This window comes from Acinetobacter sp. LipI_23 (assembly GCF_058243045.1).
The window spans coordinates 749729-807399 of sequence record NZ_JBZAYJ010000001.1 but is presented as its reverse complement, the minus strand read 5'-3'; the positions used below and the strand labels follow the sequence as shown (position 1 = coordinate 807399).

The 57671-nt window shown below is 41.8% G+C and carries 49 protein-coding genes, 7 pseudogenes and 1 other annotated feature (2 of these 57 running past the window's edge); of the genes and pseudogenes, 24 read left to right on the top strand and 32 right to left on the bottom strand.

Annotation, left to right across the window (positions count from 1 at the left end; genetic code table 11):
* The 6 genes from AC4CVD_RS03920 to AC4CVD_RS03895 form a co-directional block, all read right to left on the bottom strand.
* Positions 1-141 carry the 5' portion of a PA1571 family protein gene (locus AC4CVD_RS03920; protein ID WP_162841312.1) on the bottom strand. The gene continues 33 nt to the left of window position 1, outside the view, so 141 of the gene's 174 nt are visible here — the first part of the coding sequence; the start codon lies at positions 139-141; the stop codon falls past the left edge of the window.
* A 131-nt stretch (positions 142-272) separates the two neighbouring features.
* Positions 273-1727: a ribonuclease G gene (gene rng, locus AC4CVD_RS03915; RefSeq protein WP_004981336.1), complete on the bottom strand. Its 1455-nt coding sequence runs from the start codon at positions 1725-1727 to the stop codon at positions 273-275.
* 38 nt (positions 1728-1765) lie between these two features.
* A complete protein-coding gene (locus tag AC4CVD_RS03910; protein ID WP_078426025.1) occupies positions 1766-2332 on the bottom strand; it encodes a Maf family nucleotide pyrophosphatase in 567 nt (188 codons plus the stop codon).
* Positions 2320-2811: a rod shape-determining protein MreD gene (mreD, locus tag AC4CVD_RS03905; RefSeq protein WP_078426026.1), complete on the bottom strand. Its 492-nt coding sequence runs from the start codon at positions 2809-2811 to the stop codon at positions 2320-2322. The genes AC4CVD_RS03910 and mreD overlap by 13 nt, the downstream gene beginning before the upstream one ends.
* Entirely contained in the window at positions 2798-3655 is an 858-nt protein-coding gene (mreC, locus tag AC4CVD_RS03900) for a rod shape-determining protein MreC (RefSeq protein WP_004694667.1), read from the bottom strand. Before mreC ends, mreD begins: the two co-directional genes overlap by 14 nt.
* Positions 3656-3670: 15 nt before the next feature.
* Positions 3671-4717 (bottom strand): rod shape-determining protein, encoded by a 1047-nt coding sequence (locus tag AC4CVD_RS03895; protein ID WP_004694670.1) that lies wholly within the window; start codon positions 4715-4717, stop codon positions 3671-3673.
* A gap of 132 nt (positions 4718-4849) precedes the next feature.
* On the opposite strand from AC4CVD_RS03895, the gene gatC reads away from it, so the two are divergent.
* From gatC to AC4CVD_RS03875, 4 genes are read left to right on the top strand one after another with little or no spacing between them, the layout of a single operon-like run.
* Positions 4850-5164 (top strand): Asp-tRNA(Asn)/Glu-tRNA(Gln) amidotransferase subunit GatC, encoded by a 315-nt coding sequence (gene gatC / locus AC4CVD_RS03890; protein ID WP_086200346.1) that lies wholly within the window; start codon positions 4850-4852, stop codon positions 5162-5164.
* Between the two features lie 52 nt (positions 5165-5216).
* Positions 5217-6695: an Asp-tRNA(Asn)/Glu-tRNA(Gln) amidotransferase subunit GatA gene (gene gatA / locus AC4CVD_RS03885; RefSeq protein ID WP_419381337.1), complete on the top strand. Its 1479-nt coding sequence runs from the start codon at positions 5217-5219 to the stop codon at positions 6693-6695.
* Entirely contained in the window at positions 6695-8170 is a 1476-nt protein-coding gene (gene gatB, locus AC4CVD_RS03880) for an Asp-tRNA(Asn)/Glu-tRNA(Gln) amidotransferase subunit GatB (RefSeq protein WP_058952198.1), read from the top strand. Before gatA ends, gatB begins: the two co-directional genes overlap by 1 nt.
* A gap of 59 nt (positions 8171-8229) precedes the next feature.
* Positions 8230-8481 (top strand): hypothetical protein, encoded by a 252-nt coding sequence (locus tag AC4CVD_RS03875; RefSeq protein WP_419381338.1) that lies wholly within the window; start codon positions 8230-8232, stop codon positions 8479-8481.
* A gap of 7 nt (positions 8482-8488) precedes the next feature.
* On the opposite strand, the gene AC4CVD_RS03870 is transcribed toward AC4CVD_RS03875, so the two are convergent.
* Positions 8489-9421: an IS5 family transposase gene (locus AC4CVD_RS03870; RefSeq protein ID WP_081405714.1), complete on the bottom strand. Its 933-nt coding sequence runs from the start codon at positions 9419-9421 to the stop codon at positions 8489-8491.
* Between the two features lie 54 nt (positions 9422-9475).
* A pseudogene (locus AC4CVD_RS03865) lies at positions 9476-9802 on the bottom strand (transposase); the annotation flags it as partial.
* A gap of 235 nt (positions 9803-10037) precedes the next feature.
* Between AC4CVD_RS03865 and AC4CVD_RS03860 the strand changes: the two are divergent.
* Positions 10038-10643, top strand: coding sequence for a hypothetical protein (locus AC4CVD_RS03860; protein ID WP_419381431.1), 606 nt, complete (start codon positions 10038-10040; stop codon positions 10641-10643).
* A gap of 122 nt (positions 10644-10765) precedes the next feature.
* On the opposite strand, the pseudogene AC4CVD_RS03855 reads toward AC4CVD_RS03860, so the two are convergent.
* Positions 10766-11005, bottom strand: a pseudogene (locus AC4CVD_RS03855) (hypothetical protein); the annotation flags it as partial.
* A gap of 170 nt (positions 11006-11175) precedes the next feature.
* Between AC4CVD_RS03855 and AC4CVD_RS03850 the strand changes: the two are divergent.
* Entirely contained in the window at positions 11176-11754 is a 579-nt protein-coding gene (locus tag AC4CVD_RS03850) for a DJ-1/PfpI family protein (RefSeq protein WP_419381432.1), read from the top strand.
* Positions 11755-11926: 172 nt separating this feature from the next.
* Here the strand turns inward: AC4CVD_RS03850 and AC4CVD_RS03845 are convergent, their stop codons facing one another.
* The 4 genes from AC4CVD_RS03845 to sbmA form a co-directional block, all read right to left on the bottom strand.
* A complete protein-coding gene (locus AC4CVD_RS03845; protein WP_419381433.1) occupies positions 11927-12445 on the bottom strand; it encodes a hypothetical protein in 519 nt (172 codons plus the stop codon).
* Positions 12446-12555: 110 nt separating this feature from the next.
* Positions 12556-13419 (bottom strand): hypothetical protein, encoded by an 864-nt coding sequence (locus AC4CVD_RS03840; RefSeq protein WP_426977327.1) that lies wholly within the window; start codon positions 13417-13419, stop codon positions 12556-12558.
* Positions 13420-13478: 59 nt separating this feature from the next.
* The gene (locus tag AC4CVD_RS03835; RefSeq protein WP_426977329.1) at positions 13479-14531 is read right to left on the bottom strand and encodes a hypothetical protein; all 1053 of its coding nucleotides are present in this window, start codon (positions 14529-14531) and stop codon (positions 13479-13481) included.
* A 143-nt stretch (positions 14532-14674) separates the two neighbouring features.
* Complete coding sequence (sbmA, locus tag AC4CVD_RS03830; RefSeq protein ID WP_490752056.1) at positions 14675-15868, bottom strand: peptide antibiotic transporter SbmA; 1194 nt, start codon at positions 15866-15868, stop codon at positions 14675-14677.
* 346 nt (positions 15869-16214) lie between these two features.
* Here sbmA and AC4CVD_RS03825 point away from each other — a divergent pair, with 346 nt between their 5' ends.
* Together AC4CVD_RS03825 and AC4CVD_RS03820 are read left to right on the top strand one after the other, a co-directional pair.
* On the top strand, positions 16215-17147 hold the full coding sequence (locus AC4CVD_RS03825) for an IS5-like element ISAha1 family transposase (protein WP_426977333.1): 933 nt from the start codon (positions 16215-16217) through the stop codon (positions 17145-17147).
* Positions 17148-17365: 218 nt separating this feature from the next.
* On the top strand, positions 17366-17560 hold the full coding sequence (locus AC4CVD_RS03820; protein WP_004694700.1) for a hypothetical protein: 195 nt from the start codon (positions 17366-17368) through the stop codon (positions 17558-17560).
* A gap of 455 nt (positions 17561-18015) precedes the next feature.
* On the opposite strand, the gene AC4CVD_RS03815 is transcribed toward AC4CVD_RS03820, so the two are convergent.
* On the bottom strand, positions 18016-18801 hold the full coding sequence (locus tag AC4CVD_RS03815) for a 3-hydroxybutyrate dehydrogenase (protein WP_195728734.1): 786 nt from the start codon (positions 18799-18801) through the stop codon (positions 18016-18018).
* Positions 18802-18838: 37 nt separating this feature from the next.
* Positions 18839-20263, bottom strand: a complete 1425-nt coding sequence (locus tag AC4CVD_RS03810) for a GntP family permease (protein ID WP_419381379.1) — start codon at positions 20261-20263, stop codon at positions 18839-18841.
* A 575-nt stretch (positions 20264-20838) separates the two neighbouring features.
* Between AC4CVD_RS03810 and AC4CVD_RS03805 the strand changes: the two genes are divergently transcribed.
* The 4 genes from AC4CVD_RS03805 (at position 20839) to AC4CVD_RS03790 (ending at position 23953) form a co-directional block, all read left to right on the top strand.
* Positions 20839-21720, top strand: coding sequence for a LysR family transcriptional regulator (locus AC4CVD_RS03805; protein ID WP_419381378.1), 882 nt, complete (start codon positions 20839-20841; stop codon positions 21718-21720).
* A 236-nt stretch (positions 21721-21956) separates the two neighbouring features.
* On the top strand, positions 21957-22661 hold the full coding sequence (locus AC4CVD_RS03800) for a CoA transferase subunit A (protein ID WP_419381377.1): 705 nt from the start codon (positions 21957-21959) through the stop codon (positions 22659-22661).
* A 2-nt stretch (positions 22662-22663) separates the two neighbouring features.
* Positions 22664-23311: a CoA transferase subunit B gene (locus AC4CVD_RS03795; RefSeq protein ID WP_419381376.1), complete on the top strand. Its 648-nt coding sequence runs from the start codon at positions 22664-22666 to the stop codon at positions 23309-23311.
* Between the two features lie 255 nt (positions 23312-23566).
* A complete protein-coding gene (locus tag AC4CVD_RS03790; protein WP_333655479.1) occupies positions 23567-23953 on the top strand; it encodes a carboxymuconolactone decarboxylase family protein in 387 nt (128 codons plus the stop codon).
* A gap of 98 nt (positions 23954-24051) precedes the next feature.
* Here the strand turns inward: AC4CVD_RS03790 and AC4CVD_RS03785 are convergent, their stop codons facing one another.
* The 5 genes and pseudogenes from AC4CVD_RS03785 to gabT form a co-directional block, all read right to left on the bottom strand.
* The gene (locus AC4CVD_RS03785; RefSeq protein WP_419381380.1) at positions 24052-26178 is read right to left on the bottom strand and encodes a TonB-dependent receptor domain-containing protein; all 2127 of its coding nucleotides are present in this window, start codon (positions 26176-26178) and stop codon (positions 24052-24054) included.
* 94 nt (positions 26179-26272) lie between these two features.
* Positions 26273-27364, bottom strand: a pseudogene (locus AC4CVD_RS03780) (outer membrane protein assembly factor BamB family protein); the annotation flags it as partial.
* 53 nt (positions 27365-27417) lie between these two features.
* Positions 27418-28350: an IS5-like element ISAha1 family transposase gene (locus AC4CVD_RS03775; protein WP_004637176.1), complete on the bottom strand. Its 933-nt coding sequence runs from the start codon at positions 28348-28350 to the stop codon at positions 27418-27420.
* Positions 28351-28678: 328 nt separating this feature from the next.
* Complete coding sequence (locus AC4CVD_RS03770) at positions 28679-30127, bottom strand: NAD-dependent succinate-semialdehyde dehydrogenase (RefSeq protein WP_078426050.1); 1449 nt, start codon at positions 30125-30127, stop codon at positions 28679-28681.
* A 16-nt stretch (positions 30128-30143) separates the two neighbouring features.
* A complete protein-coding gene (gene gabT, locus AC4CVD_RS03765) occupies positions 30144-31406 on the bottom strand; it encodes a 4-aminobutyrate--2-oxoglutarate transaminase (RefSeq protein WP_278345383.1) in 1263 nt (420 codons plus the stop codon).
* Positions 31407-31983: 577 nt separating this feature from the next.
* On the opposite strand from gabT, the gene pdxR reads away from it, so the two are divergent.
* The 8 genes and pseudogenes from pdxR (at position 31984) to AC4CVD_RS03725 (ending at position 43622) form a co-directional block, all read left to right on the top strand.
* Positions 31984-33486 carry a MocR-like pyridoxine biosynthesis transcription factor PdxR gene (gene pdxR / locus AC4CVD_RS03760; protein WP_278345384.1) on the top strand — a complete coding sequence of 501 codons (1503 nt, stop codon included), beginning with the start codon at positions 31984-31986 and terminating at the stop codon, positions 33484-33486.
* Positions 33487-33899: 413 nt separating this feature from the next.
* A complete protein-coding gene (locus AC4CVD_RS03755; RefSeq protein ID WP_490752052.1) occupies positions 33900-35345 on the top strand; it encodes an amino acid permease in 1446 nt (481 codons plus the stop codon).
* A gap of 400 nt (positions 35346-35745) precedes the next feature.
* Entirely contained in the window at positions 35746-37854 is a 2109-nt protein-coding gene (locus tag AC4CVD_RS03750; RefSeq protein ID WP_078426042.1) for a TonB-dependent receptor family protein, read from the top strand.
* A 444-nt stretch (positions 37855-38298) separates the two neighbouring features.
* A pseudogene (locus tag AC4CVD_RS03745) lies at positions 38299-38993 on the top strand (alpha/beta hydrolase).
* Positions 38994-39542: 549 nt separating this feature from the next.
* A pseudogene (locus AC4CVD_RS03740) lies at positions 39543-41002 on the top strand (cytochrome ubiquinol oxidase subunit I).
* The gene (gene cydB, locus AC4CVD_RS03735; protein WP_004694788.1) at positions 40995-41999 is read left to right on the top strand and encodes a cytochrome d ubiquinol oxidase subunit II; all 1005 of its coding nucleotides are present in this window, start codon (positions 40995-40997) and stop codon (positions 41997-41999) included. Before AC4CVD_RS03740 ends, cydB begins: the two are co-directional and overlap by 8 nt.
* 14 nt (positions 42000-42013) lie before the next feature.
* The gene (locus AC4CVD_RS03730) at positions 42014-42136 is read left to right on the top strand and encodes a hypothetical protein (protein WP_004694789.1); all 123 of its coding nucleotides are present in this window, start codon (positions 42014-42016) and stop codon (positions 42134-42136) included.
* 79 nt (positions 42137-42215) lie between these two features.
* Positions 42216-43622 (top strand): aminotransferase-like domain-containing protein, encoded by a 1407-nt coding sequence (locus AC4CVD_RS03725; RefSeq protein ID WP_159153136.1) that lies wholly within the window; start codon positions 42216-42218, stop codon positions 43620-43622.
* A 128-nt stretch (positions 43623-43750) separates the two neighbouring features.
* Here AC4CVD_RS03725 and AC4CVD_RS03720 read toward each other — a convergent pair whose 3' ends face one another.
* From AC4CVD_RS03720 to AC4CVD_RS03700, 5 genes are all read right to left on the bottom strand, one after another.
* Positions 43751-44677 (bottom strand): HPP family protein, encoded by a 927-nt coding sequence (locus AC4CVD_RS03720; RefSeq protein ID WP_234303959.1) that lies wholly within the window; start codon positions 44675-44677, stop codon positions 43751-43753.
* Positions 44678-44695: 18 nt separating this feature from the next.
* On the bottom strand, positions 44696-45406 hold the full coding sequence (locus AC4CVD_RS03715; protein WP_419381253.1) for an LrgB family protein: 711 nt from the start codon (positions 45404-45406) through the stop codon (positions 44696-44698).
* A complete protein-coding gene (locus AC4CVD_RS03710) occupies positions 45399-45815 on the bottom strand; it encodes a CidA/LrgA family protein (protein WP_278344950.1) in 417 nt (138 codons plus the stop codon). The genes AC4CVD_RS03715 and AC4CVD_RS03710 overlap by 8 nt, the downstream gene beginning before the upstream one ends.
* Before the next feature lies 1 nt (position 45816).
* A complete protein-coding gene (locus tag AC4CVD_RS03705) occupies positions 45817-47469 on the bottom strand; it encodes a nitrite/sulfite reductase (protein WP_278344949.1) in 1653 nt (550 codons plus the stop codon).
* 68 nt (positions 47470-47537) lie between these two features.
* On the bottom strand, positions 47538-48359 hold the full coding sequence (locus AC4CVD_RS03700; protein ID WP_114837651.1) for a hypothetical protein: 822 nt from the start codon (positions 48357-48359) through the stop codon (positions 47538-47540).
* 185 nt (positions 48360-48544) lie between these two features.
* Between AC4CVD_RS03700 and AC4CVD_RS03695 the strand changes: the two genes are divergently transcribed.
* Positions 48545-49477: an IS5-like element ISAha2 family transposase gene (locus tag AC4CVD_RS03695; protein WP_001040037.1), complete on the top strand. Its 933-nt coding sequence runs from the start codon at positions 48545-48547 to the stop codon at positions 49475-49477.
* Positions 49478-49484: 7 nt separating this feature from the next.
* On the opposite strand, the gene AC4CVD_RS03690 is transcribed toward AC4CVD_RS03695, so the two are convergent.
* From AC4CVD_RS03690 to AC4CVD_RS03680, 3 genes and pseudogenes are all read right to left on the bottom strand, one after another.
* On the bottom strand, positions 49485-50159 hold the full coding sequence (locus AC4CVD_RS03690; protein WP_114837649.1) for a glutathione S-transferase family protein: 675 nt from the start codon (positions 50157-50159) through the stop codon (positions 49485-49487).
* 131 nt (positions 50160-50290) lie between these two features.
* Positions 50291-51510, bottom strand: a protein-coding gene (locus tag AC4CVD_RS03685) for an IS3 family transposase (RefSeq protein WP_490752049.1) whose coding sequence is annotated in 2 segments (ribosomal slippage) — positions 50291-51234 and positions 51234-51510 — 1221 coding nt in all. Because the reading frame shifts where the segments join, the coding sequence is not laid out codon by codon here.
* Positions 51119-51235 (bottom strand) — a sequence feature (AL1L pseudoknot). Its footprint overlaps the gene before it by 117 nt.
* A gap of 43 nt (positions 51511-51553) precedes the next feature.
* Positions 51554-52493 (bottom strand): annotated as a pseudogene (locus AC4CVD_RS03680) (NADP-dependent oxidoreductase); the annotation flags it as partial.
* 143 nt (positions 52494-52636) lie between these two features.
* On the opposite strand from AC4CVD_RS03680, the gene AC4CVD_RS03675 reads away from it, so the two are divergent.
* On the top strand, positions 52637-53245 hold the full coding sequence (locus tag AC4CVD_RS03675) for a TetR/AcrR family transcriptional regulator (RefSeq protein ID WP_419381044.1): 609 nt from the start codon (positions 52637-52639) through the stop codon (positions 53243-53245).
* A 104-nt stretch (positions 53246-53349) separates the two neighbouring features.
* Positions 53350-53580 (top strand): hypothetical protein, encoded by a 231-nt coding sequence (locus tag AC4CVD_RS03670; RefSeq protein ID WP_005093650.1) that lies wholly within the window; start codon positions 53350-53352, stop codon positions 53578-53580.
* Positions 53581-53663: 83 nt separating this feature from the next.
* On the opposite strand, the gene AC4CVD_RS03665 is transcribed toward AC4CVD_RS03670, so the two are convergent.
* The 3 genes from AC4CVD_RS03665 to AC4CVD_RS03655 form a co-directional block, all read right to left on the bottom strand.
* Entirely contained in the window at positions 53664-54791 is a 1128-nt protein-coding gene (locus tag AC4CVD_RS03665; RefSeq protein ID WP_419381043.1) for an alkene reductase, read from the bottom strand.
* A gap of 203 nt (positions 54792-54994) precedes the next feature.
* Entirely contained in the window at positions 54995-55672 is a 678-nt protein-coding gene (locus AC4CVD_RS03660) for a type 1 glutamine amidotransferase domain-containing protein (protein WP_419381042.1), read from the bottom strand.
* 85 nt (positions 55673-55757) lie between these two features.
* The gene (locus tag AC4CVD_RS03655) at positions 55758-56915 is read right to left on the bottom strand and encodes an iron-containing alcohol dehydrogenase (RefSeq protein WP_419381041.1); all 1158 of its coding nucleotides are present in this window, start codon (positions 56913-56915) and stop codon (positions 55758-55760) included.
* A gap of 183 nt (positions 56916-57098) precedes the next feature.
* On the opposite strand from AC4CVD_RS03655, the pseudogene AC4CVD_RS03650 reads away from it, so the two are divergent.
* Positions 57099-57427: pseudogene (locus tag AC4CVD_RS03650) on the top strand (IS3 family transposase); the annotation flags it as partial.
* Between the two features lie 85 nt (positions 57428-57512).
* On the opposite strand, the gene AC4CVD_RS03645 reads toward AC4CVD_RS03650, so the two are convergent.
* Positions 57513-57671 carry the 3' portion of a putative quinol monooxygenase gene (locus AC4CVD_RS03645; protein ID WP_000920558.1) on the bottom strand. The gene runs 144 nt beyond the window's last position, so the window shows 159 of its 303 coding nt (coding positions 145-303); the start codon falls outside the window, past its right edge; its stop codon occupies positions 57513-57515.

Sequence of the window (57671 nt, the reverse complement as noted above, 5' to 3'; positions counted from 1 at the left end):
TTGATGACACGCAGTACGAATCATAGCAGTTGTAATTTGTACTTCTTTACCCTGATCATCCACGATATACGCATTATGCGTTACTTTCGCATCTAATAAATGTTTCAAACTAGGTTGAATAATTGCTTCTCTAACACCCATATCACACCTCATTTGCTAAACCTATTTGGGAGAATAAGCTTTGGCTATTTCCGTGTTTCTAGTATTAAAAATCTAAGATCGAAAGTAAAATTTCAGTTGTAACAACTATTTAACTATATATTGTTACAATTTCAGCTCAGAATGATATCGTATTGCTCTTGCGTATATAAATTTTCCACCTGAAATTTAATCACACGACCAATGAAATGCTCTAAATCAGCGACTGCTGGGGCTTCTGCAGTTAACAAGCGGTCAATCACTGATGGATGCGCAACGACAGTAAAGCCAGTCTGAGATTGATACGCACGTGTATATCTCATGATTTCTCGAAAGATTTCGTAACATACAGACTCAGCTGTTTTCACATAACCCCGTCCCTGACAGGTCGGGCAAGATTCACATAATAAGTGCTCTAATGATTCACGCGTACGTTTACGTGTCATTTCGACTAAACCTAACTCAGAAACCTGTGTAATTTTGGTTTTTGCATGGTCCTGCTCAAGCATCCGTTCAAACTGAGTCATGACCTCAGTTCGATGCTCCTGCTCTTGCATGTCAATAAAGTCGATAATAATAATACCGCCTAAATTGCGTAGTCTCAGCTGACGCGCAATGACCTGTGTCGCTTCCATATTGGTTTTAAACACGGTGTCTTCTAAAGAGCGACCACCCACATATGAGCCTGTATTGACATCAATAGTCGTCATAGCTTCAGTCTGGTCAATCATCAAATAACCACCGGACTTCAACGCAACACGCGTCTGCAATGCTCTTTGAATGTCTTCTTCGACATTATACAAATCAAAAATTGGGCGCTCACCCGGATAATGAATGAGGCGTTCTTTAATATTCGGGACAAATTCTTCTACGAACTCTTGGAGCTTGCCATGAATTTCACGTGAGTCGACTGAAATTTTAGCGGTCTTTTCACTCGCAAGATCGCGAATAATACGCTGGGGTAAAGGCAGTTCTTCAAAAATTAATGATGGCACCGCTATACTGATTTGCTTGCGCTGAATAAATTCCCAAAGTTTTGCCAAATAAGCCATATCTTGTGCAATAGCAGCTTCCGCAATCCCATCAGCGGCGGTACGAACAATCACTGAACCCGGAAGTTTATGTTCCGCTTGAATACGCTCAATCATCGAACGTAAACGATCACGCTCAGCTTCAGATTCAATGCGTTGAGAAACACCCGTATGATTGCCATAAGGCATCATCACTAAATAGCGAGAAGGAATGGAAAGATCGGTTGAAAGCCGAGCTCCTTTGGTTCCCAGCATGTCTTTCATGACTTGAACAGTAAGAATTTGTCCCGGCTGTAAGAGCTCAAAAACATTCGGGGTGGGTTGATTGCGTGACCAAACCATATCATTAATATGTAAAAAAGCAGTTCGTGACAGTCCAATATCGACAAAAGCAGCCTGCATTCCTGGAAGAACGCGCACCACTTTACCTTTATAAATATTGCCTACTAAACCACGTTTCACCGTACGCTCAATAAATAATTCATTGACCGTGCCGTTTTCAATTAACGCGACGCGACATTCCATAGGCGTGACGTTAATTAATAACTCGTCAGACATAACAAACTCAAAACATTATAAAAAATCTTTTGAGACAGTTAATTTAGTGCCTTAACTGCCTGTAATAACTGTACCGTTTCATGCAACGGTAGCCCCACGACATTGCTATAGCTTCCCTCTATGCGTGGAATATAACGTGCTGCAATGCCTTGTATGGCGTAGGCTCCCGCCTTGCCAAGAGGTTCGGATGTGGCCCAATATGCTTCCATATCATTCGGGCTCAAATGCTGAAACTCGACTTCAGTACGAACTACTATACTTGAAATTTGCGTATTTGTACGAACACAAACCGCAGTATATACATCATGCTTGCGCCCAGAAATTTTTCCCCACATTTCAAATGCATGCTGCTTAGATTCAGGTTTGCCTAAAATCTCTTGATCGACTCCTAAACTGGTATCGGCAGCAATCACAATTGCATCAGGATATTGAAGCTGTACTGCCTCAGCTTTGGCACATGCCAGTCGTTCCACATAATAAGCTACCGACTCGCCTGCTTGTACAGATTCATCAATATCTGGACTATAGATATCAAATACTAGACCGAGCTGCTCAAGCAGCTCACGGCGACGGGGCGAACTGGACGCTAAAATTAAACGCGCCATTTCTTCAACATGAAATAGACCATCGGGAAAGTCAGCACACTACTCAACAGCGGTTGCCAATGACGTGCAAGGGAAAACTGTGCCCCAATCATAATTTGTGCGATCCACGTAATAAACAAATGCGCGACCACAGCCAAGGTGGCGATGACCCAAATATTGGCAAAGGTCATAATCCGACGTTCACGCGTTAAAAAACGGGACACAAAAGTAATCAGAACAAAACTGAGCGCGTTTAAACCCAAAGGTGCATCAAGCAATAAATCGGTGAAAATCCCGACTGCAAAGGCAAACCAAATCCCGCTCCATGTCGGCTGGCACAGCACCCAAAACAGCATCACCATCATCATAAACAATGGACGCCAGCCAGAGAGCGCATAAGACAAAGGATAAACCATCAACACTGAAGCAATGATCACTGAAAAAATGATCGGAAATAAGGGATCACGCTGTTTGGCAGCACGAAGTTTAGCGATCGGCATGCGGTTGCTCCATCGCTAAAGAATCGGAAAATAACACAACGACATGATGCCCACCCGCTAACTGCGCAGCAGGAACAACATCAATTTGAGCAAACTCGCCTGAATTATGACGACTGATTTTTGAAATGGTGCCCACCAGATAACCTGCTGGAAAATGCTCACCTAAACCAGAGCTATACACTTTTTCACCCACTTTGATTTCGGCACTGGTCGGCACGTATTCCATTTTCAAATGACCCAAATCTCCAGTCCCTGAAACAATGGCACGCATTCCAGATCGCTCTAAGCGAACCGAAAGAGAATGTTCTTTATCTGAAAGCAACATGACGCGACTACTATGCGGATAGACATTGATAATCTGTCCCATAATCCCTTTGTCATCGAGCACGGTTTGCCCGACCTTTAACTGACTGTTGGCACCACGGTTTACCACAATAATATGACGTAGTGGATCGGCATCTGTCCCAATGACTTCTGCAATCTCCATACGACCATCGATGATCAACGGGGTATCTAACAGACCGCGTAAACGTGTATTTTCCGCAGATAATTCAGATAATTTTTGTAAACGCACCTGCGCCTGCAATAACTCGGCTTGCATCGCGGTATTTTCACGGCGCAATTGAGCTTCAGACTTGGTTTGTTGATTCAGCCACTCTCGCGATAACACGGGATAACTTGCTACGGCATAAATTGGATTATAAGCGGCATACAAGACATCTCTTGCAGGTTGAATCACATGTGGCATGCGCCAGTTAAAAAACAGCACGACCAAACATGTGATCACTGCAATGATAAATGAGCGAAAAGATGGCGGTTGTCTGGAAAACAGATTTGTTTGCACCCGCCGATTCCTTTATTAGCCTACAAATAACATGTCGTGATTTGGATTATCGAAGAATTCTAAAACTTTACCACCACCACGAGTGACGCACGTTAGAGGATCTTCTGCAACCACCACAGGTAAGCCTGTTTCTTGTGCAAGAAGTTTATCGAGGTTACGGAGTAATGCACCACCACCTGTCAACACTATACCGCGCTCAGCGATGTCTGAAGACAGCTCAGGAGGCGTTTGCTCAAGTGCAGATTTCACAGCTGAAACAATACTTTGTAATGGATCAGAAATCGCTTGCGTAATTTCGTCCGAAGTCACAGTGATCGCACGTGGCACACCTTCAGCAAGGTTACGGCCGCGAACTTCAATTTCAAGTGCTTTGGCATCAGCTTCTGGTAAAGCCATACCCACTTCTTTCTTGATAATTTCAGCGGTAGTTTCACCAATCACGCAACCATGTGCTTTACGTACATAGTTAATGATTTGTTCATCAAATACATCACCACCAATACGTAGTGAGTCAGCATAGACACAACCTTGAAGCGAAATAATCGCAATTTCAGTTGTACCACCACCAACATCGACCACCATAGAGCCGCATGCTTGTTCAACTGGCATACCCGCACCAATTGCAGCAGCCATTGGCTCTTCAATCAAACGAACATCACGCGCGCCTGCATTAAATACAGCTTCACGAATAGCACGACGTTCAACCAAAGTTGATTTGCAAGGCACACACACCACAACACGAGGTGCTGGTGGGAACAGACGTTTTTCATGTACTTTACCAATAAATTGGTTCAGCATAGTTTCGGTCACTTCAAAATCGGCAATCACACCATCCTTCATTGGACGAATGGCAGAGATATTTGCAGGTGTACGGCCCAGCATTTGCTTTGCATCAAGACCAACAGCGGCAACGATTTTTTGTGAACCACTGTGACGAATTGCCACAACCGTCGGTTCATTTAATATAATGCCTCGTCCTGGTGCATAAATAAGTGTATTTGCTGTACCTAAATCAATGGCTAGATCGGGCGAAAACAAGCCAATTAGTCTTTTTAGAATCACGGAGACGTTCTCGATTAAACTTTATGTGGACGCAAGGTGGCAACTTTAACTAAATGTGATGATTTGAACAAGTCAATCGCTTATTATAACGCACGATATTTTGAATTTTTTTAATACTGATTAGGTAATATTATGTCTACATCGGATGCTCAGCATTCTGCAGATCTAAATGCAAAAACAGTTTCAGCAATCGCACATCTGGCCCGATTGTCGCTAAATGATACGCAATCTGCTGAATATGCTCAAAGTCTAAATAAAATTTTAGGCATGATGGAAACCTTAAAAGGCATTAACACTGAAGGTGTTGAGCCGCTTAAAAGCCCATTTGACAATCCACAGCCCTTACGTGAAGACGTGGTTTCTGAAGAAAATCATCGTGAAGAATATCAAGCTGTTGCACCGGCAACCCAAGATGGCTTGTACCTTGTTCCGCGCGTGATTGAGTAATTTTTATTCAGTTAAATCATTTTATTAAATTAAACGTAAAGAAATATTTCTCATGACAGATTTACATCGCTTATCGATTCGTGAACTTTCCGAGGGTTTGGCTGAGGCTAAATTTTCGTCTCGCGAATTAACAGAACATTATTTAAAACGCATTGAAAAAATCGATGCTCAAGTACAATCTTATGTGACTGTTACGCCTGAACAAGCGCTGGCTCAAGCCGATGCGGCTGATGCAGCCATTAAAGCAGGCAATGCAAGTGCTTTAACCGGTGTTCCAATTGCGCATAAAGATATTTTCTGTACCCAAGGCATTAAAACCACTGCCGGTTCTAAAATGCTGGACAATTTTATCTCTCCTTACGACGCGACCGTTGTAGCGAAAGCTAAAGCTGCGGGCCTGGTGACTCTAGGTAAAGTGAACATGGACGAATTCGCCATGGGTTCAACCTCTGAGAATTCATTCTACGGCGCTACAGCAAACCCTTGGAACTTAGGTCATGTACCAGGTGGTTCTTCAGGTGGTTCTGCGGCAGCGGTTGCAGCGGACCTTGCTCCATTTGCGACCGGTACCGATACCGGTGGTTCAATTCGTCAGCCTGCGTCATTCTGTGGCCTTACCGGCTTAAAACCGACATACGGTCGCGTATCACGTTTCGGTATGATCGCGTACGCATCATCACTGGACCAAGGCGGCCCAATGGCACGTTCTGCTGAAGACTGTGCTTACCTGATGAACGTGATGGCAGGTCATGATGCCAAAGACTCAACATCCGTTGAAAAAGATGTTGATGACTATGTGGCGAACCTAAACGGCACATCTGTTAAAGGTCTACGTATTGGTATTCCAAAGCAATACTTCAATGTCGCTGGTTTAGACGCAGACGTAAAAGCACGCGTTGAAGAATCATTGAAAAAATTGGAAGAGATGGGTGCGACTTTGGTTGAGATTGACCTCAACATGACTGAAGCTTATGTTCCAACCTATTACTTGATTGCGCCTGCTGAAGCGTCATCAAACTTGTCTCGTTACGATGGCGTGCGTTATGGGTACCGTGCAGAGAACCCTGTTGACCTGATGGACTTATACAAACGTTCACGTTCTGAAGGTTTTGGTGCAGAAGTGCAACGTCGTATCTTGATTGGTACATATGCGTTGTCTGCGGGTTACTACGATGCTTACTATGTCAAAGCACAAAAAGTCCGTCGTCTGATTCAACAAGACTTCTTAAAAGCGTTTGAATCGGTTGATGTGATTGCGGCACCTGCTGCACCAACCACGGCTTATAAAATTGGCGCGAACTTGTCCCCAGTTGAAATGTACTTGGGCGACATTTACACCATCGCGGTCAACCTTGCGGGACTTCCTGCGATTAATGCACCTGTTGGTTTTGACAAAGACAACTTACCTGTGGGCTTACAGCTGATTGGTAACTATTGGTCAGAATCTCAACTGTTGTCTGTGGTACATCAGTACCAACAAGCGACGGATTGGCATACGAAACGTGCGGCAATTGCTGAGGAGAATGCATAATGACTAAAAATGCTGCTAAACCAAAATCATTATTGATTGATGGTTGGGAAGTCGTTATTGGGATCGAGATTCACACTCAGCTTGCGACCCAATCTAAAATCTTCTCAGGTTCTTCGACTGAATTTGGTCAAGACCCAAACACCCAAGCCAGCCTCGTTGACTTGGCAATGCCGGGTGTACTACCTGTATTAAACAAAGAAGTGGTCGATTTAGCCATTCGCTTTGGTTTGGGTATTGATGCGTACATTGACCAAGCGTCTGTGTTTGCACGTAAAAACTACTTCTACCCTGACTCTCCAAAAGGCTACCAAATCAGCCAGATGGATAACCCGATTGTGGGCTTGGGTCATATCGACATTCAACTTGAAGATGGTACGGTAAAGCGCATTGGCGTAACGCGTGCCCACCTTGAGGAAGATGCAGGTAAATCGATCCATGACCAGTTTGAAGGGATGTCAGGCATCGACTTAAACCGTGCAGGTACACCTTTGCTTGAAATCGTGTCTGAACCTGATATGCGTTCGGTTGAAGAAGCGGTGGCTTATATCAAATCGATTCACACTTTAGTGCGTTGGTTGGGTATTTCTGACGGTAACATGGCAGAAGGTTCATTCCGTGCAGACTGTAACGTGTCGTTACGTCGTCCGGGTCAACCGTTCGGTACACGTTGCGAGTTGAAAAACCTCAACTCATTCCGTTTCATTGAACAAGCGATCAATGTTGAAATTGAACGCCAAATGGAAATTTTGGAATGGGATGGCACGATTGACCAAGAAACGCGTCTATTCGATCCTGTGAAGATGGAAACACGTTCAATGCGTTCGAAAGAAGAAGCGAACGACTATCGCTACTTCCCAGACCCTGACTTGTTGCCTGTGATTATTTCAGACGCGCAAATTGAAACAGCTCGTGCTGCATTGCCTGAGCTTCCTGCGGCACGTCGTGAGCGTTTCGTAGCGGACTTTGGTGTTACTGAGTACGATGCACATGTGTTGACACTGACCCGTGAAATGTCAGACTTTTATGAAGTGGTTGTGGCTGCTGCTGGTGGCGCGGCTCAAGGTAAAGTGTCTGCAAACTGGGTGATGGGCGAATTCTCTGGTGCTTTAAACAAAGCGGGCTTAGAACTCGCAGACTCCCCTGTTTCGGCTGAAAAACTGGGTGGCATGGTTGCGCGTATTGTAGATAACACCATTAGCGGCAAGATTGCCAAGCAAGTATTCGGCTTTATGTGGGATGAAGGCAAAACTGCGGACGAAATTATTGCGGAAAAAGGCTTGAAGCAGGAAACTGATACAGGTGCGATTGAAGCGATTATTAAAGACGTGCTTGCTGCTAACGAGAAGATGGTTGAAGAGTTTAAATCTGGTAAAGAGAAAGCCTTTAACGGTCTTGTTGGTCAAGTGATGAAAGCGTCTAAGGGTAAAGCTAACCCTGCTCAAGTGAATGAATTGATGAAAAAATTGATTGGTTGATTTATTCGCTAATCAATTGATTTCGTGTTATAAAAACCTCGCTTAATGCGGGGTTTCTTATGAATCAGACTATTGCATATATATCTACAACTTCATCCTATCTAAAAGAAATAATCGATAAAAAGAGCTTAAGGATTTTTGCTGCTGACTTAATACTTTCTAATGCATCAACCGAACTTCAAATTTTTTATAAAATATTAGATAGTGAAAAACTATCTTGGTTAACTCATATCCCCTTTATAATTACAAATGAATTAGGCGACATCGGCTTTGTTGCACAAAGATTTGAAATGCAAAGCGCCCCTAATTGAGCCAAATTTAAGGCGTAACTTGGGTAAGTGGTCGACCTAATTCCGTAAATCTGTTAAGGACTGCTACACGTGCATGGATTTCATTCACTTGGCTATCAAAACTCCTTGCACTGAGTTTATCTCCTAATAATTTGATGCAATGCATCTTAGTTTCAACCAAACTTCGCCGATGATAGCCTGACCATTTTTTCCATAGTGTCCTGCCTAAACGTTTAATTGTTCGAAGTAATTCATTTCGCTCTAGCGAGCTACTCTTTGTATCTTTCCATGGTTTCGCATTTTTTCTAGGTGGAATCACCGCATGCCCTTGCCGATCTGCAATGACCTGACGGCATTGCTTGGTGTCATAAGCTCCATCGGTATAAACAGAGTCAATCCGCTCATCTTGTGGAATCTGATTAAGTAAATCACCAAGCACCTGTGAATCACTGACATTATTGGTTGTAAGCTGAACTGCTCGTATTTGTAGGGTTTTAGCATCTATACCAATATGAAGTTTACGCCATTGGCGACGATATTCAGGTCCATGTTTCTTGCGTTTCCATTCGCCCTCACCTAGAAACTTCATGCCTGTAGAGTCCATGAGTAGATGCAGCCCATCGCTACTTTTTTGGTAGCTGATTACAATATCAATATGCTTTTGTCTTCTACAAAGCGTGGTGTAATCTGGAGCTATCCAATTTAATCCGCAAAGTTTAATCAGACTTTGCACAAAGCCAGTAACCATACGTAAAGACAGACGAAATAAGGATTTAATCATTAAGCAGCATTGGATGGCTGCGTCGGAGTAGGTTTGATTTCGCCCTTGTTTGCCTTTTGATGGCGCATACCATTGCGTAGCAGGATCAAACCAAATGGCAATATTTCCGCGACTCATGAGTGCTCGGTTATATGCGGGCCAATTGGTTGTGCGGTAGATTTTGTGTGTAGGCTTCTTCATTTGAAAATTATATCGCTGAAAAACCCTTTACAGATAGGTTTGTGCAACAAAGCCGTAGCTGATTACAATATCAATATGCTTTTGTCTTCTACAAAGCGTGGTGTAATCTGGAGCTATCCAATTTAATCCGCAAAGTTTAATCAGACTTTGCACAAAGCCAGTGACCATACGTAAAGACAGACGGAATAAGGATTTAATCATTAAGCAGCATTGGATGGCTGCGTCGGAGTAGGTTTGATTTCGCCCTTGTTTGCCTTTTGATGGCGCATACCATTGCGTAGCAGGATCAAACCAAATGGCAATATTTCCGCGACTCATGAGTGCTCGGTTATATGCGGGCCAATTGGTTGTGCGGTAGATTTTGTGTGTAGGCTTCTTCATTTGAAAATTATATCGCTGAAAAACCCTTTACAGATAGGTTTGTGCAACAAAGCCTATTTGGTCTAAAAGCTAAAATGAATGAAAGATCAGATTCAGACTATCAAATTCATAGAATTAGAATCGCTGGTTCTGCTAAATCGAAAATTTTAAAAGACCTAGATCTTATAAATATTAATCTTAGAACAATTTACCCTACTTTAGAAAACACTGCAAAATACTTGCAAGACAAATACAAATGAATATCAAAAAAGTATCCTCTATTACTAAACTTGAAGACTTAGGACGTATCCAACTTTCAAAGTCTTTCTTCATGCGCGACTTCCTCTATAGCGAAATCGCCAATTGGTACGGTGTGCCTAACTTTCCAGACTATCCAGAAATTGCCGTTTGTACAGGCATAAAACTCTGCGAAGAATTGCTTGAACCACTTCAAGAAAAATTTGGTCGTGTCACCATTCGATCTGCATATCGTTCTCCAAAAGTGAATCAACTCGGCAATGAAAAAGGACATAACTGCGCTAGCAACGAGAAAAACTTTGCCAGTCATATTTGGGACTATCCTGACGAAAAAGGCTACGGTGCAACGGCGTGTATTGTCATTCCTGCATTTCTAGAACTATTTGAAAAAGACCAATCCAACTGGCAACAACTCGCCTATTGGATTCATAATAATTTGAATTACAATCACCTACAATTTTTCCCAAAACTTTGTGCATTTAATATTGGCTGGCATGAACAACCTGCTCGAGAAATTTATAGCTATATTCAACCGAAAGGCTACTTACTGCGTGGTGAAGCAGCGCATGAAAAATTTGAAAAGTTTTATCCTAATTTATTGTAATGCCCCCTCATCCCCCCTTGCGCAACAGTGTTGCTCATTCCACAAGGAGAAGGAACTTTCATTACAAATTAAATGTCATAATTAGAGTAATGAAGATTCCCTCTCTGTTAGAAGAGATAAAACTACCTCACCACACCCAACTTATTCCAAATCTCAGGTGTCAAAAACGTCGTCACCATCTTGTTTAAATCCACATAACGCAACAAACCATTCAACTGCTGCTTTACTTCAGTATTCTTTACAATTTCCTCGCCTGTAATGCGCCCCAACTGCTGAAAACTCTCGCCAACCGCTTGAATGCCATCTGCCTGAATCACGGCTTTGGTCTGTGCTGAATATTGCTCAACCAGAATTCGCTGTAACGCCTACACCACGTTTTATCTAGTAGCTACTTGCTTCCTGTATTCCATTTCAAACAAAAAACCTTTACGACTAAAGACAGCAAACCACCACTTAAAGATAACATCTGAACTGTGCTAATTTAGATCAAAAGTGAACACAAATATGCACAAACAATAAAGAGGGTTTAAAGATGTCAAAACAAATTTTAATGCTCGTGGGTGACTATGCCGAAGACTATGAAACGATGGTACCTTTTCAGTTTTTAACAGGTCTCGGTTATACCGTACACGCAGTCTGCCCCGATAAAAATGAGGGCGAAAGCATCGCCACAGCCATTCATGACTTTGAGGGCGAGCAAACCTATAGTGAAAAACGTGGTCATAACTTTGCCATCAACTACAACTTTGAAGCGTTACGCACTGTGGACTATGTCGGTTTAGTTATTCCCGGTGGTCGTGCGCCCGAATATTTACGCATGAATGAACGTATCCTTGAGATCGTACGTGAGTTTGATGCTGCGAAAAAACCTATTGCAGCAGTTTGTCATGGTGCACAAATTCTTGTAGCAGCCGATATACTCAAAGGCCGTACTTGTTCAGCTTACCCTGCGTGCGCAGCCGAGGTGAAACTAGCAGGCGGGACTTATGCGGACATTGAAGTGACAGAAGCTGTAACCGATGGACACTTGATCACAGCGCCGGCTTGGCCTGCACACCCTGCTTGGATGGCGCAGTTTATTCGAGCTTTAGGGGCGACTGTAACGATTTAATTTTGTTGTTCCTCAAATGAATCTTTTATGAGATGGCCTATCAGCCTTTAGATTCAAAAATAAAAAAGCTCCTTCGATTCAAGGAGCTTTTTTAATGGCTTTTTTTATAACATTAATGCTTTCGATTCAGTTTATAAATCGCTCTCACTATTCATAATCTTCAAAGGCCGAACTACCTCGTCACACCCAACTTATTCCAAATCTCTGGGGTTAAAAAAGTCGTGACCAATTTATTCAAATCCACATAGCGCAGCACACCTTGCAACTGGCCCTTCACTTCAGGGTTCTTTAAAATTTCCTCACCCGTAATCTGTCCAAGTTCCTGAAAACTGTCTCCAACCGCTTGTATACCTTCAGCTTGAATCACTGCTTTAGTCTGAGCTGAACATTGCTCTACCAAAATACGTTGTAAAACCTGTGCTAAGTTTTTATCTAGCTGTGTACGCTGTGCATCGGTGACATTGCTATACACCTTCAGATCTGGATGTGCAGCCAATGCCGCAAACGTCCACTGCAACACAGTAGTTTTATCTGTTGCTGTCGTTGACTTCACCAAACAATTACTCAATTGCTCGACTGTAGTACTAGCCGTTGCAACTTGGACTGAACCACACAATGCTGCTACCAAAAAAGCGTGACGAAAAAGAACAGAAGACCGACCACGTAAAACGCTTAAAACAGGCTGTGACATAAACTCAACTCCAATCAACAATTGCATTCTTTGTATCACAAAGCCCGTCAATCAGCCTGTTATGGAACTGTAAAATTACCGTGTAGTTGGAGAAAATTAATTCGCTCAACTCAAGCGATTTCTCTATTCAGCTCAGCAGTTTCAAAGGCAGTGAGCTGTGGGTGTATGGTCGGGCATGCATTCCAAAACCAATAGAAATAACCTTTGGGGTCAAGCAAAGTATGCATCTGAATCGTAGATTGATCACTTTCGCCCTTCCAACACGCTAAAGCAGCATTACGGTTATTATGTAAATCAATAAATTCCGGAGCGACTTGCTTCGGCATTTCAGGAATATAAAGTGCGTCACCATGTTCCACCCACAAGTCAGCCAAGTAAATTTTTCGGTCTTTTGGAAAATATCGTCCTGCTGAGATCACCAACAGCAAATGATTGAGATCGGTTGAAGCAAATACATGCGGAAAGTCATGATGCTCTAGGTCTGTGACGACAAAGGGGTATAAGGTTCTTGCGACTAGATTGATTTGAGTTGGGTCATAAGGAAAAAAATGGCCCGCCAACATGCCATATTGATATTCAATTTGAGACAACTTTTTCTGCGTAGCCTGCACCTCTATCGCCTGTCCAGCTTTCACTAAAGTCATACCAAATGCAGCAGCAGTTTCTGGCGTGGCTTTGAGTGGCATAAACTCAAAAGTGTTTCCCGCGAATGCTAACTGAGTCTGCTCTCCCCAATGGGTTTGGATCGTTGCTATTTCTTTGGGTACATCATAAACATGGCCCATACTCATATGGGCGTTGGTTGAGGATGCTTGGATCAGCTCAATAGCATCTGATACATCGGCTAAATACTTGGGTGTTCCGCCATTGTTGTAAAAATAAGGCTGAGCTGAAATATCAACGTCTATTTCTTGCACGGTCTGATCCAGCAAAGGCGCAGTAAAATAGGTGGCTGGTGTTTGGACATTACTCATGATGTTATTCCTTTGGTTGAGGTGCTCACATGAAGTTGGGTCGCAAACAGCCGAAAATCTTACTTCATTTGCTTGAGCATATTTTTAGCACCTGTGTGGTTATGGTTTTTGGCTAAGTTCTGCAAAACATATTTTGCCTGCCCTTTCGGGTTGGAAAAACGACTGCTATAACTTGGAATACCCGTTAAACAACGTGCAACTAATATGCCCGATTCGGTATAGACATTTGAGGCATCCGACCCCGGCAAACGACCATAGTTATATGCGCGTTGTGCACTGTTACAGGCAGCGACTTGGTTGCGTCCACTGTTAATATCACGGCGTGCAGCCACATACAGTTTGGCCTGTTGCTGCTGTGGTGTTTCTAAAGCTTTGGGAGCTTTAGGTGGTACTTCAACTTTGCTTTCTTTTTTAAGCTCAACTTCTTTTTTGCTTTCTTCCTCTTTCTTCACCTCTACCTTGGTGGCAGGTGCCTTCGTCACCGCTTTTTTGCTTGGTGTAATAGGTGCCATACTCCGTGGTGCTGGCTCAGTCAGTACTTTGCTTTGTAAATTAACCACACGAGTATCATTTGAGTTAGGCAGTTTACGTTCAGACAATGCCTCAATGCTCACCGACCACTGCTCGCCATTATTGAGCTGGCAACGAAAAGCACCCGTACCCTGTTTTAAACTGTTATAGGTGCGAAGTAATTTTTTCGCCCACGGATCTTTCACTAAGCTAAAACTACTTTTTTGTGTCTGAGTAAAACGCCCACCATGTGCTTGGCAATACTGACTAAACATGCTGCGTGGATATAGCACCTCGATATCTTTTTCATTTTTTACGCCTACCGTGTGATAGACGTATTCTTTGCTGTTTTTATCGGTATCATTAATTTTTCGTTCTACGATTAATTCTTGTGGTGATGCAATATTTTTAAAAGGTGCTTGTGCTATATTTCCCAGACTGGTACAGCCCTGCAACACACTCACCAAAACCCCAAATACACATAAAATTTTATAATTCACTACGACTTTACTCTTAAACACCCGCATAAAAACATTAGCGGAAAGCACATAAAATAACAAACTTAAATAACTGTTTTTATTATTTATTTTAGCTTGACACACACATCGTTTTGCTTTGCTTTATGACAACCTCAACAACATTTCATCAATTTAATTTGACCCATATAACAAAAGTTACAGACAAAACGATGTTTGAACACATAAAAAACCTGCCGTGAAAGGCAGGTGAGATACATCAAAAATATTTAGTCATCTAAAGTCGATTCAAAAGCTTTTAGACGCTTATAAATTGAGAGCAGTTCAATAATGGTTTTCCATGACAGAATTAGATATTGAAATGACTCTCGTACTTTATCAAACACATTACCAATTTGGTTGATTAAACCTAGAGTCATTTTCCCTGCTGCAATTGCGGGAAATAACACCACCAAACTGTATAAAATATCCAGTTGTCGATACCATGTCGCGACTAAGTTAAAATAAGCATAGTGAAAATAAAGTCTAAAATAATTCTTTCTTACTCTGCTAAACAGTTCGACCAATGTTGCAGGTTGGGCACGGTCTGTATGGTCTTCCCCATACACCAACTCTTTACGGTAAGCCGCTTCAACCTTCTGATTATTAAACTCTAAACCTGGTAGTTTACTTCCCACTACCATTAACAAGACCGTACCAAAAATAGCCCAAATAATAGAAGCCCAAACTAGGGAATGTTTTACTTCACCCACAATAGGCAATTCAGGAACATGCTTTGAAAGCTCAAATAGAATTGGTAAGAAAGCCACCAACACCATCACAGCCTTGATCAACTCAACGCCCAAATCTTCTAAAATAGTAGCAAAGCGCATAGTGTCTTCTTGCACACGTTGTGATGCCCCTTCTATATGACGTAATTTTTCCCAGTGTTGGGTGTAGTATTCATTCATCGCTGTACGCCACCGAAATACATAGTGGCTGGTGAAAAAGGCATTGATCACTGCGAAAGTGACCGCAACCATCGCAATATACAAGAAGGTTAAAGTACCCATATATAGGTCTTTAATGTTCCCCCCTTTGCCAAGCATGCTTTGAATGAGATCCCAAAATGGTCCATACCATGCGTTGATGGCAACACTGACCTGTACACCAAACCAGATGTTAAACAGAATAAATGCGGACCCCCAAATCGACCAGCGTTGCCATTTATTGTCTGAGACAAAACGCCAAAATAAGGCAAAGAGTGTTGTCGCTATAAAAAACCAGAGATAGAACCACAGAAAAGCTGGAGACCAAAAACGGCTTACCCCAATAGCTAATTCAGCCGTTGCATAACCTTGCGGCCAACCTATGACACTTCCCCATGTATTTCCCCCTGTGTACCACAGTACGACATTAATCACTGACCAAAATAATACCGAAATGAAGAACCATCTAGGGTTTGGGAAAAATGACTTAAACATGAACGATATATATCCCTTTTATGTTTCAGTTATGCAATCCGTGCATACTAATCCTTATTTCTTAATTTAGTACAATCGCATTACAGCAAGTTTGTACACTTTACTTATCCTTATTGGGTTATACGTTATTTGATTTGTATGCCCCTTCACAAGAGCTCAGGACATTATTTTCCGACTTGATCAGTCACATCACTTTAAAAATTAATTATTTCAATAACTTATAAAAATAAGAACGGGCTTTGCCTCAGATTTAAAGTAATTTTTTATTGCTTATAACTTTTGGGTTTCAAACGGCTTTGTTGCACAAACCTATCTCTAAAGGCTTATTCCACAATATAATTCTCAAATGAATAAGCCCACACCTAAAATCTATCGTACAACCAATTGGTCTTCTTATAACAGTGCATTAATAAATCGAGGAAATCTCTCAATTTGGTTTGATCCCAAGACTCAATGGTACGCTCAACCCAAAGGTAAACATGGTCGAAATCAAACTTATTCAGATACAGCCATCCAATGCTGTTTAATGATCAAATCCTTATTTCATCTTTCTTTACGCATGGTCACTGGCTTTGTGCAAAGTCTCATTCATCTTTGTAGATTAGATTGGACAGCACCAGACTATTCCACCATCTGCAGAAGACAAAAGCATATTGATATTGCAATTAACTATCATAAAAGCAGTAATGGCCTCCAGCTACTCGTCGATTCTACTGGCTTAAAGTTTCTAGGCGAAGGTGAATGGAAGCGTAAGAAACACCAACCTGAATATCGTCGCCAATGGCGTAAACTTCATATTGGTATAGATGCTGAAACCCTTCAAATACGCGCTATTCAACTCACTACAAATAATGTGAGTGATTCACAAGTGCTTGGTGATTTACTCGATCAGATTCCACAAGATGAGCAGATGGACTCTGTCTATACTGATGGGGCTTATGACACCAAGCAATGCCGTCAAGTAATTGCAGACCGACAAGCACATGCGGTGATTCCGCCAAGAAAAAATGCGAAACCTTGGAAAGATACAAAGACCAGCTCGCTAGAGCGAAATGAATTACTTCGAACAGTTAAACGTTTAGGAAGAACAATATGGAAAAATTGGTCAGGCTATCATCGCAGAAGTCTGATAGAAACCAAGATGCATTGCATTAAATTATTAGGCGATAAACTCCGTGCGAGAAACTTTCAAAGCCAAGTCAATGAGATTCATGCACGTGTGGCCGTATTAAATAAATTTACAGATTTAGGTCGACCTCACACCCAAGTTGCCACTTAAATTTAGATAACTTGGAAGAAGTTTAGCTTTTGAATGTTTGTGCAACAAAGCCGTTTCAAACTAAAAAATTGCTTAGGATTTAAAGCGAATACACTAATGGTATTTCTATGACAACGATACGATTACTTGTTGATTTTATGTATAAAAGAATGAAGTTTGCACATTTTAAAATGACTTCATGCTACTATCTTTTCATTAAAAACTATTGGATCTATGACATGGAAACCCTAGTACTTGAACTGATCAAACCACTCACACTGACAAAAGAAGACTTTCCACCCATTAACTTTGAAGAAGGCACTGTGCTCAAAGTTCTCATGAAAACACCTACTGGTTACTTGGTAACGGCAGATTCTCGTTTTAATTTTACGGTGTCTTTTGATGATGAAAATCAAGTGTGGCAGAAGCTGTAATTTGCAATGCTCTTTAATAAAAGAATAATCCATTCAATAAGATAAAAATAAAAATCCATCTTTTTATTGATTTAAAACTGGTTATTTTTATTAAAATTTAGTTTTTTATACCCAATCAGCAAATGAAGCCGTGCTGAGAGTTTTCTGTAACTATGGATTTTGTGATTTCTAGGACTCATTTGTAGCATCGTTATGCATTCATTTTCTCTTTAATCTATTGATTTAATTACTCTACATTAAGCCCTTCATCCTTGGTACTTAAAATAATGAACTATAAATCAGAAAAAGAGAAAGGATTTGAAAATCTTCAGTCTATAACTCTCTATTTACCGACTCATTCACCAAGCTCACCACTTATTTAAACCTAGGTCTTTCTGCAAAATCTATCGCTATAAAAAAAGCCCCAGATACGAACATCCGAGGCTTCTCAATTTTTAAACGTGTGCTGAGCTAAGTTATTGCGCGGTATAACCACCATCCATCACCACGGCTTGACCCGTTACACCGCCCGCCTTATCACTGGCAAGAAAGATCGCATAATCCGCAATTTCTTCTACACTCAATAAGCGTTTTTGCGGCACCATCGCCAAAATCACATCTTCTAATGCACTTTGTTCACTGACATTTCGGGTTTTAGCCAAGTCATGAATTTGACCACGTACCAACGGCGTGTCGACATAGCCCGGACACAGAGCATTCACGGTGATGCCATCGCGTGCGCACTCTAAAGCCGCAACTTTGGTCAAACCAATCACGCCATGCTTAGCACTGTTATAGCCGGCCTTGCCAGCAAATCCAATCAGACCGTTAATCGAGGCCATATTAATCACGCGACCAAACTGCTGCGCTTTCATGATTGGAAATGCGTACTTAATGCCAATGAATGCCCCCACCAACATGACATTAATCAGCTTTTGATAGACTGCTGTTGGAAAGTCTTCAATCACTGCAACATGCTGAAAACCCGCATTATTGATGAGGATGTCCAACCGACCATAGGTTTTTTGAGTCAGTTCAATCGCTGTTTTATATGCTTCTTCATCGGTCACATCGCAAGGCGCAGACAATGCTTCAAAGCCTTGCTTTTGAAGTGCCGCCACAGTTTCAGCACACTTATCTGCATTCATATCAGAAATGACAACTTTGGCACCTTCACTGGCAAATTTCTTTGCAATTTCATGTCCAATACCACTGGCTGAACCTGTAATAAATGCAACTTTATCTTTTAACAGTTGACTCATGATGTACTCCGTTGTCTTCTTTTTTCATTCCAAAGTCTTAAACAATACCAAACCAAGTAAAGGCAGCAATGGCAACAAATACCGCGATGGTTTTAATAATCGTGATGGCAAAAATGTCTTTATAAGATTGTTTATGGGTTAAACCTGTGACTGCAAGCAAGGTAATCACGGCACCGTTATGCGGTAAGGTATCCATACCACCAGATGCCATCGCTACAATACGATGCATCACTTCGGGTGGAATCCCCATGGCTAGAATCGCAGCATTGTATTGATCAGCCATCGCACTTAAAGCGATACTCATACCGCCAGAGGCTGAACCTGTCACGCCTGCCAATACTGTCGTGGTGACCGCACCATTGACCAGTGGATTGGTAAAGGTATTGCCCAATGCATGACTAATGATCGCAAAGCCCGGTAAAGCCGCAATGATCGCACCAAAACCATATTCAGATGCGGTATTCATCACTGCAAGTAAAGACCCGCCAATACTGGCATTAACGCCATCTTTGAAGCCTGTATAGACACGACGGAAATCAAATGAAATTGCCGCGATAATACCCACAATTAAGGCTAAACCCACGGCCCAAATGGCAGAAGTTTTGGCAACATTGACAGTGTAAGCTGCAAGTCCAATGGCATTGAAATCAAAACCGTTTGGATACCATTCTTTAATTGCAGTGGATAAATACTTATTGGTCACGGCAACTAAAATAAGAGGTACAAAAGCCAACCATTGACGCGCGGTAGAACCATTCGAGGTTGTATCTAAGTTTTGCTTCAGTTGTTGTTGCTCGGCTTCTGTCAGCTCAATACCTGTGGCATAACCGTCGCCATTTCGAGCAGCTACACGGCGACGCCATTCTAAATAGCTCAAACCTGTAACAAGAACAAATACACCTCCAATCAAACCAAGAAACGGTGCTGCATAAATGTCCGTACCAAAAAAGGTCGTCGGAATAACGTTTTGAATTTGCGGGGTTCCCGGCAAGGCATCCATGGTAAACGTAAATGCACCAAGGGCAATGGTTCCCGGAATCAAACGCTTTGGAATGTTGGCTTGTCTAAAGAGTTGATTTGCAAATGGATAAACGGCAAAGACCACAACAAAGAGACTGACGCCGCTATAAGTTAAAATTGCACCCAACAGCACAACGGTTAACATCGCATTTTTAGAGCCAATCAGGTTCACAATAGTTTTGGCAATGGATTCGGCAATCCCTGACATTTCAACCACTTTACCGAAAATGGCACCGAGTAAAAACACCAAGAAATAATCTTTAATAAACCCAACCATTTTGGGCATAAATACGCCTGAATAAAAAGGCAAAACGTTAGCTGGGTTAATCAGTAAAACCGCTAACAGGGCACAAATTGGTGCCATAAGAATGACAGAAAAACCTCTGTAGGCTGTATACATCAGTAGCCCAAGAGACAATAAAATTACACCCAAATCCCACATATTTTTTACTCCATCCTTAAAGAAAATATGTCTTGATGTGCTGTGATATTAATGGCGAATGATGTCAAATCTAGTTGAGTCACAGTGCAATCAGCCTGTGCGGAAAGACCGAATACGCATTCATAGACCGTCTATTTTCCCTCATGACGAGATGTCTATTTGCACTCTGATCTATGTACTATATTTATCCATCAGAGCATTAATATTTCAGCTTATGAGTCAGACTATAATGCATATAAACCCACGCATTGTTTGAAAATAATCATTGAGTAAGAAGAAAAATTGATTAATATCCAAGCCCTAGCAAGACTGATAAAACTAATTGCATCAAGTTAAAGGTAAAATTTCAAAATCGCACGAAATGACTATTTTTTATATTTTCATTCAGTTAAAACATATTTTTACAGACTATCATGCTGTTCGACTTATACTGCTTTGACGACTTGATAAAAATGACACCCACTTCCATCACTTGATCTGTTTTGACCGTCTGTTGTATTTTTCATGTAAACCATTTGAGAAAAACACGTTCATCTTCATTCAACATCGTGTTGCATCATTGCTCAGGGAAGCTCATGACACTCAAACAATTAAAAGCCTTTTTGGTCCTTGTACGTACGCTTAATTATGCCAATGCAGCCAATGAACTGTGTCTGAGCCAATCCGCTCTCAGCTTAAGCATTAAAACATTAGAAGAAGAACTGGGTGGAAAACTGTTTAAACGCAATACACGTCGGGTAGAAATCACCCTTGAAGGTCAGTCCCTCATTCCCTATGCCAAAAAGCTCTTGGCCAACTGGGAGGATATGGAAAAAGATGTCAAACAGCGCTTTAAACTCAACCGTGGTACTTTAAATATTGCCTCAATGCCCTTTGCCACTCATGCGGTACTCCCCGAAGTGATGCATGATTTTGCACAGCAGCACCCCAACATCAGTTTTTCAATCCATGACATCACCAATGAAAAAATCATTGAAAAAGTTCAAGAAGGCATCTTTGAGATTGGCATTTGTTTTGAGCCCAAGGCCAATGATCAACTGATTTTTCAGCCTATATTCAATGAAGACTTTTTAGCTCTCTTGCCCAAACACCACGTCTTAGCCAAACAAAAAAGCATGACATGGCTTGAACTCTGCTCTTGTCCATTTGTGACCTTACAAAACCCCTCGATTATTCGCCATGTGATTGAGGAACATTGTGCTGCGCTTCAAGTGGTGTTGGACTTGAAAGTCGAATGCCACCAAATCAGTTCGCTTTCACATTTTGTTGCCTACGGTATGGGCGTGAGTGCTATTCCACGACACTTCCAAAAATTCATCGATCTTGAAAAAAATGTGTTGGTTGAAATTGAGGACAACCAAGCGCAACTCGCGGTGGGCATTATTTATAAAAAAGATTATGAACTGTCTAACATGTCGTCTCAATTTATTGAAACCACACTTTGGCATCATTTCTAAGCTAAGCTCTCCCCCCTTCTCTGGGCGAAACTGAAGCTAAACCTTAATAGCTCAGAATAAGCCTATGATTATTTGCATAGCTTTCACACATGCTTTGACTCTTCTTTTATCTATTTTTCTTCGTAAATATTCTGCATTAATGAGTTTTTCTTATTATACATTAGAAAGATTCAATTTCTAAAAAGTGCAGCGCAATGCTAAAAAAATAACAAGCAAGGAAGATAAGGAAATAAAAGATGAATAAAGTCGTCACAAATGCAGCCGAAGCATTGGCTGATGTGGTTGCCAATAATCAAACTGTTGCCGTGGGTGGTTTTGGCCTCTGTGGTATTCCAGAAGCATTAATTGATGCCTTAAAAGATACAGGTGTCACAGGTTTAACCTGTATTTCGAATAATGCGGGTGTGGATGGCTTTGGTTTAGGTAAATTATTAGAAACCAAACAAATTAAAAAAATGATTGCCTCTTATGTCGGTGAAAATAAAGAGTTTGAGCGTCAGTATCTCAATGGTGAACTTGAAGTTGAGCTCACTCCGCAAGGTACGCTCGCAGAAAAACTACGTTCAGGTGGCGCAGGTATTCCTGCATTTTTCACCCAAACAGGTGTAGGCACCCTCATTGCCGAAGGTAAAGAAGTCCGTGACTTTGATGGTCGTCCGCATATTTTAGAAATGTCCCTTACTGCGGACGTTGCTTTAGTGAAAGCCTACAAAGCCGATAAAGCCGGTAACTTGGTATTCCGTAAAACAGCGCGTAACTTTAACCCTGACTGTGCCATGGCAGGCAAATTCACCATTGCCGAAGTTGAACAAGTGGTTGAAATTGGTGAAATCGATCCAGATGACATCCATTTACCGGGGATCTACATCAACCGTGTGGTACTGAACACCACCCCTACAAAGCAGATCGAACAACTGACCATTAAAGCAGAGGAAGCTTAATCATGGCTTGGACACGTAATGAAATGGCGCAGCGTGCTGCCCTTGAACTCGAAGATGGTTTTTATGTCAACTTAGGTATTGGCTTACCGACTTTAGTGGCCAATTATCTGCCAGAAGGGATCAATGTTTGGTTACAGTCAGAAAATGGCTTGCTCGGTATTGATGAGTTTCCAACCCCTGATGCAGTCGATGCAGACTTGATTAATGCAGGAAAACAAACTGTCACCGCACGTAAAGGGGCTGCATTTTTCTCAAGCTCAGAATCTTTTGCCATGATTCGGGGTGGACATGTCAATATTGCTATTTTAGGTGCAATGGAAGTCTCTGAAACAGGCGACTTGGCAAACTGGATGATTCCGGGTAAAAAAGTCAAAGGCATGGGCGGTGCAATGGACTTGGTTTCTGGTGTACAAAAAGTTGTGGTTCTGATGGAGCACTGCGCCAAAGATGGCACGCCTAAAATCGTGCCTCAGTGTACCCTACCGCTCACAGGTAAAGCTGTCGTCAGCCGTATCATTACTGACTTAGGTGTGATGGATATCACTGCTGAAGGTATGAAACTGGTTGAACTGGCAAGCGATGTGAGCCTAGAACAAATCCAGAAAGCGACTGGATTAGAACTTATCATCAATGACTTTAAAGCTGCTTAAGTACAAAACAGCATCATTCAAAGCAGCTTCGGCTGCTTTCTTATTAGGCTCAGTCAAAAATATTTTCAGTTTCCAATAGGTATTTTTATGGCCTTTAAATCAAACATAAAAACCATCATCAGCTTGTTCAAGAGCATCTCTATACTCCCAAATTTAGGGAATGATGACTCCCGCGCACATCTTTTTAACCCAAATATCGGATGAAAAACCACACCGCTCGGCTACTATATTCGCATTCCACATCCAGAGGTTCCCATGTCACAACAAGATTATGAAAATGGTTTAAAAGTTCGCAGAGAAGTCATGGGCGAATCTTTTGTTAAACGTGCTCAAGACAATACTGTACCTTTCACCCAACCTTTGCAGGACTGGATTAATGAACATGCTTGGGGCTCAACATGGCAACGTGAAGGTGTATTACCGCGTAAATATCGCTCGTTAATTACCATTGCATTTTTGACAGCACAAAAAAGTCCAACTGAGCTGAAAGGTCACGTTCGTGGTGCGCTAAATAACGGTGCAACGGTTGAAGAAATTCAAGAAGTTCTTTTACACAGTTTGCCTTATTGCGGCGCACCTGCAACTCAAGAGGCGTTCCGCGCTGCGCTGGAAGTGATTCAGGAATATCAAAGCAATCCATAAATAGATTAAGCGCCCATACAAAAGCGTTTTTTGCAGTCGTATGGCGCAATTCATCTGGTTTGGCTATGCAGCATTTTTGCCTAACCAAACCATTTTTATTAAAAGGCTTTGGTCACACTCATGCCAACGCTAAAGTTTCGACCATCGGCCGGTTCAAAGAAGCGACTATTGCTGTCATTTACAATCACTGAGCCAACATAGTTACGGTCAAACAGGTTATCGACTCGGGCATAGCTGTTTACTTTCCAGTCACGGTTTACCCATAAATAGCCGACATTGGCAGCCAAAACGGTATAACTTGGTGCAGTATCTGAGTTGATATCATCGACATAAATTTTATCCATATAGCGTGCTTCTAAGCCTGCTTGGAAACCCTGTTCAGGTTGCCATGCAATACGAGTAAATGCTTGGTTTTTGGCAACTCCGGGAATCTTATTTCCTTTATTAATGGCTTTCGCATAAGTTTTTTTTGAATCATCTGGATTCGCTATTTCTGCTGTATAACTATCAAATTCAGCATCGATATAACTAAAGCTCGATTGTATGTTGAGCTGTTTCCAGATCGTTTGTTGCCATGAAAGCTCTAACCCTTGTCGCGTGGTTTGATCTGCATTACGAAAAGTCGCACGACCATCACGTGTTCCCGCTGTCACTATATCGTTTTTTGTATCTGTCTGGAAAACAGCTAAAGTGAAGAGCCCGAATGGATTCTGCGACTTTAAACCTAGCTCGTAATTATCACTACTCGCAGGTTTTAAGGCAAAATTCATACCCGATTTCTTAGGATCAGCGTTATAAGCCATTTCGGTAAAGGCAGGGGTTTCAAAGCCTTTGCCATAACTGGCATAGGCATAAAGTTCAGGTGAAATTTCCCAACCTAATGCCACAGATGGCAATAATTTTTGATAATCGGTTGAGCCACTGTCATCACCATTGCCATCTACAATGTAATGATCATCGGACTCATAATGCACATTGCTATAGCGTAAGCCTGTATCAAGATGCCACGTAGGTAAGAACTGCCATGAAGCTTGTACATACGGATCTAAATTCCATAAGGTATTATTTTCATTACGGCGTAATGCACCTTTTACACCAAAGTTACTTTCATTATCATAATTTTTATAGCCTTTCCGGTCTTCAACCATCCGGTCTAAAGCCACACCGGCAACTAAAGTTGTATTCGGTAAAAGCGCTTTACCCGTCCAACGGAAGTCTGCACCATAATAATCCCGATCAAAATCAATCACGCCACCTGCATGGCGATCATTCTCTTGAAACTCTTTTGGAATCGACTGATATTGTACAACTTGTCGGTTGCCCAAATAGAACATGCTATACAACTCTTGCTGGTCATTCAGCGGCTTAGTCCACGTCAGTCCTGTTTGGGTTTGTTCAATTTCTTTACGGACATTATAGGTATTTTTGCTATCATTGACTTGTTTGGGATTGGCTTTCCACTGCTCACGCTTTAGACCTTGTGGGTCGTCAGCATCAATATCGACACGATTCATCACCCAGTTGATTTTACTGCCATCCTCTAAGTTCCACGTCAGTTTGGCATTATTCAGTACTTTTTGTGCTGCACTATGGTCTCGAAAACCATCGGTATCAAAATAAGAGGAACTAATCACATAAGCGGGTTGATTGGCCTGTTCAGAACCCCCTTGTAATTGGATATTGGCTTGTTGCTTATGGTGGCTGCCTGCATTTAGACCCACTTGAATTGAGTCTTTGCCTTGCCCTTCTTTAGTCTCAGTCAAGATGGTTCCACCTGATGAGTTACCATATAAAGATGAAAATGGCCCTGTCACTACTTCGATGTGATCTAAACTATTGAGGTCAATATTGGAACTTTGCCCTTGACCATCAGGCATGGTCGCAGGAATACCATCGACATACATCCGAATGCCACGCACGCCAAAAGTCGAACGAGCGCCAAAGCCACGCATCGAAATCTGTAAGTCTTGCGCATAGTTTTCACGGTTATTAATTTGTAAGCCTGCAACCCCTTGTAAAACTTCGGATAGGTTCACATTGGCATTGTTTTGTACTGTAGCCGCTTGGACTTTTTGAATGGATGCAGAAGTCGATAACAACTCGCTATCGGTATGTACCGCTTGGACGGTGATGACAGGAAGTTGATATTCTGTCGCTTCTGCATAAGCATGCATAGATTGTAAAATAACCGCTGTCAATAAGGCTTGTTTAAAAGGCGCAGGCATCAAATAAGTTAATCGCACAATATTTCCTTGCTTGTTATTACCATAAAAATGGGAAGCCTATCATCTCGGCAGGCTTCCCATACAATAAAACGTTTTAATCGGCTAAGCTATACGCAACCACATAATCACCATGATCAGGCGACTGACGTGCCCCACCTGCGGAAATGACCACATATTGCTTGCCTGTTTTTGGAGAAATATAGCTCATTGGTGTACCTTGGCTACCTACGGGTAAACGCGCTTTCCATAACTCTTCACCATTAGATGAATTGAAGGCGCGCAAGTAGAAGTCTTGTGTTGCAGCAAAGAACACTAAACCACCTTGAGTTGCCATTGGACCACCAATAGTTGGCATACCAATCGGCGCTTTTAAGCCCATTTTGATGCCCATTGGACCCGTATCTTCAACCGTACCTAAAGGCACTTGCCAAGCCACTTGACGGGTTTTCATATCAATCGCCGTCATGGTTCCGAAAGGTGGTTTTTGGCATGGAATGCCCAATACCGACATAAAGCGGTTTTTATTCACTTTATACGGTGTACCCTTCATTGGCACTGCGCCCATACCAGTGTTGACCTTCTCTCCGCCACTGGCTTCAAGTTTTAAGTCTTCAGGCGTTTGTTTAATCAGCTGAATCCACAGACCTAGGCGCATGTCGTTGACAAACATATAACGATGCGTTGGGTCAAATGCGATACTGCCCCAATTCATCCCACCCAACGAACCCGGAAAACTTAAAGATATATCAGAACCCGGTGCAGTAAAGAGACCGTCATAACGCATCGATTTAAAGTTAATACGACACATCAACTGGTCAAATGGCGTTGCGCCCCACATGTCCGATTCAGTCAAAGTTTGATTGCCAATTTGTGGCATTTCAACTGAACGTGGCTGAGTTGCACTGTATTGCTCATCAGGAATATCTGCAGCTTTGACAGGTTGTTCAATGACTTTGGTTAAAGGCTTGCCTGTCACACGATCGAGTACAAAGAACTGACCAGATTTAGTGCCAATGACGACAGCAGGTTTGGTTTGCCCATTTTGCATTGGAAAATCGACCAAGCTTGGCTGTATGGGTAAATCGAAGTCCCAAAGATCATTGTGAACGGTTTGATAAACCCACTTCTCTTTACCTGTGGTTGCATCCAAAGCCAAAACAGAAGAATTGTACTTATGGTCTACAGGTGGCTTTGTTGCACAAACATTCAAAAGCTAAACTTCTTCCAAGTTATCTAAATTTAAGTGGCAACTTGGGTGTGAGGTCGGCCTAAATCTGTAAATTTATTTAATACGGCCACACGTGCATGAATCTCATTGACTTGGCTTTGAAAGTTTCTCGCACGGAGTTTATCGCCTAATAATTTGATGCAATGCATCTTGGTTTCTATCAGACTTCTGCGATGATAGCCTGACCAATTTTTCCATATTGTTCTTCCTAAACGTTTAACTGTTCGAAGTAATTCATTTCGCTCTAGCGAGCTGGTCTTTGTATCTTTCCAAGGTTTCGCATTTTTTCTTGGCGGAATCACCGCATGTGCTTGTCGGTCTGCAATTACTTGACGGCATTGCTTGGTGTCATAAGCCCCATCAGTATAGACAGAGTCAATCTGCTCATCTTGTGGAATCTGATCGAGTAAATCACCAAGCACTTGTGAATCACTCACATTATTTGTAGTGAGTTGAATAGCGCGTATTTGAAGGGTTTCAGCATCTATACCAATATGAAGTTTACGCCATTGGCGACGATATTCAGGTTGGTGTTTCTTACGCTTCCATTCACCTTCGCCTAGAAACTTTAAGCCAGTAGAATCGACGAGTAGCTGGAGACCATTACTGCTTTTTTGATAGTTAATTGCAATATCAATATGCTTTTGTCTTCTACAAATGGTTGAATAATCCGGTGCTGTCCAATCTAATCTACAAAGATGAATGAGACTTTGCACAAAGCCAGTGACCATGCGTAAAGAAAGACGAAATAAGGATTTGATCATTAAACAGCATTGGATGGCTGTATCTGAATAAGTTTGATTTCGACCATGTTTACCTTTGGGTTGAGCGTACCATTGCGTCTTGGGATCAAACCAAATTGAGAGATTTCCTCGATTTATTAATGCACTGTTATAAGAAGACCAATTGGTTGTACGATAGATTTTAGGTGTGGGCTTATTCATTTGAGAATTATATTGTGGAATAAGCCTTTAGAGATAGGTTTGTGCAACAAAGCCTATGAAAGCATATAAATATTTTAAATAGGCAATCAGGTGATTTAATTGATACTTCTTTACAGCGTGCGACACAAGCTATCATGAAAAATAATGACTTTAGTGATCTTATTTGGTTGATCAAACACTACCCCGCAAAACTATAAGTTTCAGGGTCAAACCAATATTAGACCTTGCAATATTTTAAAATAGATCGACTCTTTCCCAATATACACCCATAAAAAATCAGCCTTGAATGGGCAAGGCTGATTCTTTAACTGATGGTTACTGGACTAACTTAAACAGATAAGTCTACGCACAAATATTTCATTTCGAGATATTCGTCGATACCAAATTTAGAACCTTCACGACCTAAGCCAGACTGCTTCACACCTCCAAACGGAGCCACTTCATTTGAAATCGCGCCAGTGTTGATGCCAACCATACCGTACTCAAGCGCTTCACCAACACGCCACTGACGTGCTGTGTTTTGGGTAAACAAGTAAGTTGCTAGACCAAACTCTGTGTCATTGGCCATTTGCACTGCTTCTTCTTCGGTGTTGAAGCGGAACAATGCAGCCAATGGGCCAAATGTTTCTTCTTTCGCGACTTTCATCTCTTGCGTCACTTCGGTTAAAAGTGTCGGTTCAAAGAAAGTACCACCTAAGCTTGAACGTTGACCACCGGTTTTAACCTGTGCACCTTTGCTAATGGCATCGGCAATATGCGACTGTACTTTTGCAATCGCAGCTTCGTCGATCAAAGGCCCTTGGGTTGAAGTCTCAACTCGACCATCACCGACTTTTAAGTTGGTCACAGCAACCGCTAATTTTTCAACCAAAGCATCGTAAATACCGTCTTGTACATAAATACGGTTGGCACATACACAGGTCTGTCCGCTATTGCGGAACTTGCTGGCCATAATACCTTGTACCGCTTGCTCAAGATTGGCATCATCAAAAACCAATACTGGTGCATTACCGCCTAATTCTAAAGACAGTTTTTTGATGGTTGGCGCACATTGTTGCATCAAGATACGACCGACTTGAGTTGAACCGGTGAAGCTCAACTTTTTCACCGTGTCGCTTTCACACAATGTTTTACCCACTTCGCTTGAATCACCACTGATGTGTAATAACACGTCTTGTGGCAAACCAGCACGCAGTGCTAACACTTCTAAAGCATAAGCTGTTAAAGGCGTTTGCTCAGCAGGTTTCACAATCATTGAACACCCTGCTGCAATGGCAGGTGCTGCTTTACGTGTGATCATTGCTGCGGGGAAGTTCCACGGCGTAATTGCTGCCGTAACACCAATCGCCTGTTTGATCACCAACAAACGCTGGTTCGGCAGTGTTGGTGTTAAAACTTCACCATCGATACGGCGTGCTTGTTCAGCAAACCAACGAATAAATGAAGCAGCATAGCCAATTTCACCACGTGCTTCAGCTAAAGGCTTACCTTGTTCAGCAGTCAAAATCTGAGCCAATGACTCTTTATTTTCCTGCATCAAATCAAACCAAGCCCAAAGCACATCAGCGCGTTGTAGAGCTGTTTGTGCTTTCCACGCAGTTTGTGCCTTTTGAGAACGAGCAATCACTTGCTCAACTGACGCGCGGTCATGGGATTTCACCCATGCCAAAGTGTCATGTGTTGCGGCATCTTTGACTTCGATGTAACCGCCATTTTCAGGCATATCAAAACGAATATCTGGATGCTGTAATAAATCTTTATATTGCGCTTGAAGCATCATCATTACTCTTCAATTATGCTGCAGCAGAAAGTGCAAAACCTTGTTTTAAAATGTTTAAGCCAGCACGGAATTGTTCTGCAGGAATCGTTAAAGGATATAAGAAACGGATCACATTACCATAACGACCACAGGTCAAAATAAGCAAGCCATTTTGCATTGCATAGTTTTGAATTGCTTTCGCTTGATCCGCCGTTTCCAACTCAATCGCGACCATTGAACCCAACGCACGAATTTCTTGGACTGTAGACGAAGACTGTTTGAGTTCATTCAGAACTTCAACCAACTCTGCGCCCAATACATTTGCACGTTCGCAAAGACCTTCTTCTTCAATCACGTCCAGTACGGCATGCGCAGAAGCTACAGCCACTGGATTACCTGCATAAGTACCACCTAGACCACCTGGGTTCGGTGCATCCATCACTTCAGCACGGCCAACCACACCAGAGATTGGGAAACCACCACCAAGACTTTTCGCCATAGTGATTAAATCGGCTTTGGTCTCGTAGTGATCCATGGCAAATAACTTACCAGTACGGGCAAAGCCTGTCTGTACTTCATCTGCAATAATCAAAATACCGTGTTGATCACATAGCGCACGTAAACGCTTTAAGAATTCAGCAGGAACAACGTTGAAACCGCCTTCACCTTGAACAGGTTCAAGCACAATAGCAGCGACATCATGCGCCGCAATATCTTCAGCAAAAATATCTTCAATGCTTTCAATCGCAGCATCGACAGTAATGCCTTTTGACTCTACTGGATAGCGCGCATGGAAAACGCCTGCAGGCATCACACCAAAGTCACGTTTGTACGGTGCAGTTTTACCCGTCATTGCCATCGTCATAAATGAACGACCGTGGAAACCGTTACCAAAAGTCACAATACCGTGACGACCTGTGTAAGAACGTGCAATTTTCACTGCATTTTCTACAGCTTCGGCACCAGTAGAGAAGAATGTTGTTTTTGCTTCACCAGCAATTGGCGCACGTGCATTAATACGTTCAGCCAAAGAAACATAGCTTTCATACGGTACAACTTGGTACGCTGTATGGGTGAATTTAGTCAATTGTTCAGTAACAGCAGCAATAATTTTAGGATGACGGTGACCTGTGTTCAGTACCGCAATACCACCCGCGAAGTCAGTATATTGATTCCCTTCAGCATCCCAAATGGTGGAATTTTCTGCTTTCTCCGCATACCATTGACACATGACACCAACGCCACGAGGAGTCGCTTTTAGTTTACGTGCGTTCAGTGCAGAGTGTTTACTGTCCATTTTGTATCCTCATTCTTGATTCATACATTTATAAAATTTCAGCGTCCCGATCATGCTTTTTGCTGATATACAAAGGACGTGGGGTTTATTGCATTTTGCGCTTTTATTGGCACTAGACGAGAGCCACTTTTCATCAGACAGATGGAGCCAATTCACCCTACCCCTTTATAACTATTTTCCAGATAAAATATTTATTTATTAAAAATTAATAGTTTAAAAAATATAAATTTAAAAAAGGCATACTTATACAAGAGGGCCATTACGGTATTCAACCGAATCACCCAAAATGCTAAAGAAGCCCAAAATTCAGCAAATGACTAGGCTAACCTAGAAACCATTTATGTCCTTCTTTAGGCTTTTCTAATTGTATTTTCAAGCCGTTGTATTCGATTATGTAAATCATCTAAAAAAGCTTTTGCTTTGGATGCGACTTGTGTATATTTCCAGCCCCTTAGTCGCGGGCATTTACTCCCAACGTCTACAAGCGAAATGCTTTACAACGGCTGCCTGACGAGATAATTTTGCATTTACGGTGATCGCTCACGAAAGCCATTTTAATATTGTAGGAGAGAGCCAATTGCGTAGCTTGCTTGGAGATTATTTACTGCAACGATTACAGCAAGATATTGACGGAACCCTACAATTGCGGTTGTTTCGCTGCTTACGCAACGCCATTATTGACAGTGTGCTCGCACCCAAAACTCGCCTACCTGCATCGCGTGACTTAGCCAAAGAAATTAAAGTCTCACGCAATACCGTACTTAGTGCGTACGAACAATTACAAGCGCAAGGCTATGTTGAAGCACGTACAGGCCAAGGCACGTGGGTCGCTGAAAAACTCCCTGAATCCTTTTTGGTCAAAGCTGAAAATACCAATAATCAAACCCAAGAAAAAAAGACCCAGCAGAATTACAATTTGTCGCAGCGCGGTTCCTATCTCATCGGCTATTCAGCTGCATCGCCTTACCAATGGGGCGCGTTTGTGCCCGGTGCACCTGATGTCACAGAATTTCCGCACCATATTTTTAGCCGTATTCAGACCCGCCTCAGCCGTGAACCCGAAATTAACAGTCTTATTTATAGCAATGCGGGCGGTTGTTTAGAGCTGCGCCAAGAACTGGCAGAATACCTCAAAATTGCGCGTTCGGTGCAATGCGATGCAGATCAAATCATTATTACTGAAGGGACACACCAGGCGATCGATTTGGTTTCACGGACCTTAAGTGACCCAGGCGATGAAATTTGGATTGAAGATCCTGCTTATTGGGGGGCACGGAATATTTTACGCATTAATGGCGTGAATCTACGCTCCTTACCTGTCGATCAAGAAGGCATTATTCCTGACCTAGACCCAAAAACCCCGCCTAAACTGATTTTTGTAACGCCTTCACATCAGTACCCTTTAGGCTCTCACTTAAGCTTAGAACGTCGTAAACAATTGATTGCCATCGCGCGCCAGCATAAAAGCTGGATTGTGGAAGATGACTATGACAGTGAGTTCCGCTTCTCGGGTCAGCCCTTCCCTTCTTTGCAAGGTTTGGAACCTGATGCACCTGTCATTTATATGGGAACCTTCAGTAAAACCATCTACCCTGCGTTGCGCATTGGCTATTTGGTGGTCCCTAAAAAGTTGTTTTCACCACTGCGTATTGTGGCATCGGAACTATATCGGGGCGGGCATTTACTGGATCAAAAAGTCTTGGCAGAGTTTATCCGTGAGGGCCATTATGAAGCACATATTCGTCGTATGCGTTTACTCTATAGCAAGCGCCACGCCTTTTTAATCGACCTGATTACACGTCATCTTGGGGCAGATTTCCTGCATGAATACAATACCGCTGCTGGTTTACATTTGATTTTAAAGCTGCCGAGCAACATGGATGATGTGTTGATTGCTAGCAATGCACTTGATCAAGGCGTAAAAGTTCGAGCACTGTCACAATACTATACCAAGCATTATTCAACACGGCAGAAAGGACTACTATTGGGCTTTGCCTGTGTCCGTGAACAAGAAATATTGGTGGCTTTTGGTGTGTTACTCAAATGTCTGCGAAATGCAGGAGTTCGTACGCTGAGTTGATTATTTTTATAAATTAGATACTTAAGTTTTTTAAAACCATTCGACTTGCGACTAAAGCAGCAGTTACAAAGCTAAGTTTTGCTGCTTCATTCTATAAATTATTGAGATGAGAGTAAACATTGGCTCCCCAGCTTTTCACATTTTAGCTGCAATTGGCTCCTTCCAAATGCTAAAAAATGGCTCTCGTTTACTGAGAACAAAAAAGAGAGATTAGGTGCATACATAAACAACATGTAACCGTTTTGTAGCCAAAGTGTGATTTTTCACGCTTTGACAGAAATATCAGATTTATTCATTTTTGCCTTAATAATAATAAAGCCTCTGATCATTCGGTTACAGTTTTAAAGGATGAGTAGTCCGAAAAAGGCTTTGCCCCCTTTTGAAACTACCTCCTTAAGATTAAGGAAAATTATATGGAAGCACCTAAACAAAGCGCTGTGCCGGATGCATCTCAGGGCTTAAAAAATGGACTTAAGTCGCGTCATCTCACCATGATCTCGATTGCAGGTGTCATTGGTGGTTCACTGTTCATCGGCTCGGGAAATGTTATCTATTCAGCAGGCCCTGCTGCAGTTTTGGCCTATGCGTTTGGTGGATTACTCATTCTGTTAATCATGCGTATGCTAGGTGAAATGGCCGTTCTCAATCCAGACAGTGGGTCATTTTCAACCTATGCAGATCGTGCCATTGGGCGTTGGGCTGGTTTTACCATTGGCTGGCTGTATTGGTGTTCTTGGGCTTTGCTGATGGGCTGGGAAGCCTATGTCGCAGGTAAAATTCTCAACAGTTGGTTTCCCTTTATCCCAATCTGGGGTTACATGCTGGTCGTAATTGTGTCCTTAGTTTTGGTTAACTTACAAAATGTCAAAAACTATGGTGAATTTGAGTTTTGGTTTGCACTCATCAAAGTAATTGCGATTGTGATTTTCTTAGTGATTGGTAGCTTGGCTATCATGCATTTATGGCCATGGGGTCAAGCAACTGCATCAGGAATCACGCATTTAACTGCGGACGGCTTCATGCCGAATGGTTTCTCGGCAGTCATCACCGCCTTACTCGGGGTTATGTTTGCCTACATCGGTGCTGAAATTGTTACGGTTGCGGCGGCAGAATCAGAAAACCCTGCCCGTGAAATCCGTAAAGCGTCTAACTCGGTGGTTTGGCGAATTATGTTGTTCTATGTCGGTTCAATGTTTATTACCGTATGCCTCATTCCACATAACAATCCACTGTTAAAAGATCCAACTTGGGGAACCTATAGTGTGACTTTGTCAGCACTTGGCATTCCAGAAGCAAAACACATTGTTAACTTTGCAGTCCTGACCTCGGTATGTAGCTGCTTTAACTCGGCACTCTATACCTGCTCACGGATGTTATTTTCACTGTCCAACCGTGGCGACGCACCGAAAAGCTTTGGTTCAATCAACCGTAATGGTAGTCCGTGGATGGGCGTTCTGGTCTCGTCATTATTTGCTCTGGTCGCAACGTACCTTACTGCAACTGAAAGTATGAATGTCTATGACATCTTCATGTTAGCAACAGGTACAGCAGCGTTGTATGTCTACTTGACCATTGCCTTCTCACAATTACGTATGCGTAAAAAATTAGAAGCCGAAGGACAAGTGATTGACTTTAAAATGTGGTTATTCCCTTGGCTCACTTATCTTGCCATCGCATTTATCATTGGCGCACTCATTACCATGCTTGTGGAAGGCACCTACTTCAAAGAAGTGACTTACACTAGTTTACTTGCTCTGTTTATTGTTGGATTGGGCATCTGTGCACAGAAATTTAACTGGGGAAAGCATGCTCAAGATAAGCCTATGAATACTCAGGCGGACTTGACCAACAATCTGTAATGTTAAACTAATGTCAGATTGAGCAAAATTCAACATACACTAAAACCAATGGCCTCCCAGTGAAAGCCATTGGTTTTTTAGGCTAAACTCAGCAATAAGTTCAATTTTTACTCAAATGTTAGCCACCGTTTTTATCTATCTTTCTGTATTCATATTCTAGAAAACTGTCAGCCTGTTTGATATTGCAGAGCCCTTTCAGAAAAAAATTTTGTATAGATTGCCGCCTCACTTTTAAGTGCTTTCACTATTCCCTTTATTCTAATAATTTTTATATAACACTTGAATAAAAAGCAAACGATTATCATTTACAGATCTCGCTAGTCAGCTTATCATTTCACAAACTTACAAATTCTCCGTATTTTCTTCACATTTAACCTATACATCATTTTAAGGATCTCTTGTGTTACTCCCTCATTTCAAAAAATCAGTCCTCACCCTCTGCTTATTTCCCTCCATACTTTATGCAGCCGATACATACCCTACTGTGACGCTTAACCCGATAATTGTGCAAGCCGAAGGCAACTGGTTAGATGAAGCCAATGCACAGAAAGTACTAAATCATGCTGGAGCGCGTACAGTCATTCAGCGTGATGAGTTGATTAACCGAGGCGTAACTTCTGTCAAAGAGGCTTTACGCACTGTGCCTGGTATTCAAGCTCCTGAAAATGCAGGAACAGCAGGGAGTGATGCATCGTTAAGCATCGGTGTCCGTGGTTTAACGTCACGGTTTTCACCACGCTCACAGGTACTCGTGGACGGTGTTCCACTTTCGTTTGCCCCTTATGGTCAATCACAACTCTCCTTAGCACCCACTAGTTTAGGCAATACTGAAAGTATCGACGTGGTGCGTGGCGCGGGCTCTGTTCGCTTTGGGCCACAAAATGTAGGAGGGATTATTAATTTTAACTCGCGTACAATTCCTGAAACCTTTGCTGGAACGGTAGACCTCACTACAGAAATTGCAGAAAACGGTCATGTAAAATTTAACCCCAACTTATTTGTGGGTGGAACCTTAGACAACGGTTTAGGCTTAGCGCTGTTATATTCTGGCGTTAATGGAGAGGGTTTTCGCGATAAAAATGATGACTCTGACATCAACGATATTCGCTTAAAAGCAGCTTATGCAATAGATGAATATGCAAAAATTGAAGCCAATCTACACCGCTACGATGCAGATGTAGATATGCCTGGAGGTTTAACCCCTGCTCAATTTGCTGAAAATCCATATCAGTCCTTGCGCAATCATGATTATATGAAAGGGCATCGTACTGACGGTTCAGTTAAATACAGCTATAAAAAAGATGACAATGCCTTTGAGCTTTTGGCCTATCACACTGACACCTTCCGTGATGCAGGAATGGAACGTAGTGGATCAAAACTGTACCAAACGGCGCCACGTAATTATAAAGTGACGGCAATCGAGCCACGGTATTCGCATGCGTACCAACTTGGGACTACTGAAAATGAAGTTTCTGTGGGCTATCGCTATCTACATGAAACTAGTGAAGAGGCGGTTAATCGTGCAAGCTATAACACGGTCACAGGCCCTACAAATGAATATGCTTGGACCAAAGCAGACGGGAAAACAGATGCACATGCATTGTTCATCGACAACCGCACAGATGTGGGTGCATGGTCTCTGATTCCTGGTGTTCGTTTTGAGAAAATCAAAACCACCGAAAATATGTACAAATTAAATAAAGATGCATCGGTACTCAACGGAGTACATGCTGAAAAATCCTATGATGCAGTATTACCAAGCTTTTCAGTCATGTATAAAGCCAATGATTTGTGGAATATTTTTGCAAACTACGGTAAATCTTTTGCACCACTACAATATAGCCAAATGGCTAATACCAATGCGTCAGGTGCCTATCTGACCATGCAAGGCTTGCAACCTGAAAAAGCCAATAATTATGAAATTGGTACACACTATTTAGACCCATATCTATCCCTAGAATTCACCCTGTTTTATATTGATTTTTCTGATGAATTAAAACGAGATGATGCAACTCAAACTTACTCAAATTTAGGTGCCACTGAACACAAAGGAGCCGAGTTCGGATTTAAATATAATCTCGGTGCAATCAGTGACGAACTCAGCGGTATTTCGCTATATGCCAATACCACTTACACCAAAGCAACCGCATCTGCTGGGGAAAACAAAGGACAAGATCTCGACTTTTATTCACAATTGGTCGGCAATGCTGGAATAGACTATAAAGTTGATCAATGGACACTAAACACTAATTTCTACGGTCAATCTGGTCAAACCGCATCGGGCACCCATGATGCTACTGGACGCTATGGCAACATTCCTGGTTATGGTTTAGTGGGTGTTCGGGCATCCTATGATTTTTCCAACACACAACTCAATGGTCTCAAAGTGGGCTTCGGTGTGAAGAACCTATTTGACCGTGAATACTACACTCGTTCAGCGGATCAAGTCGGTGGAATGTATGTAGGTGCGCCACAAACGTATTATCTACAAACCTCATTTGATTTCTAGACACTCAATTCTAGAAAAGCAAATATTCAGGCAGAGACACCTCTCATTCATCTTTGCAAAAGTGATGTCCTCGCCTGAAACAACTTTCCCTTTATTTCTAGACAGCACCAAAAGCTGAAATGGATACTCTATCTGATAAATGTCAGCCCCTCGGCATAAGCTGCTCAACTCAACCTACAACCTTCAAATCTAATAAAAGATACTAGAATCCCTTAAAATAAACCGATAAAAGGTTATGCCCTATTTTTACTAAATTTTAGATTCAATATAAAAATTAAGTACTTAAATAATAAATATGTTTTCAAAAATGACTGCGAAAATTTAGCCCACTCATCTCTTTAACTTACAATCAGTTGATTGTAACAATACAGAGAAGCATAAAACCAAGCTAGTCTCACTAAATTTTTCACGATAAGATGATATTTTTACTCTAGGGATAAGAAGATAAATAAGAAGCCAACAATTATTTTAGTACATGGATTTTGGGGCGGCGCTGCCCATTGGTCGAAAGTCATTACTGACCTATCTCACCGAGGTTACGAAGCCTTACGTGCCGTTGAACTGCCGCTCACCTCTTTGGCGGATGATGTCGAAAGAACCCGTAAAATGATTGCACAAGTACAAGGAGATGTACTTTTAGTTGGCCACTCCTATGGGGGGCGGTCATTACCGAAGTGGGTAATCAACCCAATGTTGTGGGTCTAGTCTATATTGCAGCTTTTGCACCCGATGCTGGTGAAAGTCCAGGTGGCATTACGCAGCAACATTTACCCGTTGGTGCCCCCAACTTAGAACCCGACAGTGACGGATACCTTTGGGTCAAAGCCGATAAATACCATGAAAGCTTCTGTCAGGACTTAACGAATGATGAAGGACTGGTCATGGGCATCACCCAGAAAGCCCCTGTTGCGAGTACTTTTGGCGATACCATTTCAAACCCAGCATGGAAAAACAAACCATCTTGGTACCAAATTTCAACTGAAGACCGCATGATTCACCCTGAAAACCAAGCCATGATGTCTTCACGCTTAAATGCTCAAAAAGTCATTTCTTTAGATGCCAGTCATGCTTCACTCGCGTCTCAACCCAAAGTCGTTGCTGATTTAATTGATAAAGCCGCAACTTTCCTTGCGCGTTAAACTATCTATATTGAAGGGAGTCTACAAACTCCCTTTTTAGAGCTATTTTAAGTATCAAACGACTTCGAATCACAATAGATAGCGCAATATCATTATCCTGTAGGTGTAAATATTCGCACATACTCGGTTCGATGGCTGTCAGCTAGACTTCAGCTTTTACTACTGAAACTATCCTTTATAATAAAGTTCCCTCGTTAAAAGTTTTATTCAAACTACGCTATTTCAAACAAGGTGTTATGCAAGTTTTGAATAACATTTTTTAACTAATTCAGCATCAAAACTTTCTGTATATTTTAATGAAGTAATAAGAATGAATAGATCATAAAAACAGTTCAAAAAATATAACAGACTAAGTGCAATTTTCTATTTTGTTATATTTTTTCTCTCCAATTCTTGTACCTACATCTTCTAGACATCCTGATGCAAGATCATCATCAGTATTTTAAGTAGGTAGTTTTTAATGAAACGATCTATGCTTTTTTATCATTCCGATTTAGACAGCAACTGGGTATCGAACCGTCGATATTCCTGCCAGCCATGGAGGATGCAATGAGCCTCGGATTAACCGCACTTGAGTTGGCAAGAATTCAATTTGCCTTTACTGTTTCTTTTCATATTATTTTTCCTGCAACCTCTATTAGTTTAGCCTGCTTTCTTGCCATGCTGGAATGGAAGTGGCTGCGCACCCAAAATCCAATTTATAAAGACTTATTCAAGTACTGGATTAAGATTTTTGCCGTGGCATTTGCTATGGGAGTTGTTTCAGGCATTGTCATGGCCTACCAGTTCGGCACCAACTGGAGTGAGTTTTCACGCATCGCAGGCAGCGTCACAGGGCCATTGCTCACGTATGAAGTCATGAGCGCCTTCTTTTTAGAAGCCGGTTTCTTGGGCATTATGCTATTGGTTGGGGACGGGTCAGCCCCAAAGCCCACTTTTTTGCCACGTTAATGGTCGCTATCGGTATTTGTATTTCCATGTTCTGGATTTTATCCTCCAACAGTTGGATGCAGACACCTCAAGGCTTTGCCATTGAAAATGGCATTATTGTCCCCACAGATTGGTGGGCAATTGTGTTTAACCCATTCTTCCCCTACCGATTTGCCCATATGGCAGCAGCGGCCTTCCTAGTCTCATCACTTTTAGTGGTCGGCACCGCAGCATGGCATTTGCTGAAAGGTCGTCGTGATGAGTTAGTGAAAAAATCTTTTTCCATGGGCTTATGGATGGTCCTGGTCACGTCTTGCTTACAAGTTGTGATTGGGGACAACCACGGTTTAAATACCTTAAAACACCAACCTGCAAAATTGGCAGCCATTGAAGGTCATTGGGAAACCAATCGTGATCATGGCATGCCTTTATTACTGTTCGCTTTACCGAATATGGAAACAGAATCGAATGATCTTGAGATTGGTATTCCCAATCTGGGTAGTTTGATTCTGACGCATTCCCTAGAGGGTCAGGTCACTGGTTTAAAAGACTTCGCAGCTGAAGACCGTCCGAATGCACTGATTGTATTCTGGAGTTTCCGTGTCATGGTTGGCTTGGGTATGTTAATGGTTTTACTCTCATTAACAGCGCTGTGGCTGCGTAAAAAAGGCTCTTTATATGAAAGCAGTTGGTTTCATAAATTTGCCATCATCATGGGGCCTACAGGTTATATCGCGCTCCTAGCAGGTTGGGTCACTACAGAAGTTGGTCGCCAGCCTTGGGTGGTGTATGGCGTGATTCGAACTAAAGACGGTTTATCGCATACAGTCACCGCAGATCAAGTCGGCTTGAGCCTGATTATTTTTGTTCTGGTCTATACCGTCGTCTTTGGCGCGGGTATTTACTACATGCTGCGCTTGATCAAACTAGGCCCTGCTTTTTCTACGCCTTTAGATGCCGTACAAGATACTGGCCCGGGGCATTTTAAAACCCCTCTACGTCCACTCAGTGCTGTTGAAGAGTCTATCGATACCACTGATCCCTCTGCTCAAAATAGTAAGGAGAAACCACATGATTGATCTCGCTTTGGTTTGGGTCGGTATCATCGGGCTCGGGGTACTCATCTATGTGGTTATGGATGGTTTCGACTTAGGCATTGGCATTCTGTTTCCCTTTATGAACGGAACGCAAGAACGTGATGTGATGATGAATACCGTCGCGCCCGTTTGGGACGGTAATGAAACATGGATGGTCCTCGGTGGTGCTGGCTTATTCGCTGCATTTCCTTTGGTCTATTCAACTGTTTTATCGGCACTGTATTTACCCATTATTTTTATGGTAGTGGCTTTGATTTTCCGCGGCGTAGCATTCGAGTTCCGCTTCAAAGCCACGCGCACCAAATACCTCTGGGATCTTGCGTTTATCTGGGGCTCTATCTTATCGAGCTTTTTCCAAGGCGTGATTTTAGGGGCTTATATCCAAGGTATTCAGACCACCAATGGTATTTACAGCGGTGGTGGATGGGACTGGTTCACGCCATTTACATGTTTTACCGGTCTAGGGGTCGTGGTCATGTACGCCACTTTAGGCTGTGGCTGGCTCATTTGGAAAACCGAAAAAGAGATACAACAACGGATGTATCATCTGATGCCTAGACTGATTATTGCTTTGCTCATCATCTTCGGTGCAGTGAGTTTATATACGCCACTGACCCATCCTGAAATTGCGCAGCGTTGGTTCTCTCTGCCGAATCTATACTATTTTAGCCCCGTGCCAATTTTAGTTTTACTGTTTGTAGGCTTGATTCTATCGGCATGCAAAAAGCAGCATGAACTAAAACCGTTTATCTATACTTTGGCTTTAGTCTTTTTGGCTTTTACTGGCTTCGTCATCAGCTTATGGCCCAATATTATTCCGCCATCGGTCACTATTTGGCAGGCCGCTGCACCTGAGTCAAGTTTAAAGTTCACCTTGGTGGGAGCTGCAATTTTAATCCCAATCATCATTGCCTATACCTTCTTGTCCTATTGGGTGTTCCGTGACAAAGTACGTATAGGAGATCAGGGTTATCATTAATTGAGGAGATAGACATGAAAAAATTTGTTGATCGACTCAGCCCACGATTATGGTTTATTTTATTGTGGTGCTTTGGCTTTATTTCTCTCGCACTGATTGCGGGTTTCTTTAAGCTGTTGCTGAGTTTTGCTTACTAAAACCAGCCAAGCATTTTTTATGAATTAGGCACGGGACTTTCAATACATGTCCTGTGCCTTTTAATTGCAGCGAACCCATATGTATAAATCAGAAAAACTTGCGCTCAGCCTGAAACATTTGATTGAAAGTGGTTTTTGGAAAGCCAACGATAAACTACCTTCACTACGTCAACAAGCTGAAACATCGGGTTTTAGCCTGATGACGGTGATGAATGCCTATCAGGAACTCGAAGCGCAAGGTCTGATTTATTCACAAGAAAAACTCGGTTACTTTGTGACAGGCGATGCGCGCTCAGAAAGCAACTCCAATAGTGTCATCCTCAACGAAAAAATTGAAATCAACTCTAAAATTTTCAGATATTTAAAATCGATCCAATCTGAACAAATGGTTCCCTTTGGCATTGCCTTTCCCAACAGCCAACTACTCTACTCTGCCAAGCTGATGCAAACGTTGGGACAACGTGCCAAACACCGTCTCAGTTATGAACAGATGCCAAGTTTACCTCCCGGAAACTTTGAGCTGCGGAAACTGATTGCGCAGCGCTACTGTATGCAAGGGATTCCAACAGACCCGTCCGATATCGTAATTACCTCGGGCGGATTAGATGCTTTAAACCTCTCCTTACAAGCTATGACCCAACCGGGTGACTACATTTTACTTCAAAAAACAATATTTTATGGCGCATGGCAAGCGGCTGAACATTTGGGCCTGAAAGTCATTAGTATTCCTGAACATGAAGAACACGGTATTGACCTTGAAGCTTTTAAAGATGCAATTGAACGTTATCCAATTAAAGTCTGTCTGCTGATGCTCAACAGTCACAACCCAATTGGTTTTACGGTCAGTGACGACATCAAATACCAACTGGCAAAGCTACTGCACGAGCGCGATATTTATTTAATTGAAGACGATGTTTATGAAGAACTTTATTTTGATCATAAAAAACCGCTGTCGATGAAATACTTTGATCAGAAAAATTTGGTTTTACACTGCTCTTCTTTTTCAAAAACTTTAGGTGCGGGTTTTCGGATTGGTTGGGTCTATGCGGGTAAATTTTCGGAGCATATTCAGCATCTACAGCTGATGAGCACGCTTTCCGTTAACTCGTTTATTCAAAATGCTTTGGTTGATTATTTATCGCATCGACACTATGAAAAGCACTTAAAAACTTTGCGTAACACCTTAAAACGTCTCAAAAATCAGTATTACACTTATTTATCTGAACATTTGTCTGAAGATTATCAAATTCATTATTATCCATCGGGCTATTTTTTATGGATTACCTTGCCTGAGCAGATCAATGGCAATTTAATTTATGAGCAGCTCTTAGAGAAAAATATCAGCATTGCGCCCGGCTCATTATTTTATCAAACGGATAATATTCCACATCATATTCGGATCAATTGTTCATTTGAAATCAATGAACGTATTCAAAATGCCTTAGATGCCTTGATCCAATGTATTTATCCAGAAGCATTTGAATAAAAGTTGAATGGTTTAAATCCAGACTGATTTAAACCATCTTTTTATTTGAAGAGACTCACTGCCCATACTGCAAATATCACCATCCCAGAGATAAAATGACATGATCAGATCATGTCATTCCTCTCAAGTTAGGTATAGGATTTCTCAGCACTCATATTCTGAAAATAGGTGCGATAGATATAGACACAGCCGAGTGAAAAACCAGCCATCAGACCAGATGCGACAGGTAAATGCATCACACTGTCTTGTGGAAAGACGAAAACCAAAAATGGAAAGGCATATACTGCAGGAATTCGCATATCAAAGAGCTTGAGCAAAAGAAACATCAAGGGCATATATATGAGGGTGAGCAAGATCCAATCTTGAATCCACAACTGCATAAGCACGGCCATTGAAATCGACAGTGTCAACACAGCAACCTGCTTAAGATACATTTTCAACGAATACATCATCATATTTAATGATTCGTACACCACCACTGTAATCGGTGGAATCAGTGCCATCGCTTCAACCTTGAAAATAGCAGCGAGTGCAAAACCGATTAAAGTAATACTGGCATATACACCTATTTTTCGTCGATCAAAATTGCCTTTCCTCTCCACGCCTTGGTTCAGTTTAAAGAGCACAACACCCAACATCAGGATAAAACTGGTGGCAAAAATCGAAATCAAAAACGATATTTCATAGGCTTGGGTCACAATCGGCAAGAAACCCGTGGCCAGTGCGGGCGGTAATATATAGTTAAACATCCGCATCACAAGTAACATGGCACAGAGAACCAAAACCAGTTTGAACAGATATGAAATCGGCATCAAATTAACGCAGAAGCCGATTACAGCCGTCAAACTGGGTAAAATAAAAATTTTATCTGGCTGATTGAGCCACTGTTTATCTCGATAGACCCACAGCCCAACCGCCATCGCCGCCATTTCAGGCAGAATAATTTCACGATCATTCAGTCCATAGGCAGCCGCCACCATGAGTACTATAAAGACAAAGGCCGCAAGATAGCTTTTGGGGCTTAAGATTGTCTTTGCATGTGACATAGGATTCATATTCGATTCCTTATTGATTTAAAAAGATATAAAGCCAAGTAAATCCTTCGTCACTGCAATCAGCGATGGCGCAAATAGCACCATAATGATTCCTGAAATAATCATCGAGAGACTGGCAATGACGCCTTCCAATTCATGCCGCTGTCTTGCCCGAACTATGCCCATAGCATGTGCGGCATTACCCAGTGCTGCGCCAGAAGCAAGGTGATTTTTGTATTTGATCCAAAACAAAAGGAGGTCTCCCAACAACATACCGACCAAACCTGTAATCACGGTAAATAGCGGAATCAGGCTGATAGAGCCCCCCACTTTTTCGGTAAGCACCAAAGCGAAAGGAATCGAAATGGAACGCGCCAACAGGCTATTTTTAACGATGTCATCAAAATCCAATAGGCTCGCCAAAAACCAACTGCTGAAAATACCCACCAACATGGCGAGGCTAGAACTGAAGAGCAACACTTTAAAATGTTGCTGAATCATGCGGCGATAACGAAAAACAGGAATAGCAAAAGCCACTGTGATTGGACCGAGCATGGCCACCAAATATTGGGTATAAAAGTAATAGTCTTGGAACTGATGCTGTAAAAGAAAGATCAGTACGATGCTCAAGCTAGGAACAACAATAATGGGGGATAAATAGATTTTTTGTGTTCGAACAAAAAGTTGCTTTGCCATGAAATAGCACAGCACGGTCCAAACCAAGTAAAAAAGCCCCCAGCATTCAGTCATACTGATCTTCCTGTTTTGGTTCCTGATTTAGCTCTGGCTGCTTTAACAGCAACCGCACGCTATATACAGAAACCATCATCACTAAAGCGGTGCTGATTAAAATCACTAGCAGAATTTTCCAACCACTGGTGATCAATAAATCCTGATATTGAATCACACCGACCACAGGCGGAATGAAAAACAGCAGCAATTCAGCCAGCAACAGATCGGCACCGCGTTCAACGTGGGCTAATTTCAGCCACTTCATTTCAAGCAAGAACAGCAGCAGAAAAAAACCAAGTACTCCAGATGCCACAGGCAAATTCAACAACTTTTGTAAGACATAAGCACAGCTCCAAACGGCCAAAATAATGATGATTTGGTAGCTCGCAGTGTTTAACTTCTTCAGCCGAGTTCGGTCGTCCAACATCTCAATTTATGTCCGCATATGCCCGCGCTTTAAACGGCTGGATCGAAACACGTTTGTAAGTTTCTAAAAAAGATTCATGCTCCAAACGCAAATCCAGATAAGTATTTAGAATTTCTTCGAGCACATCGGGAATATCTTCCACAGGAAATGATGGCCCTAAAATATCACCGATGGATGCATCATGATCTGAGTTACCGCCTAAACTAATTTGGTAATATTCAGCGCCTTTTTTATCGACACCTAGAATGCCAATATTACCGACATGGTGGTGTCCACACGCATTCATACAACCTGAAATGTTCAAATCGACCCTGCCTAAATGATATAAAGCATCCAGATCATCAAAACGGCGAGCAATCGCCTCATACACCGGAATGGATTTGGCATTTGCCAAGGAGCAAAAATCGCCACCTGGACAGCAAATCATGTCAGTCAGAAAGCCAATATGCGCACGAGCCAAATTGCCACGATCTAAGACTTGCCACAGTTCAAACAGATCCTTTTGGCGTACATCGGTTAAGGCAATATTTTGCTCATGCGTGGTTCGCAGCTCACCAAAGGTATATTGGTCAGCCAAATCTGCAATTAAACGCATTTCATCGGAAGTCATATCCCCCGGTGCTACACCCGCCCGTTTTAAGCTGATCGTAACGATGCGGTAGCCCGCGACTTTATGTGCATGGGTATTGATATTGAACCAGTGTTTAAACTTCGGATACTGTTGGAACAACGCCTCAAAATTTTCTGCATCTAAAGGTTCATAGGCAAACGGTCGAAATACGGCATCCATTTGCGCTAAAACACTAGGCTGAACTTTGAGCAGTGTTTGAGTATGTGCAAACTCAGCTTCCACTTTTTCCGCAAAGCCCGCTGGAGTGAGGGCTTTCACTAAAATTTTAATACGCGCTTTGTATTTATTATCACGGCGACCATGCAAGTTATATACACGCATGATGGCATCTAAATAAGCAATTAAATCTTCACGGGCTAAAAATGGCTTAATCACATGTCCCGCTAAAGGGGTGCGTCCAAGCCCACCACCGACTTTAATTTGATAACCTAACTCCCCCGTTCCATTTTCTACCAGATAGACCCCAACATCATGAAAAGTTGTGGCAGCACGGTCTTGTTCAGGGTGTGCACAAACTGCAATTTTGAATTTACGCGGAAGGAATGAAAACTCTGGATGGAAAGTACTCCACTGGCAAATTAGTTCACAGGTGGGGCGCGGGTCTGTGAGCTCGCCCTCAACTACACCTGCATATTGGTCTGTGGTGGTGTTTCGAATACAGTTGCCACTGGTCTGAATAGAATGCATGTGTACTGTAGCGAGTTCCTGCAAAATATCGGGGACATCTGCAAGCTGCGGCCAATTCAGTTGAATATTTTGACGCTTAGAAATATGCGCATAACCACGGTCATACTTCTGTGCAACCTCAGCCACCTTACGCAATTGCTCTGTGTTCATTAAGCCATAAGGCACTGCCAAACGTAGCATGGGTGCATAACGTTGAACATATAAACCATTTTGTAAGCGTAAGGGGCGGTATTCTTCTTCGGTCAGTTTTCCCTCTAAATAACGCTGGGTTTGGTCGCGAAACTGTGCGACACGTTCATTCAATAAATTTTGATCAAAGTCTGTGTATAAAAACATGGGGATGACCTAGGTATATGCATCAATTGAAAGAAAAGCTGTTTTGAATGGGAGATCAAAAATGCAAGTTAGGCGAAAAAAGTCGCCGGCTTTCGGGACACGCCATGTTGTAGACAGGTCTGCATATACTCGGCATAGACCGATAACTTTTCATAAATATGCTCGGCATAGAACATATCTTCAACCAACTGGGTCGCTTGCTGCTGGTTATAACTGCCATAACTCAACAATAACTGCGCATTCAATGTGGCGAATTTTTCACATAAATCGATATATTGCTGATCTTTGTTTTTAAAGAACAATTTCCGCATATTCCATTCACTACTGTCGATGATGACATCTTGTGGATGGGTAGAAATATAGTTGATTTTGACTTTAAAAAACTGTTCCAGCTCTGCGAGTTTTTGTGTATTGAGCACCAATGATGTCACCAAAAAAATCTGCGAGACATCAGTTCGACATAGCGCTTTGATCAATGAAAAATAGAAAAAATCGACATCATTGAATACGCTATCACTCAAATCTAAATAAACATTGAGTGCCTCAAGCACGTCATCTATTTTTAGGTTTTGTTTTTGCTCTGCTTGATAGTAACGATTGAGGATATTGAGTACGGTTGGCGTGGCTGGACTGCTATAAATCACTGGATGGTTTAAATTTGCCAAGATAAAAGGCGCAAATAAAAATGCGACCTCGGCATGTTCTGCTTGAATGGCAGACTGCACGATATACTGAACTTTAGCGCTTGAAAAATCACGTAAGACTTTAGCACGCAGCAAAGTTGCTTCTAAGTTTAAATACTGCTGCGCAAGTAGATGTTGCAGTTGATCTGAAAGACCCTGCCCCTCAACCAATTCAGAAATTGTATTCAGTTGCTGTGTTATAAACATTACGCCACCATCAAGATTGTGATCCCTTCTTGAGTCAAATTTTCAGCTATTTTGGTGTGAATGAGTAGCTACAGTAAGGCTTGAAAAAACTATAACAGCGTGCCTCCTTCTCAAGTTTTATAGGTGCAAAAGGCTTTGTTGCACAAACCTAGCCTATAAGGTTTATTCAGTCCTATAATTTCAAAATGAATAAACCTACTCCTAAAACTTATCGTACAACCAACTGGTCTTCCTATAATCGCGCTCTCATTAATCGGGGCAACATTTCCATTTGGTTTGATCCAAACACTCAGTGGTATGCACAACCACAAAACAAGCAAGGTCGAAATCAAACTTACTCCGATACGGCTATTCAATGCTGTTTAATGATCAAATCTTTATTTAGACTCTCTTTACGCATGGTCACAGGTTTTGTTCAAAGTCTGATTAAACTTTGTGGATTAAATTGGACCGCACCAGATTACAGTACGCTTTGTCGAAGACAAAAACATATTGATATTGCGATTAGCTATCAAAAAAGTAGTGATGGGCTACATCTACTCGTCGACTCAACTGGCTTAAAGTTTCTAGGTGAAGGTGAGTGGAAACGTAAGAAACATGGACCTGAATATCGTCGCCAATGGCGTAAGCTTCATATTGGCATCGATGCTGAAACCTTGCAAATACGTGCAGTACAGCTTACTACAAATAATGTGAGCGATTCGCAAGTACTCGGTGATTTACTTGCTCAAATTCCCTTAGATGAACGAATTGATTCGGTCTATACCGATGGTGCTTATGACACGAAGCACTGCAGACAAGTCATTCTAGATCGAGATGCACATGCGCTCATTCCGCCAAGAAAAAATGCAAAACCATGGAAAGATCAGAAATTGAGATCTTTAGAGCGGAATGAGTTACTGAAAACAGTTAAACGTTTAGGAAGAACGCTTTGGAAAAAATGGTCTGGTTATCATCGTCGAAGTTTAGTTGAAACCAAGATGCATTGCATCAAACTATTAGGTGATAAATTAACAGCAAGGAGTTTTTCTAGTCAGGTGAATGAGATTCATGCACGCATAGCCGTATTGAACAAATTTACAGAATTAGGTCGTCCTCATACCCAAGTTGTCACTTGAATTCTGTTCAAATGAGCAGAGTGTTATCTTTTAAATCTTTGTGCAACAAAGCCCTTTTCACACCATTTTGTTCAATTTGTACTGCGGCTTGCCAGCTAGGTAGTTGGCTTAAACCTGCTACATAACGTTGGATATGGGGATAATTTCCACCTTGTCCCATATGATAAACTAAAGCATGTAGTCCAAAGCCCATCATAAAGTCAGCACCGGTTAAACGGTCTGCCACTAGAAATTCTTTATCTTTTAAATATTCATTTAAATGGCCAAATACTTTATCGAACTCAACTTGAGTATAATTTTCTAGAAATACCAACTTCGTACCCTGCTTGGTTTCTATCGCATTAAACGTTTTTAACAAAAATGGCAGCATGGCCGAGCTTTCTGAGAAATGAATCCACTGTAGATAATCGACATAGGTAGATTCATCCATATCTGGTGCTAAATGCGGCGCAAGTTTCTGAATTAATAACTCAACGATCGCACCCGACTCTGCAATAACTTTGCCATCCCATTCCAATACTGGAGATTTCCCTAAAGAATGAATGGTTTTTAAAGAGTCAGGGGCCAAATGCGTGTTTGAGTCACGATAATAGCGTTTCAACTCATAAGGCTGCTTGATTTCTTCAAGTAACCACAAAATGCGAAAAGAACGTGATTGATCTAAATGATGTAGTGTGATCATGATAATTCCTATTTTTTAAATTTTTACAACCACTTTGCCAAAGTTTTCTCCTTTCAACATACCATTGAAAGCATTGATCGTGTTATCTAAACTGAACCGTACCAGGTACGTCGGAGACTTTTTTATTTAAGTTAGGCCACCTGACCTAACGGGTTAATCTTATCATAGTACATTGCTTCAAACTCAAAAGGCGATACATAACCCAGTGCACTGTGTACACGCTTTTTATTGAACCAATCTACCCAGTTTAGTGTCGCAAGTTGTACATCTGCTAAACCTTGCCAATCTGCTTTTAAATATTCAATCACCTCTGTTTTGTATAAGCCATTCACCGTTTCAGCCAGAGCATTATCGTATGAATCACCAGTTGTACCGACTGATACTCGTAAATTTGCTGCTTCTAAACGATTGGTATAGCGAATCGAAAGATATTGCACACCCCTGTCGGAATGATGAATCACATTCTTTGGCATGCCTCGATCGTGCAATGCTTGCTCAAGTGCATCGAGCACCATATCTGTATTCATCCGTGTAGATACTTTCCATCCAACAATTGCTCGCGAGAACACATCAATAATAAAGGCGGTATAGACCCAGCCTGAATGAGTTTGAATATACGTAAAGTCACTGACCCATAATTGGTCAGGTCGATCAGCACTAAAATTACGTTTCACTAAATCATCTGCTCGTTTTTGATCATCTCGGTTGCGGGTAGTTTGTTTGTTCTTACCTCGCCAAACACCTTGTATACCTAGCTTCTGCATCAATCGAGCAACTGTACAACGTGCGATGACATAACCTTCACGTTTCAGTTTTTGCCAAACTTTACGTACACCATATCGACCTAAACTTTCTTTCCAAATACGTTTGATTTGCTCTGCATGATGTAAATCATGCAGAGCACGTTTCGCTCGATGTTCTGGATTGTCAGCGAGATCTAAAGTTCGGTAATAGGTTGAAGCTGCGATCGGTAAAATCCTACAAATCGCATCAACACCATATCGATCTTTATTGTTATGGATAAAATCCACCATTATTTGTATGGGCGGTCGAGCTCCGCCTGGGCGAAAAAAGCGGCTGCTTTACGTAGAATTTCATTGGCACGCTTTAATTCTTTAATTTCACGTTCCATTTGCTTCATTTTTTCTTGATCAGATATCTGTTGTACTTTAATAGGATTTTGCTGATCTAAATGCTTTTGATGCCAGGCACGAAGTGTTTCAGGAGTACAACCAATCTTAGGCGCAATTGCTGTGATTGCAGCCCAAGTAGAAGGATAATCTTTTTCAGATTCAATCAATAATTGAACCGCTCTTTCTCTGATTTCAGGGGTATATTTTAATTTTGTCATCGGGATAGTCTCTCAGAATATTGACTCTCCGACAAACCCGGTACGATTCAAAACCTTGCACCATATGCTCTTTATATTTGATTTTTCCGTCTTTCAACCATTCAGACATTTGCTGATAGAATTCCGGATACTGACTGCCATAATCATCAAAAATAATAAAGCCTTGCATGCGAATACGCTTTTTTAAAAGGGTGGAAATAAAGCCCGGTAAACGGTCTGGCCCTTGTGCTTGCTCGGTAGCGTTACCACACACCGGTACACGTGCCGCAGAGTTAAGCAATGGCCATACCGCATCAAACACTTTACCCCCCCACATTCTCATAATAAATATCAATACCGTTGGGAGCTGCTTGTTGTAATTGTTCTGCAAAATTTTCATCATGATGATTGATACAAGCATCGAAGCCGAGTTCTTCTACTGCATAACGGCATTTTTCAGCCCCACCTGCGACGCCAACCACGCGACAACCTTTAATTTTGCCAATCTGTCCAACCGTAGCACCAACAGGTCCTGTTGCAGCTGCAACGACCAAAGTTTCACCGGCTTTAGGCTGACCAATGTCCAACAGCCCCGTATAAGCAGTAAATCCTGGCATTCCCAAAATACCCAATGCCCAAAATGGATGTTCAGGTTGCATACCTAAGCTTTGACATGCAGTCCCATTAGAAATTGCGTAGCCCTGCCAGCCATTTCCGGAAAGAACCCACTCGCCTTCTTTGAATTTTGGGTTTTTAGAGGCCACCACTTGACTGACTGTTCCACCGACCATCACCTCGCCAATTTCAACCGGTGCTACATATGAAGGAGCATCACTCATGCGACCACGCATATAAGGATCGAGTGACAAGTAAATGGTTTTCAACAATATCTCACCTTGTTTAAGTTCATTGAGCTCAATTTGCTCAATACGAAAATCGCTGTGTTTTGGCTCACCCACTGGCCGTTTAGCTAAAACGATGCGTTGATTAATAACTGTTTTCACACATATAACTCCATGTTTTATTTAGAAATATTTCCCTTCACAATCAAAAATTATGATTAAAATTTCTTTACATCCATTGTAGATGAGTTATAATAAAAAACAATACGACTGGTCTATTTTTTACAATAGAGTAAATAATTAATATGAAGCCTACTCCTATTAAAAAGTCTGAAGCGAAGCGCTTACACATTCTTAACACCAGTTCAGACCTGATTTTGCATAAAGGTTTTACCGGTGTAGGATTACAGGAAATTTTACAGAGCTGTGAGATCCCTAAAGGCTCGTTTTATCATTATTTCCAATCCAAGGAAGCTTTCGGATGTGAATTGGTACAGCATTATGTAGATAATTACCAAGTCCGTTTAAATAATGTATGGCGTAGCGATAAATCCCCTTATCAAAAGCTGATTGAGTATTTTAATTTATGGATAGAAGATCCTGAAACACAGTGTGGTTGGGCGGATAGCTGTTTAATTGTGAAACTTGCCGCAGAAGTTGCCGATCTATCTGAAGATATGCGCTCCATTATGTCCGCTGGCGTCGATGATGTAATCGAACGTATTGCTGCTTTAATTGATTTGGGTAAACAGGATCAGTCTATCCAAGCAGATACTGAGGCCTCGACGTTGGCACAAGTACTTTACCAAATGTGGTTAGGTGCAGCATTACTGAGTAAGTTGCAAAAAGATAAAACACCATTACATCAAGCGCTGAGAGCAACTAAATTTCTATTAAAAAGTGAAGATTCATAAAAATTAAATTAAATATCAATTACATAATTAATGATAGCAGCCCAATGATTACTTATTAATGTGTTGCTATTAGATCAATTTACAATCAATGAGTATAGCGCACAATGAATTCTCCTTCTAAAGCCCTCATGACTCGTATTTTAGTTGGTTATTTAGGCTTATATCCCACACTATTACTGGTTCTCACTTTATTAAAGCCAATTACTCAGCATCAAAGTTTCCCGATGATGGTGTTGATTGAAGTCATAGTATTAGTGCCAGTAACGCAACTGATTTCTTTCCCACTGGCAGGTTGGCTCATTACCCAGATAAAAAATTTTAAGAATTTGTTTTAAGAAGAAGTTATGCTGGCAACAGCAATCCTAAGTTCTTACTTTGCCAACCATAAAGGTTGGCAAAATAACTCACTTAGTCGATATTAATCTGCGTAAGCTGGATAATCAATATAGCCTTTTTCCGTCCCACCATACATAGTGCTTGCATCTACTGCATTCAATGGCCAGCCATTAGCGATGCGATCGGGTAAATCTGGATTCGCAATAAATGGGCGTCCAAATGCAATTAAATCGGCCAGCCCTGCCTCTAAAATTCGAGTCCCTCTTTCTGCCGTATATCGACCTGCGTAAATAATCCGACCACTGAAAGTGTCTCTGACATCTCTACGAAAATCATGAGGAAGTTCTGGTGCATTATCCCAATCAGCTTCTGCAATCGATAAATAGGCAATCCCAACTTCTTCAAGTATCTTTATAGCCTCAATATAAGTCACATGTGGATCATCTTCAACTAACCCCATGTAAACACGATCTTCCTCTGTACTTTCAAATAGCGGGGCAAAACGCACTCCTAAACGATCTGCACCAACCACCTCAGCAACTGCCTGTACTACTTCACGTAAAAAACGCAAACGATTGTTTAGTGATCCACCATATTCATCTTCACGGTGGTTACTATGTGCAGAGATAAATTGATTTACCAAATAACCATTTGCACAATGAATTTCAACCCCATCAAAACCAGCAGCCAATGCATTACGCGCGGCTTGAGCATAGAGTTGCACTAATTCTTTAACTTCTGCATTGCTTAAAGCACGTGGCATTGAAGGATCAGCCAAGGCCCCTGCATTGGGCCCGGTTTCAATAAAGACTTTAACATTACTGTCAGCCCTAATAGCCGAGGGCGCGACCGGTGATGCATGATTGGGTTGCAAAGATGTATGTGAAACACGCCCAACATGCCAAAGTTGTGCAAAAATAATGCCTCCTTTAGCATGCACTGCTTCCGTCACTTTACGCCATCCAGCAATCTGTTCAGGGCTGTAAATACCAGGAGTCCAAGCATAGCCTTGACCACGTGGCTCGATTTGCGTACCTTCGGTGACCATAAATCCTGCCCCGGTACGCTGTTGATAATAGGTTGCCATCAGTTCATTTGGAATATTCCCTGGCTGAGTACTGCGCGACCGCGTTAATGGTGGCAATACAATACGGTTTTGCAAAACATACGGGCCTAAGCTTAAGTTTTGAAAAAATTTGCTGGCTTTCATTTCATTGTATCCAAGTCATCATGACTAAATTGATCTAAATTAAAAAAATACCCTTCCTTCCTGTATATAGAAAAATAAAGGAAGTAAAGCTATTCACTCAGGCCCTTCACCATTAAATGAGGGTTATTTTGCTTATTGCGCCAGTTGCTCAGAGTCAGAAGTTTTATTCACTGCTAAGCACCACAACAGGCACTCGCTACTCTTTATTTCAACAATTGAAGTAATGCTGTAGCTGTTGCAGCAGAAGAGGCTGGATTTTGTCCAGTAACCAGCAAGCCATCTACTTGAACATATACTTGCCAATCATCCACTTTAGAATAATGACCACCGTTTTCTTTAAGCATGTCTTCGACTAAAAATGGTACAATTTCAGTCAAACCTACAGCAGCCTCCTCAGTATTGGTGAAACCAGTCACTAATTTACCGCTAACTAAAGGCGCTCCATTACTCGCTTTCACATGACGTAGAACACCCGGGGCATGACACACTGCTGCAACAGGTTTGCCAGACTGAATCGCCTGTTCAATCAGAGAAATTGAAATTGGATCTTTTGCTAAATCCCACAATGGGCCATGCCCGCCTGGATAAAACACTGCATCATAATCAGCTACAGAAATTTCGCTAAGTTTATGCGTCTGTGCCAATGCTTGCATTGCAGTTGGATCAGCTTCAAAACGATGAGTGGTTTCAGTTTGTGCATCTGCTAAATTACTTTTCGGATCTAGTGGTGGCTGCCCACCTTGAGGCGACGCCAGCGTAACTTCAGCACCAGAGTCAATAAAGGTGTAATACGGTGCAGCAAGTTCTTCTAGCCAGAAACCTGTTTTCTTACCAGTATTGCCAAGTTGATCATGTGAGGTTAAAACGAGTAAAATTTTCATGTTATTTCTTCGATAATTTTCAGAATTGAGGAGCATTGTTGCATGATCACTTGCCGTGTGGCGTGACCACGACAGATACGCTTATTTAGAGGCTCGTCTCGAGAATTTGGCGACTGATCTCTAATGAAACATTTTTATGTTCGCCTAGCTGGGTCAGATTATGTGATTCGAGTTGCGTAATGATGATCTCAATATCTGTCGCCCCCAATTGATAATTGCTAAGACGAGTCGGCAATCCGAGTTGCTCAAAGAAGGTTCGAGTACGGGTAATAGCTGCATCAATACGTTGTTCTTCATCACCTTCGACAATCTGCCAGACACGAGCCGCATATTGTAGTAATTTTTCTCGCTTCTCTTGACGACGTACTTGTAGATTGGCCGGCAACACAATGGCCAAGGTACGAGCATGATCAATACCATGTAAAGCCGTGAGCTCATGCCCAATCAAATGGGTTGACCAATCTTGTGGTACACCAGCTCCAATTAGCCCATTCAGTGCCATGCTAGCAGCCCACATCAAATTCGCACGCGTGTCATAATCTGCTGAATCTTCCAAGATTTTCGGTCCAATCTCAATCAAAGTTTGCAATAGACCTTCGGCAAAACGATCTTGTACTTGTGCATTCACAGGGTAAGTTAAGTACTGTTCCATGACATGAATAAATGCATCGACCACGCCATTAGCCAACTGGCGCGTCGGCAAGCTAAAAGTTTTATTCGGATCAAGTACGGAAAATTGCGGAAAAACATAGGGACTGCTAAATGACAATTTGGCTTGGGTCGATTTTCTGGTGACTACCCCACCGCTATTCATTTCTGAACCAGTTGCCGGAAGGGTGAGTACACTCGCAAAAGGCAAAGCTTGGGTAATTTTATTACCATGGGTTTCTAAAATCTCCCATGTATCCCCTGTATAATTGACTGCTGCTGCAATAAATTTAGTACCATCAATTACCGATCCACCACCGACAGCCATCAAGAAATCTATCTTTTGTTCTCGAATCAGCTCTACAGCTTTCATGAGGGTTTCATAACTCGGATTCGGCTCAATTCCGCCAAATTCATGAATTTCTCTTGCACCTAATGCTTCACGCACTTCAGCTAAAGTACCATTCTTACGTGCACTTTCACCACCAAACAACATTAATACTTTTGCTTCTGTAGGCACATAGTCATTGATTTTAGCTATTGTATCGCCACCAAAAATAATGCGGGTCGGATTATAAAAGTTAAAATTCAGCATATTTTTATCCTAGAATGATCAGTTAATTGATTTGAAAAACCACCGTTATTCATCAAATAAACTTTTAAAAAATCGGACAACACTACGGCTTTTGCCTACACCATGTGCTAACTATACATAAAAATAGACCAGTCGTCTATTTTTATAAAAATTATTTCAGCTTGCGACTTTAGTGATGGTTAAACTAATTCAGATTTGTTCTATACCGCTTTTATTATTGATGTATTTTCACGAGCGATTGTTGGATGAAAGGTATCAACATGTATGACTATTGACATGGTCGTGAACGCATTGGCTGAAACAGTGAATGGCTCATACAAAATAGCAATGATTAAATATTTTAAAAGTAGATTGGCACGGTTTAGCAGATGTACAAATGCAACGCTAAATTAGATAGATTGGTTCAATATAAGGCATGTACATGGATTCATTCGTTTATTTACCCTGTTTTGATATTGACCCATGTAAATGATGAGATTAAGCCATTAAATAAAGTAGCCCAACTTGAATAAAAAGCCTCTGACAAACCTCACAGGGTTGAAGTGCTGCCTTTCATTCGAAATTTCAGGCAGCACCCTCATACATTTAAGCGTCGGTTTAAGCTGGTAGTTTACTCGCCAAAACATCTACTTTTTCAATAGACGGTGGCTCTGAAAATAGCTCTTCGGCCTGAGCCATCAACGCAGCTGCAACCTTGCCAGATAAATGTGCTTGGCGACCCGCCTCATCAGGAAATGCATCAAAAATACCAAATGT

What these genes read in the sequence shown, in the direction of transcription:
- AC4CVD_RS03870 (WP_081405714.1), bottom strand. Translation starts at nt 9,421, where the DNA reads ATGAAGAAGCCTACACACAAAATCTACCGCACAACCAATTGGCCCGCA.
- AC4CVD_RS03700 (WP_114837651.1), bottom strand. Translation starts at nt 48,359, where the DNA reads ATGTTTATAACACAGCAACTGAATACAATTTCTGAATTGGTTGAGGGG.
- AC4CVD_RS03875 (WP_419381338.1), top strand. Translation starts at nt 8,230, where the DNA reads ATGAATCAGACTATTGCATATATATCTACAACTTCATCCTATCTAAAA.
- AC4CVD_RS03705 (WP_278344949.1), bottom strand. Translation starts at nt 47,469, where the DNA reads ATGTTTTTATACACAGACTTTGATCAAAATTTATTGAATGAACGTGTC.
- AC4CVD_RS03730 (WP_004694789.1), top strand. Translation starts at nt 42,014, where the DNA reads ATGAAAAAATTTGTTGATCGACTCAGCCCACGATTATGGTTTATTTTA.
- AC4CVD_RS03820 (WP_004694700.1), top strand. Translation starts at nt 17,366, where the DNA reads ATGGAAACCCTAGTACTTGAACTGATCAAACCACTCACACTGACAAAA.
- AC4CVD_RS03850 (WP_419381432.1), top strand. Translation starts at nt 11,176, where the DNA reads ATGTCAAAACAAATTTTAATGCTCGTGGGTGACTATGCCGAAGACTAT.
- AC4CVD_RS03690 (WP_114837649.1), bottom strand. Translation starts at nt 50,159, where the DNA reads ATGATCACACTACATCATTTAGATCAATCACGTTCTTTTCGCATTTTG.
- AC4CVD_RS03910 (WP_078426025.1), bottom strand. Translation starts at nt 2,332, where the DNA reads ATGGCGCGTTTAATTTTAGCGTCCAGTTCGCCCCGTCGCCGTGAGCTG.
- AC4CVD_RS03795 (WP_419381376.1), top strand. Translation starts at nt 22,664, where the DNA reads ATGGCTTGGACACGTAATGAAATGGCGCAGCGTGCTGCCCTTGAACTC.
- AC4CVD_RS03665 (WP_419381043.1), bottom strand. Translation starts at nt 54,791, where the DNA reads ATGAAAGCCAGCAAATTTTTTCAAAACTTAAGCTTAGGCCCGTATGTT.
- AC4CVD_RS03775 (WP_004637176.1), bottom strand. Translation starts at nt 28,350, where the DNA reads ATGAATAAGCCCACACCTAAAATCTATCGTACAACCAATTGGTCTTCT.
- AC4CVD_RS03800 (WP_419381377.1), top strand. Translation starts at nt 21,957, where the DNA reads ATGAATAAAGTCGTCACAAATGCAGCCGAAGCATTGGCTGATGTGGTT.
- AC4CVD_RS03785 (WP_419381380.1), bottom strand. Translation starts at nt 26,178, where the DNA reads ATGCCTGCGCCTTTTAAACAAGCCTTATTGACAGCGGTTATTTTACAA.
- AC4CVD_RS03755 (WP_490752052.1), top strand. Translation starts at nt 33,900, where the DNA reads ATGGAAGCACCTAAACAAAGCGCTGTGCCGGATGCATCTCAGGGCTTA.
- AC4CVD_RS03805 (WP_419381378.1), top strand. Translation starts at nt 20,839, where the DNA reads ATGACACTCAAACAATTAAAAGCCTTTTTGGTCCTTGTACGTACGCTT.
- AC4CVD_RS03860 (WP_419381431.1), top strand. Translation starts at nt 10,038, where the DNA reads ATGAATATCAAAAAAGTATCCTCTATTACTAAACTTGAAGACTTAGGA.
- AC4CVD_RS03710 (WP_278344950.1), bottom strand. Translation starts at nt 45,815, where the DNA reads ATGTTGGACGACCGAACTCGGCTGAAGAAGTTAAACACTGCGAGCTAC.
- gatB (WP_058952198.1), top strand. Translation starts at nt 6,695, where the DNA reads ATGACTAAAAATGCTGCTAAACCAAAATCATTATTGATTGATGGTTGG.
- AC4CVD_RS03825 (WP_426977333.1), top strand. Translation starts at nt 16,215, where the DNA reads ATGAATAAGCCCACACCTAAAATCTATCGTACAACCAATTGGTCTTCT.
- AC4CVD_RS03720 (WP_234303959.1), bottom strand. Translation starts at nt 44,677, where the DNA reads ATGAATCCTATGTCACATGCAAAGACAATCTTAAGCCCCAAAAGCTAT.
- AC4CVD_RS03670 (WP_005093650.1), top strand. Translation starts at nt 53,350, where the DNA reads ATGAATTCTCCTTCTAAAGCCCTCATGACTCGTATTTTAGTTGGTTAT.
- AC4CVD_RS03725 (WP_159153136.1), top strand. Translation starts at nt 42,216, where the DNA reads ATGTATAAATCAGAAAAACTTGCGCTCAGCCTGAAACATTTGATTGAA.
- AC4CVD_RS03815 (WP_195728734.1), bottom strand. Translation starts at nt 18,801, where the DNA reads ATGAGTCAACTGTTAAAAGATAAAGTTGCATTTATTACAGGTTCAGCC.
- rng (WP_004981336.1), bottom strand. Translation starts at nt 1,727, where the DNA reads ATGTCTGACGAGTTATTAATTAACGTCACGCCTATGGAATGTCGCGTC.
- AC4CVD_RS03810 (WP_419381379.1), bottom strand. Translation starts at nt 20,263, where the DNA reads ATGTGGGATTTGGGTGTAATTTTATTGTCTCTTGGGCTACTGATGTAT.
- mreD (WP_078426026.1), bottom strand. Translation starts at nt 2,811, where the DNA reads ATGCCGATCGCTAAACTTCGTGCTGCCAAACAGCGTGATCCCTTATTT.
- AC4CVD_RS03695 (WP_001040037.1), top strand. Translation starts at nt 48,545, where the DNA reads ATGAATAAACCTACTCCTAAAACTTATCGTACAACCAACTGGTCTTCC.
- AC4CVD_RS03660 (WP_419381042.1), bottom strand. Translation starts at nt 55,672, where the DNA reads ATGAAAATTTTACTCGTTTTAACCTCACATGATCAACTTGGCAATACT.
- AC4CVD_RS03655 (WP_419381041.1), bottom strand. Translation starts at nt 56,915, where the DNA reads ATGCTGAATTTTAACTTTTATAATCCGACCCGCATTATTTTTGGTGGC.
- AC4CVD_RS03770 (WP_078426050.1), bottom strand. Translation starts at nt 30,127, where the DNA reads ATGCTTCAAGCGCAATATAAAGATTTATTACAGCATCCAGATATTCGT.
- AC4CVD_RS03845 (WP_419381433.1), bottom strand. Translation starts at nt 12,445, where the DNA reads ATGTCACAGCCTGTTTTAAGCGTTTTACGTGGTCGGTCTTCTGTTCTT.
- gabT (WP_278345383.1), bottom strand. Translation starts at nt 31,406, where the DNA reads ATGGACAGTAAACACTCTGCACTGAACGCACGTAAACTAAAAGCGACT.
- sbmA (WP_490752056.1), bottom strand. Translation starts at nt 15,868, where the DNA reads ATGTTTAAGTCATTTTTCCCAAACCCTAGATGGTTCTTCATTTCGGTA.
- AC4CVD_RS03675 (WP_419381044.1), top strand. Translation starts at nt 52,637, where the DNA reads ATGAAGCCTACTCCTATTAAAAAGTCTGAAGCGAAGCGCTTACACATT.
- gatA (WP_419381337.1), top strand. Translation starts at nt 5,217, where the DNA reads ATGACAGATTTACATCGCTTATCGATTCGTGAACTTTCCGAGGGTTTG.
- gatC (WP_086200346.1), top strand. Translation starts at nt 4,850, where the DNA reads ATGTCTACATCGGATGCTCAGCATTCTGCAGATCTAAATGCAAAAACA.
- cydB (WP_004694788.1), top strand. Translation starts at nt 40,995, where the DNA reads ATGATTGATCTCGCTTTGGTTTGGGTCGGTATCATCGGGCTCGGGGTA.
- AC4CVD_RS03790 (WP_333655479.1), top strand. Translation starts at nt 23,567, where the DNA reads ATGTCACAACAAGATTATGAAAATGGTTTAAAAGTTCGCAGAGAAGTC.
- AC4CVD_RS03840 (WP_426977327.1), bottom strand. Translation starts at nt 13,419, where the DNA reads ATGAGTAATGTCCAAACACCAGCCACCTATTTTACTGCGCCTTTGCTG.
- AC4CVD_RS03715 (WP_419381253.1), bottom strand. Translation starts at nt 45,406, where the DNA reads ATGACTGAATGCTGGGGGCTTTTTTACTTGGTTTGGACCGTGCTGTGC.